General features: G+C 69.4%; 49 protein-coding genes (2 of these 49 cut by a window edge). 25 read left to right on the top strand and 24 right to left on the bottom strand.

Translation table 11 applies throughout. The annotated features are described in order from the left end of the window. The 8 genes from K0817_RS01320 to K0817_RS01285 form a co-directional block, all read right to left on the bottom strand. A protein-coding gene (locus K0817_RS01320) for a glycoside hydrolase domain-containing protein (protein WP_219979290.1) crosses the window boundary here: on the bottom strand, positions 1 to 2,313 show its 5' portion. The gene continues 2,619 nt to the left of window position 1, outside the view; only the first 2,313 of its 4,932 coding nucleotides appear in the window; its start codon is at positions 2,311 to 2,313; its stop codon lies beyond the left edge, outside the window. A gap of 91 nt (positions 2,314 to 2,404) precedes the next feature. Next, complete coding sequence (locus tag K0817_RS01315) at positions 2,405 to 3,016, bottom strand: hypothetical protein (protein WP_219979289.1); 612 nt, start codon at positions 3,014 to 3,016, stop codon at positions 2,405 to 2,407. A gap of 76 nt (positions 3,017 to 3,092) precedes the next feature. Continuing rightward, entirely contained in the window at positions 3,093 to 5,711 is a 2,619-nt protein-coding gene (locus K0817_RS01310; RefSeq protein WP_219979288.1) for a carbohydrate-binding protein, read from the bottom strand. Between the two features lie 226 nt (positions 5,712 to 5,937). Then, positions 5,938 to 6,618, bottom strand: coding sequence for a hypothetical protein (locus K0817_RS01305; protein ID WP_219979287.1), 681 nt, complete (start codon positions 6,616 to 6,618; stop codon positions 5,938 to 5,940). Between the two features lie 71 nt (positions 6,619 to 6,689). Next, on the bottom strand, positions 6,690 to 8,042 hold the full coding sequence (locus tag K0817_RS01300; protein WP_219979286.1) for a hypothetical protein: 1,353 nt from the start codon (positions 8,040 to 8,042) through the stop codon (positions 6,690 to 6,692). A 390-nt stretch (positions 8,043 to 8,432) separates the two neighbouring features. Next, positions 8,433 to 9,182 carry a head GIN domain-containing protein gene (locus tag K0817_RS01295; RefSeq protein WP_219979285.1) on the bottom strand — a complete coding sequence of 250 codons (750 nt, stop codon included), beginning with the start codon at positions 9,180 to 9,182 and terminating at the stop codon, positions 8,433 to 8,435. Positions 9,183 to 9,529: 347 nt separating this feature from the next. Further along, positions 9,530 to 10,534 (bottom strand): NAD(P)-dependent alcohol dehydrogenase, encoded by a 1,005-nt coding sequence (locus tag K0817_RS01290; RefSeq protein WP_219979284.1) that lies wholly within the window; start codon positions 10,532 to 10,534, stop codon positions 9,530 to 9,532. A gap of 120 nt (positions 10,535 to 10,654) precedes the next feature. Continuing rightward, on the bottom strand, positions 10,655 to 11,272 hold the full coding sequence (locus K0817_RS01285; RefSeq protein WP_253735107.1) for a TetR/AcrR family transcriptional regulator: 618 nt from the start codon (positions 11,270 to 11,272) through the stop codon (positions 10,655 to 10,657). A gap of 188 nt (positions 11,273 to 11,460) precedes the next feature. On the opposite strand from K0817_RS01285, the gene K0817_RS01280 reads away from it, so the two are divergent. After that, positions 11,461 to 11,958, top strand: coding sequence for a DUF6326 family protein (locus K0817_RS01280; protein ID WP_219979283.1), 498 nt, complete (start codon positions 11,461 to 11,463; stop codon positions 11,956 to 11,958). Between the two features lie 73 nt (positions 11,959 to 12,031). Here the strand turns inward: K0817_RS01280 and K0817_RS01275 are convergent, their stop codons facing one another. Both K0817_RS01275 and K0817_RS01270 read right to left on the bottom strand, forming a co-directional pair. Further along, entirely contained in the window at positions 12,032 to 14,476 is a 2,445-nt protein-coding gene (locus K0817_RS01275) for a glycoside hydrolase family 2 TIM barrel-domain containing protein (protein ID WP_219979282.1), read from the bottom strand. Continuing rightward, positions 14,473 to 15,228, bottom strand: a complete 756-nt coding sequence (locus K0817_RS01270; protein WP_219979281.1) for a TetR/AcrR family transcriptional regulator — start codon at positions 15,226 to 15,228, stop codon at positions 14,473 to 14,475. The genes K0817_RS01275 and K0817_RS01270 overlap by 4 nt, the downstream gene beginning before the upstream one ends. 197 nt (positions 15,229 to 15,425) lie before the next feature. Here K0817_RS01270 and K0817_RS01265 point away from each other — a divergent pair, with 197 nt between their 5' ends. From K0817_RS01265 to K0817_RS01215, 11 genes are all read left to right on the top strand, one after another. Then, a complete protein-coding gene (locus tag K0817_RS01265; protein WP_219979280.1) occupies positions 15,426 to 16,955 on the top strand; it encodes an ABC transporter substrate-binding protein in 1,530 nt (509 codons plus the stop codon). 64 nt (positions 16,956 to 17,019) lie between these two features. Then, the gene (locus tag K0817_RS01260; RefSeq protein ID WP_219979279.1) at positions 17,020 to 17,961 is read left to right on the top strand and encodes an ABC transporter permease; all 942 of its coding nucleotides are present in this window, start codon (positions 17,020 to 17,022) and stop codon (positions 17,959 to 17,961) included. Then, the gene (locus K0817_RS01255) at positions 17,958 to 19,829 is read left to right on the top strand and encodes a dipeptide/oligopeptide/nickel ABC transporter permease/ATP-binding protein (RefSeq protein WP_219979278.1); all 1,872 of its coding nucleotides are present in this window, start codon (positions 17,958 to 17,960) and stop codon (positions 19,827 to 19,829) included. The genes K0817_RS01260 and K0817_RS01255 overlap by 4 nt, the downstream gene beginning before the upstream one ends. Then, positions 19,826 to 20,701 carry an ATP-binding cassette domain-containing protein gene (locus K0817_RS01250; protein WP_219979277.1) on the top strand — a complete coding sequence of 292 codons (876 nt, stop codon included), beginning with the start codon at positions 19,826 to 19,828 and terminating at the stop codon, positions 20,699 to 20,701. The genes K0817_RS01255 and K0817_RS01250 overlap by 4 nt, the downstream gene beginning before the upstream one ends. 152 nt (positions 20,702 to 20,853) lie before the next feature. After that, on the top strand, positions 20,854 to 23,280 hold the full coding sequence (locus K0817_RS01245) for a glycoside hydrolase family 3 protein (protein ID WP_219979276.1): 2,427 nt from the start codon (positions 20,854 to 20,856) through the stop codon (positions 23,278 to 23,280). Positions 23,281 to 23,312: 32 nt separating this feature from the next. Beyond that, positions 23,313 to 24,440 carry a serine hydrolase gene (locus tag K0817_RS01240; RefSeq protein WP_219979275.1) on the top strand — a complete coding sequence of 376 codons (1,128 nt, stop codon included), beginning with the start codon at positions 23,313 to 23,315 and terminating at the stop codon, positions 24,438 to 24,440. A 31-nt stretch (positions 24,441 to 24,471) separates the two neighbouring features. After that, on the top strand, positions 24,472 to 25,986 hold the full coding sequence (locus tag K0817_RS01235) for a glycoside hydrolase family 43 protein (protein WP_253735106.1): 1,515 nt from the start codon (positions 24,472 to 24,474) through the stop codon (positions 25,984 to 25,986). 138 nt (positions 25,987 to 26,124) lie between these two features. Continuing rightward, a complete protein-coding gene (locus K0817_RS01230) occupies positions 26,125 to 27,918 on the top strand; it encodes a DUF5605 domain-containing protein (RefSeq protein WP_219979274.1) in 1,794 nt (597 codons plus the stop codon). Between the two features lie 67 nt (positions 27,919 to 27,985). Next, complete coding sequence (locus tag K0817_RS01225) at positions 27,986 to 28,933, top strand: NADP-dependent oxidoreductase (protein ID WP_253735105.1); 948 nt, start codon at positions 27,986 to 27,988, stop codon at positions 28,931 to 28,933. Between the two features lie 108 nt (positions 28,934 to 29,041). Then, the gene (locus K0817_RS01220) at positions 29,042 to 29,515 is read left to right on the top strand and encodes a hypothetical protein (RefSeq protein WP_253735104.1); all 474 of its coding nucleotides are present in this window, start codon (positions 29,042 to 29,044) and stop codon (positions 29,513 to 29,515) included. A gap of 473 nt (positions 29,516 to 29,988) precedes the next feature. After that, positions 29,989 to 30,765 carry an alpha/beta fold hydrolase gene (locus K0817_RS01215; protein WP_219979271.1) on the top strand — a complete coding sequence of 259 codons (777 nt, stop codon included), beginning with the start codon at positions 29,989 to 29,991 and terminating at the stop codon, positions 30,763 to 30,765. Between the two features lie 53 nt (positions 30,766 to 30,818). On the opposite strand, the gene K0817_RS01210 is transcribed toward K0817_RS01215, so the two are convergent. The 3 genes from K0817_RS01210 to gabT are packed head-to-tail and all read right to left on the bottom strand — an operon-like array spanning position 30,819 to position 34,776. Continuing rightward, on the bottom strand, positions 30,819 to 32,267 hold the full coding sequence (locus K0817_RS01210) for an aldehyde dehydrogenase family protein (protein ID WP_219979270.1): 1,449 nt from the start codon (positions 32,265 to 32,267) through the stop codon (positions 30,819 to 30,821). After that, the gene (locus tag K0817_RS01205) at positions 32,264 to 33,445 is read right to left on the bottom strand and encodes an acyl-CoA dehydrogenase family protein (protein WP_219979269.1); all 1,182 of its coding nucleotides are present in this window, start codon (positions 33,443 to 33,445) and stop codon (positions 32,264 to 32,266) included. Before K0817_RS01205 ends, K0817_RS01210 begins: the two co-directional genes overlap by 4 nt. After that, positions 33,442 to 34,776: a 4-aminobutyrate--2-oxoglutarate transaminase gene (gene gabT / locus K0817_RS01200; protein WP_219979268.1), complete on the bottom strand. Its 1,335-nt coding sequence runs from the start codon at positions 34,774 to 34,776 to the stop codon at positions 33,442 to 33,444. Before gabT ends, K0817_RS01205 begins: the two co-directional genes overlap by 4 nt. A gap of 90 nt (positions 34,777 to 34,866) precedes the next feature. Between gabT and K0817_RS01195 the strand changes: the two genes are divergently transcribed. Further along, entirely contained in the window at positions 34,867 to 36,207 is a 1,341-nt protein-coding gene (locus K0817_RS01195) for a PucR family transcriptional regulator (RefSeq protein ID WP_253735103.1), read from the top strand. Here K0817_RS01195 and K0817_RS01190 read toward each other — a convergent pair. Together K0817_RS01190 and K0817_RS01185 are read right to left on the bottom strand one after the other, a co-directional pair. Continuing rightward, positions 36,204 to 37,358, bottom strand: coding sequence for a CaiB/BaiF CoA-transferase family protein (locus K0817_RS01190; protein ID WP_219979267.1), 1,155 nt, complete (start codon positions 37,356 to 37,358; stop codon positions 36,204 to 36,206). The genes K0817_RS01195 and K0817_RS01190 overlap by 4 nt on opposite strands. Next, positions 37,355 to 38,377, bottom strand: coding sequence for a LacI family DNA-binding transcriptional regulator (locus K0817_RS01185; RefSeq protein WP_219979266.1), 1,023 nt, complete (start codon positions 38,375 to 38,377; stop codon positions 37,355 to 37,357). Before K0817_RS01185 ends, K0817_RS01190 begins: the two co-directional genes overlap by 4 nt. A gap of 139 nt (positions 38,378 to 38,516) precedes the next feature. On the opposite strand from K0817_RS01185, the gene K0817_RS01180 reads away from it, so the two are divergent. From K0817_RS01180 to K0817_RS01135, 10 genes are read left to right on the top strand one after another with little or no spacing between them, the layout of a single operon-like run. Then, positions 38,517 to 40,541: a primary-amine oxidase gene (locus tag K0817_RS01180; RefSeq protein ID WP_219979265.1), complete on the top strand. Its 2,025-nt coding sequence runs from the start codon at positions 38,517 to 38,519 to the stop codon at positions 40,539 to 40,541. Positions 40,542 to 40,543: 2 nt separating this feature from the next. After that, on the top strand, positions 40,544 to 42,157 hold the full coding sequence (locus tag K0817_RS01175; RefSeq protein ID WP_219979264.1) for an ABC transporter substrate-binding protein: 1,614 nt from the start codon (positions 40,544 to 40,546) through the stop codon (positions 42,155 to 42,157). A 1-nt stretch (position 42,158) separates the two neighbouring features. Continuing rightward, positions 42,159 to 43,124, top strand: coding sequence for an ABC transporter permease (locus K0817_RS01170; RefSeq protein ID WP_219979263.1), 966 nt, complete (start codon positions 42,159 to 42,161; stop codon positions 43,122 to 43,124). Continuing rightward, entirely contained in the window at positions 43,121 to 44,005 is an 885-nt protein-coding gene (locus K0817_RS01165) for an ABC transporter permease (RefSeq protein ID WP_253735102.1), read from the top strand. The genes K0817_RS01170 and K0817_RS01165 overlap by 4 nt, the downstream gene beginning before the upstream one ends. Beyond that, positions 44,002 to 44,976 carry an ABC transporter ATP-binding protein gene (locus K0817_RS01160; RefSeq protein WP_219979262.1) on the top strand — a complete coding sequence of 325 codons (975 nt, stop codon included), beginning with the start codon at positions 44,002 to 44,004 and terminating at the stop codon, positions 44,974 to 44,976. Before K0817_RS01165 ends, K0817_RS01160 begins: the two co-directional genes overlap by 4 nt. Next, positions 44,973 to 45,752 carry an ABC transporter ATP-binding protein gene (locus tag K0817_RS01155; RefSeq protein ID WP_219979261.1) on the top strand — a complete coding sequence of 260 codons (780 nt, stop codon included), beginning with the start codon at positions 44,973 to 44,975 and terminating at the stop codon, positions 45,750 to 45,752. Before K0817_RS01160 ends, K0817_RS01155 begins: the two co-directional genes overlap by 4 nt. Continuing rightward, a complete protein-coding gene (locus K0817_RS01150; RefSeq protein ID WP_253735101.1) occupies positions 45,749 to 46,768 on the top strand; it encodes a P1 family peptidase in 1,020 nt (339 codons plus the stop codon). Before K0817_RS01155 ends, K0817_RS01150 begins: the two co-directional genes overlap by 4 nt. Beyond that, entirely contained in the window at positions 46,743 to 47,417 is a 675-nt protein-coding gene (locus K0817_RS01145) for an FMN-binding negative transcriptional regulator (protein ID WP_219979260.1), read from the top strand. Before K0817_RS01150 ends, K0817_RS01145 begins: the two co-directional genes overlap by 26 nt. After that, positions 47,414 to 48,487 carry a C45 family peptidase gene (locus tag K0817_RS01140; protein ID WP_219979259.1) on the top strand — a complete coding sequence of 358 codons (1,074 nt, stop codon included), beginning with the start codon at positions 47,414 to 47,416 and terminating at the stop codon, positions 48,485 to 48,487. The genes K0817_RS01145 and K0817_RS01140 overlap by 4 nt, the downstream gene beginning before the upstream one ends. Beyond that, on the top strand, positions 48,463 to 49,029 hold the full coding sequence (locus K0817_RS01135; protein ID WP_253735100.1) for a hypothetical protein: 567 nt from the start codon (positions 48,463 to 48,465) through the stop codon (positions 49,027 to 49,029). The genes K0817_RS01140 and K0817_RS01135 overlap by 25 nt, the downstream gene beginning before the upstream one ends. 9 nt (positions 49,030 to 49,038) lie before the next feature. Here the strand turns inward: K0817_RS01135 and K0817_RS01130 are convergent, their stop codons facing one another. After that, complete coding sequence (locus K0817_RS01130) at positions 49,039 to 49,362, bottom strand: helix-turn-helix transcriptional regulator (protein WP_219979257.1); 324 nt, start codon at positions 49,360 to 49,362, stop codon at positions 49,039 to 49,041. 16 nt (positions 49,363 to 49,378) lie between these two features. On the opposite strand from K0817_RS01130, the gene K0817_RS01125 reads away from it, so the two are divergent. After that, positions 49,379 to 49,843, top strand: coding sequence for an SRPBCC domain-containing protein (locus tag K0817_RS01125; protein WP_219979256.1), 465 nt, complete (start codon positions 49,379 to 49,381; stop codon positions 49,841 to 49,843). A gap of 93 nt (positions 49,844 to 49,936) precedes the next feature. Here K0817_RS01125 and K0817_RS01120 read toward each other — a convergent pair whose 3' ends face one another. The 4 genes from K0817_RS01120 to K0817_RS01105 form a co-directional block, all read right to left on the bottom strand. Next, positions 49,937 to 50,695 (bottom strand): SDR family oxidoreductase, encoded by a 759-nt coding sequence (locus K0817_RS01120; RefSeq protein ID WP_219979255.1) that lies wholly within the window; start codon positions 50,693 to 50,695, stop codon positions 49,937 to 49,939. A gap of 122 nt (positions 50,696 to 50,817) precedes the next feature. Continuing rightward, complete coding sequence (locus tag K0817_RS01115; protein WP_219979254.1) at positions 50,818 to 51,234, bottom strand: hypothetical protein; 417 nt, start codon at positions 51,232 to 51,234, stop codon at positions 50,818 to 50,820. Further along, on the bottom strand, positions 51,231 to 52,136 hold the full coding sequence (locus K0817_RS01110) for an RNA polymerase sigma-70 factor (protein ID WP_219979253.1): 906 nt from the start codon (positions 52,134 to 52,136) through the stop codon (positions 51,231 to 51,233). Before K0817_RS01110 ends, K0817_RS01115 begins: the two co-directional genes overlap by 4 nt. A 26-nt stretch (positions 52,137 to 52,162) precedes the next feature. Continuing rightward, on the bottom strand, positions 52,163 to 52,957 hold the full coding sequence (locus K0817_RS01105) for an SDR family oxidoreductase (protein WP_219979252.1): 795 nt from the start codon (positions 52,955 to 52,957) through the stop codon (positions 52,163 to 52,165). Between the two features lie 217 nt (positions 52,958 to 53,174). Between K0817_RS01105 and K0817_RS01100 the strand changes: the two genes are divergently transcribed. Next, positions 53,175 to 53,921, top strand: coding sequence for an alpha/beta fold hydrolase (locus tag K0817_RS01100; protein ID WP_219979251.1), 747 nt, complete (start codon positions 53,175 to 53,177; stop codon positions 53,919 to 53,921). A 174-nt stretch (positions 53,922 to 54,095) separates the two neighbouring features. Here K0817_RS01100 and K0817_RS01095 read toward each other — a convergent pair whose 3' ends face one another. The 4 genes from K0817_RS01095 to K0817_RS01080 form a co-directional block, all read right to left on the bottom strand. Next, a complete protein-coding gene (locus tag K0817_RS01095; protein WP_253735099.1) occupies positions 54,096 to 54,839 on the bottom strand; it encodes a cupin domain-containing protein in 744 nt (247 codons plus the stop codon). After that, positions 54,836 to 55,804 (bottom strand): PmoA family protein, encoded by a 969-nt coding sequence (locus tag K0817_RS01090; protein ID WP_219979250.1) that lies wholly within the window; start codon positions 55,802 to 55,804, stop codon positions 54,836 to 54,838. The genes K0817_RS01095 and K0817_RS01090 overlap by 4 nt, the downstream gene beginning before the upstream one ends. Continuing rightward, a complete protein-coding gene (locus K0817_RS01085; RefSeq protein ID WP_219979249.1) occupies positions 55,801 to 56,910 on the bottom strand; it encodes a Gfo/Idh/MocA family protein in 1,110 nt (369 codons plus the stop codon). Before K0817_RS01085 ends, K0817_RS01090 begins: the two co-directional genes overlap by 4 nt. A gap of 78 nt (positions 56,911 to 56,988) precedes the next feature. Further along, positions 56,989 to 57,671: the 3' portion of an ABC transporter substrate-binding protein gene (locus tag K0817_RS01080; RefSeq protein WP_219979248.1), read on the bottom strand. Its footprint extends 631 nt past the window's final position; only the last 683 of its 1,314 coding nucleotides appear in the window; its start codon lies off the right edge, out of view; it ends in the stop codon at positions 56,989 to 56,991.

Here is a 57,671-nt window from a genome sequence, read left to right as displayed (position 1 = left end):
CGCGGTGAGCTGGTCGTAGGTGATCCACGTGCGGTCGAAGTCCTGGCCGTTGAGCTTCGCCGACTGGATGAAGTAGTCGTCGGGCGAAACGCCCTCCGCCGAGATGTCGAACGCGCGACCGGACTCGTAGCTGATGCGCACGTTCTCGAAGAACGGCGTTCCGATCTGGTACTCGTCCGATCCCGCGAGCACGGGGAACAGGCCCAGCGACGCGGCGACGAACATCGACGACATCGTTCCCGTGTCGTTGTCCATCGTCGGCAGGAAGCCCTGCGGGCTGTTCTGATACACCTTCATCTTCACCGGCGGAGTGAACTCCCCGCCGCCGGACGGGTACTCGTGGGTGCCGCCGGTCGCGATGTAGCGGTTCCACGTCTCCTTCGTGTAGATGCTGCGCACCCACTCCTGCGTGCGCGAGGGCGAGCCCACGTAGTTGAAGAGGTACGGTGCCTGCAGGTCGATCTCGTTCGCGTTGGCGTGCAGCATCCGCCGGCCGTCGTCGGGTGCGTGCTCACCGAACATGAAGCTGAGCGCCTTGAGCGTCGACTCCTCGCCACCCATCTTCTGGATGAGGCCGCCCATGTCGTTCGCCGCATACCAGTGGTACTGCCACAGCGTGCCCTGGTACACGTTGCCGGCTTCGAACCGCTCGGGGTCGGCGTCGTTCCATGCGCCGGCGGCGTTCTTGGGGAAGATGAGGCCCGTCTTGGTGCCGTCGGCGAGAGTGACGGCGTTCGGTTTGAAGATGTTCGTCCAGTTCGCGGCGCGAAGGCGGTAGTCGTTCGCCTCCTGCGTCTTGCCGAGCTCGTCGGCGATCGTCGCCATGGCCCAGTCGTCGTAGGCCGTTCCGAGCGTGTCGTCTACCTCGTTCGCGATGTATCCGCGGGTCACGTTGTCGGCGTTGCCGTATCCACCCGCGGACTGCGAGACCAGCGCCGGCCACGCCTGCGACAGCCCGCGCAGCTGCGCGCCCTTCGCGATGGCGTCGGCGACGACCACGGCCGCACGCTCGAAGCGCACGGTGGGAACGGAGTGAGTCACGTTAGAGAGTGACCCGCGGCCGATCGAGGCGAACGTCGCGTAGAGGTCGACGATGGACTGCGCCTGGTCGTGGAACACCTCCGGGTAGCCGATCGCGAGCACCTCGTACTTGCGGAAGTCGTCCCAGAAGCCCCACCCGTCGTAGTGGGTGTAGCCGTCGGCGGTGTGCACCTGGCCGTCGAGCCCCCGGTAGGTGCCGCTCGTGCTGGTCGCGTTCACGGGCGAGCCGAACATGCGGTACAGGTGCGTGTAGAAGAGCGTCTTGAGATCACCCGTCGGGTCACTCGTCTCCGAAGACGTCACGTCGAGACGGCTGAGGATCGCGTTCCAGTCGGCCTTCGTGTCAGCACGCACCTGGTCGAACGAGCGGTCGCCCATCTCCGCAGCCATGTCGATCCTGGCCTGCTCGACGCTGATCGGAGACACCGCGACCTTCAGGCCGATCTGCTGTCCGGCCGCGACGTCGAACTCGACGACCGCGCCGATGTCGGTGCCCTCTTGGTGCGCGGTACCCGTGAGCGCCCCGCTGCCGCCCCACGTCCGCGTGCTCTTGACGGCCGCGGTGGACTCGACGTAGTAGTGCATCTTGTAGTCGTACCCGTTGAAGTGACCGGTGAAGTCGCCCGAGACCGCGACGCGGCCGTCCGGCAGCGTCGTGTAGTCGAGAGTCGCACCGCGACGACTGGTGAAGTTGTTGCGCAGGTCGAGAACGAGCGACGCCGTTCCCGCTGTCGGGAACGTGAAGCGGTCCTGGCCGGTGCGCACATCCGTCGTCGCTTCCGCGCGGATCACGCCGCCGGCGACGGCGAGGTCGACTCCGTAGTATCCGGGCGCTGCGTCCTCGGCGTCGTGGCTGTAGTTCTTCGCGTACGTCCCGGTGCCGGGGCGGCTGGTGTAGCTCTCGTACGTCGGCACGACCAGCAGGTCGCCGCCTGCACCTGAGCCACCGACCCCGTTGAGGTTGGTGTGCGTGAAGCCCGCGATCTGGTCCTCGGCGTAGTCGTAGCCGCTATGCGACCGACCCGAGACCGTCATGGGGTTGATCTTGACGAGCGAGTTCGGCGCCTCCGCGCCCACGAGATCCTGGCCGAAGTCGTCCTCTGTCGAGACGAACGGGTTGACGAACGAGGTGTAGTCGGTGTCGACGGATGCCGCGGCCCGCGCGAGCGAGGCGGGCTCCGCGGCGGCGGCACTGGCGGGCAGGCCGGCGCAGAGCAGAGCGACGGCCGCGCCCACGGCGAGGAACCGGAGGGAAGAAGACGGGAGCGACATGAGAGTGGGATCTCCAGGTGAGGTGGCGCGATCGTGGGCGCAGGCGGAGGCAGGGATGAGCGCCGAGCTCATCCCTGCCTCGGACCGGGTCTTACTCGAAGAGCGAGAGCGTGAGCGTCGAGGTGTAGTTGCCGGCCGCGACATCGGCCGGAACCACGAGCTGCAGGTCGGCCGTGGCCGAGAAGACGCCGCCGCCGGCATTGCTCTCAGCACTGTCAGCGAGGTAGAGGAGTTCCTGGTCGACCAGACCCGGCTCGGAAGGCAGGACGTCGCCGCCGACCTCGACGAAGGGCTCGCCTTCACCCTCGCCCGCGACGAGCTTGGGCACCCAGCCCAGGTGCTGCGCCGCGATCGTCTTGTTCGTGGCGGCATCCACGAAGTCGCTCGTCGAGCCGAGCACGTACCACGCCGATCCCGCCGGCACATCCTCGGCCGCACGGGTGTCGGTGACCGTGACCTTGGGCAGCGTGCCCGCGAACGTGCGCTCGAGCGCCGTCGATGCACCTTCGACCAGGGTGGTGTCGGCGCCCTCCACCGTCAGTGCCAGAGCGCCGGGGCCGGCAGCCTCTTCGATCGCGACGTTCACGTCGACGTCCTGGGTGCCGTGTTCTTCATCGGCGGCGACCGCGGCCGAGCCGGCAGACACCAGAAGGGCGGCGCCGAAGGCGATGACGCTGCTGCGCAGCAGGACAGACTTGTTCATTTCATTCACTTTCGTTGGGGGAAGGATCTCCGCGGCGCAGACGGAACGCCTGCGCCGCGAGGCTGCCGGCTTCGGGTCAGCCGGCAGCCGGGTAAGAGGCGGACTTTGTGACGGTGACGGTCTCGTCGCCCACCTGGCCGGTCACCTCGACGGTGACCTCGCCGGCGGGGATGGCCCCGAGGCGAGAGTTGATCGACACGGCCGCCGACTTGCCCGGTGCGACCGCGGTGAACGTCTTCGCGCCGTACGCCGTCGTGACCACGACATCCACCGGCACGTCCTCGCTGTTGGTCACCGTGACCGAGACGTACTGCTTGCCCGCAAGCGCCCGCGTCGCAGCCGACACCGAGACATCCAGATCGGCAGCCTCATCGGCTTTGCGGAGCACAACCTCGTCAACCACGCTGTTCACCGGATTGGCGGTGCCATTGGCCTGGCTGCGCAGCGTGCGAACCGTGATCGACTCGTCGGTCACCTCGACCGCGGAGTAGTTGCGGACGCGCTCCTGGTTGCGTACTGAGGACCACCACAGGTCGATCCCCGTGTTGAGGTTGTAGTACTTCGAACCGCTCGCCGAGTTCGCCGTGACGTAGAGCACCTCGCCGGGACCGGCGACGACCTCTGCGGCCGCGGCCTGCTCGTCGGGGTTGGCGAGTTCGCCGTCCTTGATCAGGTAGCTGCGGGTGTAGTGGTGGTCATGGCCCATGAGGACCATGTCGATCCCGAGCTCCGAGATCTTCGCGGGCATGTTGTTGCGGCGGTCGATGATGTCGCCGTCCGTCGCGTGCACGGCCGCGGAGTAGATCGAGTGGTGGAAGGCGAGCACCTTCCACGTGACCTTGTCACCCTGCTCGGCCACGACCTTCTCGAGGAAGGCGTTGTGTGAGGCGTAGTCACGGCTGTTGGAGTTGATGTTGAGGAAGAGCACATCCTTGTAGATGAACCAGTAGTCGCCGCCCGACGACGACGGGCTGCCGGCAGCGCCGGCGGTGAGATCCTCGTTCGGCAGGTTGTAGTGCTGCTCGTAGGCCTTCGACCCCACGTCGTGGTTCCCGTTGGTCGCCACGAACGGGATGCTGCGCATCTGCTCCGGCCTGAGCAGCGTGGTGTACTCGTTCTCATTGCCGGCGCTCTCGACCTGGTCACCCGCCGAGAAGAGCATCTCGGCGTTCGGGTAGGTCTGCGACGCGACGTTGAGCGTGTCGATCCAGCCGGCCTCATCGTTGGCGAGATTGCCCGACGCGCCGACCTGGGGGTCGCCGAAGAAGAGGAAGTCGAAGCCGCCCGTGAAGCTCTGCGTGCGGAAGGTGTGGACGGTCGACCAGCCGGTCTCGTCCGCACCCACGCGGTAGGCGTACTCGGTGTTCTCGTCGAGCCCCGACAGCGTCGCGTCCCGGAAGAACTCACCGCTGCTGGTCGCGCCGCCGGCGGTGACCGGGAACGTCGAGGCCGTGGCGGGGAAGACCCCGTCGATGATCGCGGATGCCTCGGTCAGCTGAGCCACCTGGGGCACATCGATGTCCGAGTACCAGACGAGGTTGCGCTCGGCCGTGGTCGCGCCAACACCGAGGAGCAGGTCGGAGATCTTCGCGGTCGTCACGTCCTGCTTCTCGACGGGCGTGAGGCTCTTGACGTCGAGGAAGATGTCGCTGCTGGTCTCGCGGTCCTGGTACAGCGCGACCGCGATCTGGTTCTCACCGGCGACGAGCTTGTCGGCGGGGATCCGAACGGTGCTGGTGGCCGGGTCGCCCGCGCTCACACCCGCGTAGGTGAGGTTCTGGTTCGCGGCGCCATTCACCCGGTCATCCGCGAATCCGGCGACCTTCTCGCCGTTGACGAACACGCGCACGGCGTCGTCGTACGCCAGCTCGCCCTGCAGAGCGTCCAGCTGCTCGAGTTCCTCAGCCGTGATCGTCACCTCCGTGCGGAAGTGGTACGTCGGCACCGTGTCGGCCGAGCCCGTCTGCGCATACTGCAGCAGCGTGTCGGCGACGTAGCCGTTGCCGAGGTCCGCCGCGCCGCGCTTGGATCCGAAGGCGCCGGCAGCCTCCTTCCAGGCCGTGTCATCGAACTGCGCGGTGGTCCACGAGAGCGAGCCGTCGCCCGACGGATCGGTGCCGTTGTCCGAGTACTTCCAGGGCGAGTCGCTCGTGAGGTAGGCCTCGGGAAGATCGACCGGCGCAGCGGGACCGAACTCGAAGTAGTCGAAGTTCGCGACGTAGTTGCGACGATCCGGGAGGTCATCGACGTGCATGACGATGATCACATCGTGGACGCCGGTGACGGTCGTGCTGAGGTCGACGGTCGTGTTGAGCCAGTTGCTCCATCCGCCGGTGGTCGGCAGCGCGACATCGGCGATCTTGTTCGCTGCGATCGCTTCATCGAGGAAGAACTCCAGGCGCGGGTTTGCGCCGATCGCGTCGTCGCGCGTGGCGGCGCGCACGGTGAGCGTGCCCATGCGGTTCGTGAAGTTCACGTCGTCGAACTGCACGACGGTGCCGTTGAATGTGTTGCCCAGGTTGATCGACTCGCGCTTGAGCGCTTCTCCGTTGGGGTTCGATCCGCTGGTGTACTGCTCGCCCTCCAGTCGCAGCGGTTCGGCTGCAGCGGTGACGGCTGTCGGCGTGATCTGCTGGGCGGCGACCGCGGGAAGCGCGGCGGTCGCGACGACGGAGCTTGCGATCAACGAGGCCAAGACGGCTCCCGCTACGGTTCGCCGAACCGTCCTGGTCGCGTGTGCGGCGCGGACGACGTCCGCGGTCACATCGGAAGTGGGCAAGAGGATGCTCCGATCTGGCATGAAGGGAAGATGCGCGAGAGCGCTCTCGAGAAACCTCTCGAAGCGGCATGACCTGATATCGGCGCAGAGGTGAACGCCCGCTGTCTGGACTCTGGCGGCGGCATGACGACACCCGTCAACGTCACTCGGGCAGATGAAGCACGATGCCCGATTCGCCCGACATCACCGTCGCCACACCGACGGACACCGCTTCCGCGGCACGCGATGGGGCGACTGCGGTGTGGTCCAGATCGCCGTCGGCGGGAGCCCCCGAGCCGCGCGAGGTCGCGCCCTCCCAGACCACAGCGCAGACGTTCGAAGTGGGCTCGGCGACTTGCGCGCCCAGCAGGAGGAAATCCTGATCCAGCCATTGCGACGAGTTGTACGCGAACACATCGACGGTGCCAGCGCCCAGACCGACCACGATGTGCGGTTCGGCGGCCAGCGCCTGGGTGAACGCCGCATCGACGGATGCCGCATCCCCCGTCGCGACGAACTCCTCGACGACGAGCCCGTTCCCCGCCGCGAAGCCGCGGAGGCCCTCCAGCAGCGCGCGACTCGTGGCACGCTCGTCGGGAATGACGACGGCGAGCCGCACACCCCGTACGTCACCGGCGTGAGCAGGCACCACTGCTTCGACAGTGCGTCCCGGCTCCGGCTGGGAGGGGCCCGCGCTGGCCGACCTCGACGGGACGGGCGATGCGGTGCGTTCGGCCGTCGAGATGCCCAGGTCTGGTGCGGCACACGCGGTGAGGGTCATGGCGAGCGCGCCCGCCGCCGCGATCGACGCGAGTCGTCGTCGTACCGGGAGAGTCGAGATCACGGGCGATAGTGAACACCGCTGTCGGATGCCCCAGGTGGCCCGCTGGTGTCGCGCCGGTGAACCCGGCGCGCCTACCGGGAACGCAACTCGGTTTCGAGGGACCGACGCCGCCCGGAGTGGATCACCGCGCCAGTCACCACAGCGCCTGACACCACCGCGGCCGCACCGGCCCACAGCCACGCGCTCATGTCGCGAGCGCCCGTCGTCGCAAGATCCTCGCCACCGGTAGCCGGCGCTGGAGTTGCGGGCGGAGTCGCGCTAGGAGAGGTCCTCGGTGCGATCTCGACGCGGATCTCCACCGGGTCGTCATCCGGGGTGGCCGCCACCGCGGTCGGTCCAGAGAGGAGCAGCGCGATCGCCACCGCGACTGATCCGGCCATTCGCCGGAGCGCCGGCTGCCGGTCCGCGGCCGATTCGGCGAGGGCATCGCGCCGGGCCTGGGCAACGAGTTCCGCGACCTTGCGGTCGCGCCGGCGGCGGTCGCGCCACAGCAGCCAGAGAAGCAGCGCCGCGACGGCGATCGACACCAGCTGCGGCCACGGGATCGCGACGACGAGCGCATGCGCCGAGGCGGGCTCGATCCCACGCGCGGCGAGATCTTCGCTGACAGGTTCCGCCACAGCCGTCACGTCCGCGGAGTAGACGAACAGCGGCCACACCGACGGGAACGAGATCTCGGCCGCGCGGGACTCGCCCGGCGCGATCTCGACGATCTCCTCGCCCGTCGCGGTGTAGGAGACCAACCCGAACAAAGTGCTGACCTCGACCTGCGGGAGTATCGACAGGCGCGTGTTCCCCGTGTTCTCGACCGAGTAGTCGACATCGATCCGGCCGGCATCGAACGGATTCAGCGAACCGCTGTATTCGCCGGCGACTGTTGCGGCCGCGCTGGGCGCGAGCTCGCCGGTCACTCGCGTCATCACACGGAAGCCGACACGTGACTCGATGCCCACCTCCTCGGTGCCACCCGAACGGATGGCGGCGGCGACGCCGGCGGGGTGATCGCCTGGGGTGGCGTTGCCGGGAACGGTGATCGTGAACGGCACGATGACGTCGGCACCCGCGGGAACCTCCACGTCGTCCTGGATCTCGATCCACGTGCCCGCGTCGACGGACTCCCTGTCGGCAGTCAGCATGTTGAACCGACCGGTCTCGGTGAAGTACCCGTCCGCTGCCGTGAGCGAGAACGTCACGGCCGATGCGCCGAGATTCCGGACGAGCAGGTGCTCCTGCACCGTCTCGCCCGGGTCGAGTTCGAGTTCGACCCACGAGCGGCCGTCTTCCCCGACGCCGTCGCTCGGTCGCACCATCCAGGTGATCGCGTTGTCATCTTGCTCGGCAGCGGCGACGGGGGTCGGCGTCGCCGCGATCGCCAGGGACGCCAGCACGATGCTGAGCAGTGCGCTGAGAGTGCGGGTCATCATGGCCTTCGGAGTATGGGCGTGCTCGATCTTGCCGACGCCCTCGGGTTCAGGCGAATCGCTGCCGAGGATTTGGGCTCGTCGATGATCCCACGCTCGCTACCGCCGGCTGTTCCGGGCCCATGTCGCCTAGGCCGCTCGGCGCGGGGGTCGATGCTGAGGAGGAGGACCCTTCCCACGGAGGTCCGATCTTCGCCGAGGGCCGGAAAATCAACGATGAGGGTGTCCTAGAGCAACACGAGCAGGGCGCCTCGGCGTCCAAGCGTCACCCACCTCCGTTCACCGGAGCGACCTTCATTCTTCTCCTGATAGACGCCGACCGCGGCCGGAAGAACGCCCCTCCGGGACTGCACGCCGCGAGCCCGGAGCGGGCGCGTAGAGACACGATCTCGGTCAGCGGCGCAGGACGTCTCCCGAACCCGAGACGCGCACGTCCGTACTCGGGTCGCCGGAGTAGGTGACCTGTCCGCTGCCCGCGACGTCGACGGAGAGGGTGTCGCTCACCGTGACGTCGACGTCGCCGGAGCCGTCGAGGGCGATGACGGCATCCTCAGTGTCGAGCTGTTCCGCGTCGACGCGGCCGCTGCCGCCGACGTCGACGGAGAGTTCGACAGCCGAGCCACTCAGCGCGATGTCGCCCGAGCCCGCGAGGCCCACCTCGACGCGATCGGCGTCCAGCCCCGACCAGTCGACGTCACCCGAGCCGTCGAGACTGAGCTGCACCGTGTCGTCGGCCGACACCGTCGCCTCGACATCGCCGGAACCGTTCACCTCGAGCATCTCCAACCGGGGGACGGTGAGCTCATATCGCACCTCACCGAACGTCATCACGAAGCCGGGTTCGATCGACAGCACGAGGGTGTCGCCATCCACGTCCGATGTGAGACGGTCCATCACTCCGCTCGGTGCGTGAATCGTGAGTGCCGGCTCCCCCTCCGATACGACGAGATGACCCGATGTGTCGAGCACCACGTGCGACACGTCGTCGATGTCCCGCTCCTCCGAGGTCATCGGCCCGGTGGTGGGGAGCGGCCCAGTGCTGGGGACCGGCCCGGTGGGGATCGCCAGCGAGCACCCGGACAGCGCGAGCGCCGACGCCGCGATCACGAGGGCGCCGGGCATCCGGCATCCGGTCTCCTTCATCGGTGACTCCTTCCGCCATCTCCGCCGGCCCGACAGAGCTTCGACGATGCTCGACATCTCTTTCGTCTACGTCTGATCGATGACGGAGCAGCGCCGCGCGACTCACAGTACGCCTACCCGATGGTCAACGACGAGACCGGCGAGTCGCATCCGACCCCGAAACGGCGCCGAAGATCACGGTGTCGCTCGACCCGGAGGGTGAGCACACTCGCATGACCTTCGTGCTCACCGCCGACGGCCCGATCGACAGCGACACCCGAGACGGCTGGGAGAGCGCGCTGGACATTCTCGCCGAGCAGGTGCAACGCTCCGAGACGAGACCTTGATGCTCGTCGCTGACGCTCGGTTCACGCGCGGAGCACGATCTTGCCGAAGTGGTTGCCGGCCTTGAGGTGCTTCAGGGCGTCACGGATGTCGTCGAGATCGTAGGCAGAGTCGATGATCGGGATGAGCTCGTGCTCCTCTGTGAACTCGACGAGCTGCTCGAGCATTGCCCGCGAGCCGGTCTCGATCCCGTGAAGCGTGGCGTTCTTGGTGACCAGCATGTACGTGCTGACCTCGGCAGTGAGCCCCTCGATCAAGCCGATGAACGCGATCCTGCCGCCGATGCGGAGCGCTTCGAGCGACAGGTTCAGATTCGTCCCACCGATCGTCTCGATGACCACGTCTGCTCCGGCCCCATCGGTGAGTTCGCTCACGCGGGCAGCGACGTCTTCGTTCCGGTAGTCGAGAGCCGCGACCACACCGAGCCGCTCGGCCCGTGAGCGCTTGTCGGGACTGCTCGAGGTGATGATCACGCGCGCGCCCTTGGCGATGGCGATCTGAGCGGCGAACAGCGCCACTCCCCCGGTCCCGTGGATCAGTACCGTGTCACCCGCGCCCACCGCCGTGCGAGTCACGGCGTGCCACGCGGTGAGACCAGCGATCGGGAGTGTCGCCGCGCCGGCGTCATCGAGGTGCGACGGCGGGCGCACCGCTTCCTGCTCGTCGACGACGACGTAGTCGGCCAGCATCCCGCGGTTGACGGGCCCGCCGACCGGTGAGTGGTAGGTCTCGGCGGTGAGACCGCCATCTCGCCAAAAGGGAAGGAAGACGGGAAGCGCCCGGTCGCCCTCGCTGAACCGCGTGACCCTGTCACCAACGGCAACGACGGTGCCGACAGCATCCGAGATCGGCACGACAGACGACTCCGGCCTCCACCCGCCCTCGCCCTCGATGACCAGTAGGTCGCGGTAGTTCAGCGAGAGTGCGCCGATCCGCACGAGCACCTCGGTCGAGCCAGGGACGGGCACCTCTCGTTCGGACGACTCGAGGGCGTCGATTCCGTCGCCTGCGGTGTGCCACGCGCGCATCTGTCCTCCTTCGATGTGCAGATTACCTCGCGGCCGATCTGCGCAGGATGCCGCGCCGGGCAACGCTTCGATGTCGCCCCTGGTCGAGCTGCTCCACCAGTGGCGGGTTCGCGAGCGTCGCTACGCGGAGTCCCGCAAGGGCTCGAGGGCGGCGAGGACGAGGTCGAGGCCGAAGATGAAGTGCTCCACCGGGTCGAAGCCGGCAGCGGCGAGCGCCGCGGCCGACTCGTTGAGGTAGGGGAACTCGTCAGGAGGAAGCTGCGGCAGGTAGACGTCCTCAGCCATGTGCGCGAACTCGTCGACGGTGTCGAACGGCAGACTGGATTCCTGCAGCGCGAAACCGTAGACATAGCTGTCGAGCAACCAGTTGGCGTGCGTCGCCATCAAGACCGAAAAGCCGGCCCTCCGCAGGCAGGCGGTGACCGCTTCGTGGTGGCGGAGGTTCGCGGGCCCCGGCGACGTCCGCGACTCCATGAGCGTGATCGCCCACGGGTGGCGCGCGAGAACCTTTCGGGCCGATGCTGCCCGCCCGCGCATCGCCGACTGCCAGTCGGTCTCTGCGGTCGGCAGTTCGATCTCATCGAACACCACATCGATCATGGCGTCCAGCAGGTCATCCTTGCTGCCCACGTAGTGGTACAGCGACATCGCACCCGCGTCGAGCGCGCCGGCGAGCCGGCGCATGGTCAGCCCGTCGACCCCCTCGCTGTCAGCGAGCCGGATCGCTTCGACCACCACGCGCCGCTTGCTCAGTCCCGCATCTGGCGCGCCTTGGCGTTCTCTCCTGGCAGCCACACGTCTCCCCGCTCGCTCGAACAGCTTGACAATCGTACGGCGTACGTCGATAGTACAGTGTACGACGCGTAGTCGTACGGCGTACGAACCAGTCAACTGCGTCGCAACCGCCGCAACCAAGGGACGAACCAATGACCACCCGAACCACAGCCCCGCTCGACAACCCGCCGATCCCCGTGCAGGCCAAGCTCGCCGCCGCATGGACCAGCTTCATGTTCCTCTACGTCTACGTCGACGTCCTGAACTTCTACAAGCCCGGCGTCGTCCACGGCATCCTGAATGGCCTCGTCTGGGAGTTCGACGTCAGCCCGACGTTGTTGACGATCTTCCTCGCGTCCGTGGCGATCCCAGCAGTGATGGTGATGCTCTCCATGACCCTGCCCACCCGGGTGAACCGCACCACGAACCTCGTCGTTGCATCGCTCCTCATCCCCTATTCGGTGTTCAACGCGGTCGGGGAGTCCTGGGAATGGGCCTTCTTCTATGCCCTCTCCATCGGGATCGAGGTGCTGCTGCTGGCCTTCATCCTGCGCTCCGCCTGGACCTGGCCCCGCACCCACGCCGACGCCCACTCCGACGCTGCAGCTGTCGCGACGGCCGGCCGACCGCGAGAGGACCTTCGACAGTAGGCCTCCGTATCCCGCCGCGCGGACCCGGGCCGATGGCTTCGCCCTCCCGGAGAGATGTCGACGGATGCAGTTCTCAGCCCCGCGGTCCCACGATCGCGAGCGTCGCGACCGCGGGGCTGAGTCCCTCGGCGGTCACCCTGACCGTCGCCGCTCCCGGACCGGTCGGCCGCACGATCGCGAGCGCCCGGCCCCGGTACATGGTCACGGATGGGCCCGCGAACGACTCCTCGGTGCGGATGCGTCCGGTGCCGAGGCCCGCAAGCTCGGCGTCGCCCTCGACCGCCACGGTCACGAGCCGGTCAGCCTCGCTCGCCACGACGCCGTCGGCGTCTGCGAGCTCGATCCCGATGAAGCCGAGGCCGTCGGCGGCGATCTCCGACTCTTCCGCTCGCGCGACCAGGGTGATCTGCCCAGCCGTACGCAGCTGCATGCGACCGATCTCCCGGCCGCCGGCTCGGGCGATGGCGACCAGCTCGCCGGGGCGATACTCCGTCTCGAACCGAGCACGGAACGCCTTCTCGACTCCGACCGCGGCGATGCCGACCGTGCGGCCGTCGAGCTGCAGCTCCACCTCTTCGGCGGCCGCGTAGACGTCGACCGTCACGGGCGCGCCAGGCTCGGCGTCCCACGTCCACGACGACTCCGAGTCGTCCCACGACCACGGCGTCGTCGCGGTCGGTCTGCCGTGGTGCCGCGGAGGGTGCACGGCCAGATACGGCTCGGTGCGCAGGCCGAACACGATCTCGCGATAGTACGAGACCGGCCGGCGATGGCCTGTGATGTCGATGTCGCCGCAGCCGGCAACGAGGTGCGGATAAAGTCCGGCCGTGCCGGTCGGCGTGTAACCCGGCTCGTCGGTGTAGTCGACGCGGCCGATGCCGGCCTCGCCCAGGTAATCCCAGCCGGTCCAGGTGAAGTCGCCGATCACATGGTCGAGGCGCTGAACGAGCTCCCACATCTTCTCGATGCGCGACGGGAACGTCTCGGAGCCCACGATCACGCGATTCGGAAACAGCTCGCGGTCCAGTTCGTAGCGCGACTCGGCGTAATTGAACCCGACGACGTCCAGCACCGACGCCGATTCCTCGGTGGACTGCGTCACCAGCTCCGACGCGTTGGCGGCGGCCATCATGTCGCCCATCGCGGCCATCATCGTGTTCGGGTCGGATGCGTCCGGCCCGTCGGCGTCGCCGGCACCGGCATCCGTCCCCATGCGGTCGAGGTTGGCGATGATGCCGTTGATGCCGTTCGTCACCAGGCGCGTGTCGTCGCGCTCGCGCACAGCGTCTGCAAGGCGCCGGCTCCACGCCGATCCGGCCGGGGTCGCGAGCTCGAGGATCTCGTTGCCGATCGAGTACATGATGACGCTCGGGTGGTTCACGTCCTTCGCGACGAGGGCCTCGACATCGTGGCGCCAGCGCTCCGCGAAGCCCGGAGCGGCGTCGAAGGCGACCTTCGAGCGGGTCCACGTGTCGGTCAGCTCGTCCATCACGAGCACACCGTGCCGGTCGCATGCGTCGAGCATCGCGCGGCTCATCGGGTTGTGCGCGCTGCGGAGCGCGTTGAATCCCGCAGCCTTCAGCAGCCGCACGCGCCGGTCCTCGGCGTCGGCGAACGTCGCCGCCCCGAGCGGTCCGCTGTCGTGATGCATGCATGCGCCGCGCAGCGTGACCGATTCGCCGTTGATGCGCAGCCCGCGGCGCGGGTCGACCTGCAGACGACGGATGCCGAAGGCCACGGCATCCGTGTCGATCAGGTGTCCGTCCTCTCCGGCGAGGGTCGTGCGCACGCGATAGAGGGACGGGCTGGTGTCGCTCCACAGCGCCGGGTCGTCGACCGCAAGGCGCACACGCGCGACGGCATCCGACCCCGGCAGCACCGTCACGGGTGACGCTCCCGCGGCGACCTCGGAACCGTCGGGCCCCTCCACCACCCACGTGAGCCTCCGGGTGCGCGTATGCCGCGAGCCGTTGCACACCGTCGTCGCGACGCACACGATCGCGCGGTCTGGATCAATGTCAGGCGTCGTGACGCGCGTGCCGTCGAGCGGGATGTGCACCGGATCGGCGACGACGAGATGCACCGGCCGGTAGATGCCCGCTCCGGAATACCACCGGCTGTCGCGGTGCGCGCGAGCCTCGACGGTGATCCGGTTCTGCTCGCCGTAGCGCAGGTACGGGTCGAGAACGGCCTCGAAAGCGTTGTAGCCGTTCGGCTCGTGGACGACCGCGTCGCCGTTGAGAAAGACGACCGCGTCGCGGTAGACGCCCTCGAACTCGAGCCGCACCGTCTTGTCGCGCCATTCTTCGGGCACGTCGATCGTCTTCGCGTACTCGAACACGCCCCCGGGAACGTACCCGGTGTGCACGCCCTGGTCGCTGTCTGCCGAGCGGGGCAGGTCACGCGCCGCGTCGTGCGGCAGCCGAACCGGCTTCGGCGCGGACTCGGGGGTCGGCGCCTCGAAGGCGCCGAGCTTCGGCCCGACCGTCCAGCCGTCGAGGAAGGGCTCGCGGATCACGCCGTCTCGCCCGCGCTCGCGTCGGGGATCTCGGCAGTGTTGTCGGCAGCGGTGACGGATGCCGCATCCGCCGACCGCGCGTCGAGCACCTGCTCGATGCCCGCGAGGTCGAACCCGCTGACCATGGCGCGAAACGCCTCGGCGAGCGCCTCGGCCATATCGGTGGACTCCGCGTCGAGAAGCCACTGCACCTGCAGGCCGTCCATGAGGGCGATCGTGGCGACGGCGGCGCGGCCCGGGTCCACGCCCGGCATGAGACGCCCCGAATCGGCTACGCGCTGGAAGGACGCGGTCACGCTCGCGCGCACGGACTCGTACCGATTGACGAAGTATGCGTGCGCAGGGTGCGTCGGCGAGGTGGCTTCGGCCGAGAGCGTGCAGTAGAGCTCGACGACCCCGGGGATCAAGGCGTTGTGCCGCGCGAGAGCGACCAGCCCCCGGAGCGCTTCGACGCCGTCGGGCAGCTCGAAGTCGACCAGTTCACGCGCGAGCGCGTCCCGGTGATCGAGCACCGCGAGCAGCAGCGCGCTCTTGCTGCGGAAGTGGTGCAGCAGCCCCGCCTCGCTCATACCGACCCGCTCGGCCACTTCTCGCAGCGAACCGGCGCGGTAGCCCGACTCGGCGAACACCTCGAGAGCGGCGTCCAGGATGGCCGTTCGAGTGGCAGCAGACTTCGCGTACTCGCCGCGGGGCTTGCGTTTCGCCGTGGGAGCGGTCCCCTTCCGCGTTGCGGCGGAGGTGGTCTCGGTCATCGTCTCACCGTATCCCCGAGTCGTCTCGTGCACCTCCATCGGTGCTTGTCGGGTTCCTTCTTGATCAGTTCTATAACGAATTCCGAGTAATCGCTAGTTTTTTAGAGCCAAAACCTAGCGATCACTCGAAATTGCTGTTAGCGTCTGCCATCAGCAGGCGATCCGCAGGGGCATCGCCACAGATGAAGGGACCAAGGATGTTCCGTTGGAAGGCCACAGCAGCCACCATCGCGATCGCCGCCCTCGCGCTCACGGGTTGCGCGGGCGGACAGGGCGACACCGGCGGCGGCGACTCAGGTCGCGGCGATCGCCTCACCCTCACCGCGATCGTCGCCCCCACGAGCTATGACATCGGGCAGGGCGCAGAATGGGGCAACCGCAGCCCGTTCTTCCAGGCCGTGTTCGACACGCTCCTCCAGAAGAACGCCGAGGGCGAGATCGAGCCCTGGCTTGCCACCGAGTGGGAGTACAACGACGACAACACCGTGCTCACGCTCACGCTCCGAGCCGACGTCGAGTTCACCGACGGCACGCCGCTGGACGCCGAGGCAGTGGTCGCCAGCCTCGAGTACTACCGTGACGGCACCTCGCCGCAGGCGGCGACCATGGCCGGCAAGGAGTTCGCCGCAGTCGATGCCACCACGGTGACGATCACGCTGCCTGCCCCAGATCCTTCGCTGGTCAACCTCCTGTCGAACTCACAGGGCCTCATCCAGGCGCCGTCGACGTTCGACGACCCCGACTCCGCGACGAACCCCGTCGGCTCGGGACCGTACGTCCTCGACACCGCCGCATCGGTGACCGGCACCACGTACCTCTACACGGCGAACCCGGACTACTGGAACCCGGAGGCCGTGAAGTACGACAACCTCACGATCAACGTCCTCGAGGACCCCACCGCGACCCTCAACGCCCTGAAGGCCGGCGAGATGAACGGCGCGAAGATCGTGGCCAACGACACGATCCCCGAGATCGAGGCATCCGGCTGGACCATCGAGGCCAACGAGCTCGACTTCCAGGGCATGCTGCTGTTCGACCGCGCCGGCACGATGGCGCCCGAGCTGGCCGACGTCAACGTCCGCAGGGCGATCAACATGGCGTTCGACCGCGAGGCACTCCTCGAGGCACTGCAGTCGGGCTACGGCACGGTGACCGAGCAGGTCTTCCCCGAGACGTCGGTTGGCTACGACGAGGCCCTCGACGACACGTACGGGTATGACCCCGAGGGTGCGAAGGACCTCCTCGCGGAGGCCGGCTACCCGAACGGCTTCACGCTGAACATGATGTCGACGCCGGCATTCCAGACGACCTTCGACCTCGTCGCGCAGCAGCTGGCCGACATCGGGATCACGGTGAACTACACCGACCCCGGCACCGGCAACTTCATCACCGACATGCTCGCCCCGAAGTACCCGGCGACGTGGATGGCGCTCGAGCAGAACCCCGACTGGCAGCTGATCAACTTCATGATCGCTCCGATGGCGACCTTCAACCCGTTCCACTACGAGGACCCGCAGGTCAACGAGTACATCACCACGATCCAGATGGGTACCGAGGAAGAGGCCGCGCAGGCCACTGCCGACCTCAACGCATACATCGTGGACCAGGCATGGTTCGCACCGTTCTACCGGGTGCAGGGCACTTACGCGGTCGACGCGAACACGGACCTCGAATTCTGGCCGACCAACGCCTACCCGTCGCTGTTCGGCTTCTCGCCGAAGAGCTGACCGACTCCGGCCCGTCCGCGCGTCAGGCGCTGCGGGCGGGCCGGACCCACCGATGGGAAATGACATGCTTGCATTCATCCTCCGGCGCCTGCTGTCCGGCGTCATCCTCATCGCGGTGATCTCGTTCCTCGCGTTCGTGCTTCTCTACATCGGCGGCGGTGACATCGCTCGCCGCATCCTCGGAGAGAACGCGACCGCTGAGACCGTCGCCAAGAAGACCGAGGAGCTGGGCCTGAATCGTCCGCTGCTCGAGCAGTACGGAGACTGGGTCGCCTCGGCGTTCAGCGGCGATCTCGGCCGCAGCTGGTTCACCAGCGAACTGGTGGCGACCGGCGTCTCGAACCGCCTCGCCGTCACGCTCTCGATTGTGATCGGTGCGACGCTGGTGTCGGCGATCCTCGCGGTCGTGCTCGGCGTCCTCGCGGCACGCCGCGGCGGCGCGGTCGACGGCACCGTTCAGGTGGTCTCGCTCATCGGCTTCGCGATCCCGGGCTTCCTCATCGCGCTCGGCCTCGTCCTGGTGTTCGCCATCAACCTGGGCTGGTTCAAGGCCACCGGCTACATACCGATAACCACCTCCGTGACGGGCTGGCTCTCGTCGGTCACTCTCCCGATCATCGCCCTGTCGGTTGGCGCGATAGCCACCGTGGCGCAGCAGGTGCGCGGCTCGGTCATCGACGCGATGTCGCGCGACTACGTGCGCACCCTCCGCTCCCGCGGGCTGAACACGAACGTCGTCGTCTACCGCCATGTGCTGCGCAACGCGGGCGGACCCGCCCTCGCCGTGCTCGCCGTGCAGTTCATCGGCCTCCTCGGCGGCGCGGTGATCGTCGAGCAGGTCTTCGCCATCCCCGGAATGGGCCAGCTGACCGTCCGGGCGACGACCCTCGGCGACATCCCTGTCGTGATGGGCGTGGTGATCGCCTTCGCGATCATCGTCGTCATCGTGAACCTCCTCATCGATCTCGCCCAGGCGGCGCTGAACCCGAAGGTGCGACTCTCATGACCGCGATCGACGTCCCTCTCGCAGTGCCGGTGGCTGCGGTGCGCGTCGCCCTCTGGCGACGCCTGCTGCGCCGCCCACTCGGGCTCGCATCCCTGCTGTTCCTCGCGTTCGTGGTTGTCATCGCGATCATCGGACCGGCGATCGCCCCCCAGGACCCGAACTACGCCGACATCCGCAACGTGCTCGCACAGCCGAGCGCCGAGCACCTCCTCGGCACGGACGGCAGCGGTCGCGACGTGCTGTCGCGTCTGCTCTACGCGACGCAGACGAGCGTCGCCGCCGCCCTGCTGGCGCTCGTCGTCGCCCTGGTCCTCGGCGTGATCAGCGGCCTCATCGCCGGCTACTACCAGGGCTGGTTCAACAGCGCCGCGACGTGGGTGACCGAGCTGAACATGGCCCTCCCCGGCATCGTGGTGCTGCTCGCCGCCCGCGCCGTGCTCGGCCCGTCGGTATGGATCTCGATGTTCATCTTCGGCCTCCTGCTCGCGCCGGCGTTCTACCGCCTGGTGTACGCGTCGGTCACCGCCGTGCGCTCCGAGCTGTACGTCGACGCAGCACGAGTGTCTGGCCTCAGCGACTCGCGCATCATCGGCCGTCACGTGCTGTCGGTCGTGCGCGCGCCGATCATCATCCAGTCCGCGATCATCGCCGGCATCGCGATCGCCATCCAGTCGGGCCTCGAGTTCCTCGGCCTCGGCGATGTCGCCATCCCCACGTGGGGCCAGATGCTCAACGACGGCTTCAAGAACATCTACAAGGAGCCGATCCTGATGCTGTGGCCGTCGCTCGCGATCGCCCTCACGTGCATCGCGCTCACGCTGCTGGCCAACGTCATGCGCGACGAACTGGAGCGCACGGCATCCGTCCGGCGCAAGCGTCGCCGCGCCGTCGCGACGGCGACCGGGTCGATCGCCGCGGTGACCACCTCGCTGTCGACCGGCGGCGGTGACGCCGTCGACCTCGACGAGCCCCCCGTCTTCGAGAGCGCCGGGGTCATCGTCCATGAGGACGATGAGCGCAGCAAGGCGACCGAGAAGGTGCTCGAAGTGCGCGATCTGCGGGTCGGCTACGACCAGCCGGACGGCTCGCACATCGAGGTCGTCCACGGCGTCTCGCTCGACATCCGCAAGGGAGAGGTCCACGGCCTCATCGGCGAGTCGGGCTCGGGAAAGACGCAGACCGCGTTCGCCGTGCTCGGCCTCCTCCCCCGCGGCGGTCACGTGACCGCGGGCTCGATCCGGTACGAGGGACTCGAGCTCGCTGACGGGTCCGACCGCGTGTACAGCGGCGTGCGCGGCAAGCGCATCGCGTACATCCCGCAGGAGCCCATGAGCAACCTCGACCCCTCCTTCACGATCGGGAGCCAGCTCGTCGAGCCGCTGCGCAAGAACCTCGGGCTGTCGAAGAAGGCCGCCACCGACCGCTCGCTCGAGCTGCTGGCCCGCGTCGGCATCCCGAACCCGAAGCGCACCTTCGACGCCTACCCGTTCGAGGTCTCGGGCGGAATGGCCCAGCGCGTGCTGATCGCCGGCGCCGTCTCGACCGATCCCGACCTGATCATCGCGGACGAGCCCACCACGGCCCTCGATGTGACGGTGCAGGCCGAAGTGCTCGAGCTGCTGCGCGATCTGCAGGCCGAGCGGCACATGGCCATGCTGCTGGTGACGCACAACTTCGGCGTCGTCGCCGACCTCTGCGACCGCGTCACGGTCATGCAGAGCGGTCTGTTCGTCGAGCAGGGACCCGTGCGCGCGATCTTCCACGACGCCCAGCATCCGTACACGCGAGCCCTGCTGGACGCGATCCTCGAAGAGGGGCCGCCACGTGGCCGGCTGGCCACGTCGACCGAGAAGGGATCACGCGCATGACCGATGTGGTCGAAGGCACCGCGACGCCGCAGAGGCCGCTGCTCGACATCAAGGACCTCGTCGTCGAGTACCCGGGCAAGGGCTTGCGTGCCCAGCCGTTCCGGGCGCTCAAGGGCGTCTCGCTCGACATCCTGCCGGGCGAGACCGTGGGGCTGGTCGGCGAGTCGGGCTCGGGCAAGACCACGTTGGGCCGGGCCGCGCTCGGACTCGCGCCGGTCACCGAGGGCTCGATCCGCTACGAGGGCAACGAGATCGCCCATCTCAAGCGGCAGGAGCGCCGCGCGCTCAGCTCTGAGATCCAGGTGGTCTTCCAAGACCCGTACTCGTCGCTGAACCCGTCGATGACGATCGAGCAGATCCTCATCGAGCCGTTGACCGCGGCGGGGGTGGCATCGAGCGAGGCCAAGACGCGCGTGCGGGATCTTCTCGACCAGGTGGGTCTCCCCGCCGACGCGCGCGGGCGTCTGCCCCGCGAGTTCTCTGGCGGGCAGCGCCAGCGCGTGGCGATCGCCCGGGCGCTCGCGCTGCGGCCGCGGCTCATCGTGTGCGACGAGCCGGTCTCGGCGCTCGACCTGTCGACGCAGGCGCGGGTGCTCGACCTGTTCATCGACATCCAGGAACGCACCGGCGTCGCCTACCTGTTCGTGACGCACGACCTCGCCGTGGTGCGCCACATAAGCCACCGGGTGGCGGTCATGTACCGCGGCGAGATCGTCGAGTCCGGTGACGGCGACCGCGTCACCTCGCAACCCGAGCATCCCTACACCCAGCGCCTGTTCATGGCCGCGCCGGTGCCCGACCCCGACAGGCAGGAGGAGCGCCGCATCGCCCGGCGTGCCCTGCTCGACGCCGAGGCGGCCGGCGCCGCCTGACGACTCCGGATGCCGCACCCCGCCCGTCCCGCGGGCGGCGGGCTGCGGCTGGGCCCCCGCCCCAGAGCCTCCGCACGACGCGCCAGCGGCGCGTGGAGTGGGAGCGGGGACCGTCCTCCTGACCCTCTCCTTTCGAGAAAGAACCTCCCCTGATGACCGACATCGCCACGCACCCCGACACGGTGCGCCACCTCGTGCCCCTGCTCGAGCGCCTCACACTCGAGCAGAAGGCGGCGCTCGTGCAGGGCGCCGACTTCTGGACCACCGTCCCGCTTGCCGAGATCGGCCTGCGTGCGATGACCCTCTCGGACGGGCCGGCCGGCGTCCGCGGTCCGCGCTGGGACGAGCGCGAGCCGTCGCTGAACCTGCCCTCGGGATCGGCCCTGGCCGCGTCGTGGGACGTCGGCCTGGCGTACCGGTACGGCGCTGCCGCGGCATCCGAAGCCCGGCGCAAGGGCGTCGACGTCGTGCTCGGACCCACGATCAACCTCCATCGCTCGCCGCTGGGCGGGCGACACTTCGAGTGCTTCAGCGAAGACCCCGAGCTGAGCGCCGAACTGGCCGCCGCCTACGTGCGCGGCCTGCAAGACAACGGCGTGGCCGCCACGCCCAAGCACTACGTCGCCAACGACTCCGAGACCGACCGCTTCACCGCCGACGTCCGCGTCGACGAGCGGGCACTGCGCGAGCTTTACCTCTTGCCGTTCGAACGGGCCGTCGAGGCTGGCGCGTGGACGCTGATGAGCGCGTACAACGCGGTCGACGGCGTCACGATGACCGAGAACGACCTGCTCGAGACGCCGCTCAACTCGGAGTGGGGCTTCGACGGCGTGGTCATCAGCGACTGGACCGCGGTGCGCTCGCTCGACGCCGTGCCCGCTGCGCAGGACCTCGCGATGCCCGGCCCCGCGCCCGCCTGGGCGGACCTCGTCGCGGCGATCCGCGACGGCCGGCTGAACGAGGCCGACCTCGATCGCAAGGTGCTGCGCATGCTGCTGCTCGCCGAGCGGGTGGGCGCGCTCGGCGACGCCGCCCCGGTCGAGCCCGAGCCGCTCGACGGCCCCGCGTTCGCGCGCGCCGCCGCGATCGAGGGCACGGTGCTGCTGCGCAACACAGGCGTTCTGCCGTTCGTCCCCACCGCGCTCGGCCGGGTCGCCGTCATCGGGCAGAACGCGCGCGAGGCCCGCACGCAGGGTGGCGGCAGCGCCACGGTGATCCCCGAGGCCGTCGTCTCGCCGCTCGACGCCATCCGCGCCGCCCTGCCGGGCGCCGACGTGCGCTACGAGATCGGCGCGGTCGTGCAGGAAGGAGTCGCCGAGATCCCGCTCGCGCAGCTGCGCAATCCTGCGACGGGCGAGGCGGGCGTGCGCGTGGCGTTCTTCGGCGCCGACGGCACCGAGCTGTTCGCCGAGAACCGCCGCTCGACGGCGCTGGTCTGGTTCGGCGGCGACGCGCCCATCGCGGCGAGCGCGACCGTGGTGTTCGACACGCTGTACACGCCGGCCGAGACCGGCGACATCGAGCTCGGCTTCGCCGGCGCCAACCCGGGGCGGCTCTTCGTCGACGGGCGTCTCGTGCTCGACGACGCGCCGGTCCTCGAGGGCTCGGATCTGGGAGCTGCCTTCCTCAATCCGCCGTCCATCACGGCGACGGTCGCGGTCGAGGCGGGCCGCGAGACGGCGGTCCGCGTGGAGTTCACGCGCGCCGCCGGCGGTGCACTGTCGGGCGCGCTCAGTGCGACACTCGGCATCGCCGCCGAGCGCACCGATCCCGACGAGCTCATCGCCCGCGCGGTGGCGGAGGCGGCGGCATCCGATGTCGCCATCGTCGTTGTCGGCACCAATGCGAAGGTCGAGTCCGAGGGCTACGACCGCACGAGCCTCGACCTGCCCGGTCACCAGGACGACCTGGTGCGTGCGGTGGCGGCGACCGGGACGCCGACCGTCGTGGTGGTCAACGCCGGCTCGCCGGTCGCGCTGCCGTGGGCCGGAGAGGTGGCGGCGATCGTGCAGGGCTACTTCGGCGGGCAGGAGTTCGGGCATGCGGTGGCCGACGTGCTCACCGGCGCCGCCGAGCCCGGCGGGCGTCTTCCCACGACGTGGCCGGCCGCTCTCGCGGACGTTCCTGTCAGCGAGGTCGTGCCGAAGGACGGACGCCTGGAGTACCGCGAGGGCCTGCACATCGGCTATCGGGCGTGGCTGAAGACGGATGCCGAGCCGGCGTTCCCGTTCGGCCACGGCCTGGGCTACACGACCTGGTCGTGGGGCGCGGCAAGCCGCATCGGCGACGCCGTCGAGGTCACGCTCGCGAATACCGGCGACCGCGCCGGCAAGCAGGTCGTGCAGGTGTACGCCGAGCGCGCGGATTCCGCGGTGGAGCGCCCCGTGCGCTGGCTGGTCGGGTTCGCGACCGTGCACGCCGCGCCCGGCGAGACGGTGACCGCCACGATCGCGGTGCCGGCCCGGCGCCTCGCCCACTGGGCCGGCGAGTGGGTGGTCGAGCCCGGCGACTTCACGCTCCGCGCCGGCACCTCGGTTGCCGAGCTGCCGCTCGCCCTGACGTGGACGACGGCGCGGTAGCGGCACCCATTTCGGCCGATGAGAGGAACGCGATGAACGACGTCACCACCGAGCACCTGCAGGGACGCGCCGACCCCCGCCTGGACGAGATCATGGCGCGACTGGACGAGTACCTCGCCGCCGATCCCGATCTGTCATTCCAGGTCGCGGCGTTCCACGACGGGCAGCCGGTGCTCGACGCGTGGGGTGGGCCGCATATGGCCGAGGACTCTGTCATCGTGCCCTACTCCGTGACGAAGAACACCATCGGACTGTCGGTGGGGCTGCTCGTCGAGCGCGACGAGCTGGACCTCGACGAGCGCGTCGCACACTACTGGCCCGAGTTCGCGGCGAAGGGCAAGGTGCGCGTCACCGTGCGTCAGTTGCTCTCGCACCAGGCGGGGCTGCCGCAGGCGACGCCGCCGCTCACGCAGGAGGAGCTGCTCGACCACCACGCCGCCGCCGAGCGCCTCGCGGCAAGTCCGCCGTTCTGGCATCCCGGGAGCGCGTTCGGCTACCACGCCATCAGCATCGGGAGCCTCGGCGACGAGCTCGTCTTCCGGGTGACGGGGCGCACCCTGCACGAGTTCTACGAACAGGAGATCCGCGGCCCTCTCGGCATCGACTTCTTCCTCGGACTGCCCGCCGAGCACGAGTCGCGGCGTGTCGACGTACTGCCGATGATCAAACCCGTGTCGGACACGTCGCAACCGGTCTTCTCGGCGCTTGGTCCGGTGGTGTTCGGCTCGAGGGCGGGCGTGGAGCAGGCCAACTCGCCGCGCAGCTGGCGCTACGGCCACCCGGCCACGTCGGGCACGGGAACCGCGCGCGGTCTCGCACGGCTGATGGCCGCCGCCGTCACCGGGGTCGAGGGGACCGAGCCCTTTCTCAGCGCCAACACCGTCGAGCAGGTCGGACAGCAGCAGATCCGCGGCTACGACGAAGTGCTCCACCAGCAGGACCGCGCCCACGCCATCGTGTTCCAGAAGCCCTCGCAGCAACTCGCATTCGGCGGGCCACGGTCGTTCGGGCACGACGGGGCGATGGGGGCGCTCGCGTGCGTCGACCCCGACACCGGCCTGGCCTTCGCGTGGACGATCGCCCGCGGCCCGTGGCCGGGAGGCGCGGATCCCCGGGCCGTGAAGCTCGCCCGCGATCTCGGCATCCTGCTGTCGTCCTGAACCCCTCGCCCTCCCCGATCCGGAGCACCTCGTGACGACGTTGCACAACCCGCTCATCAGCGGCTTCCACCCCGATCCCAGCGTCGTCGCGGTGGACGGCGCGTACTACCTCGCCACGTCGACATTCGAATACCTGCCGGGCATCCCGATCCACCGCTCCACCGATTTCGAGACGTGGGAGCTGATCGGTCACGTCGCGACGCGGGCAGGACAGCTCGCCGTCGAAGAGGTGCCGACCGCCGGCGGCGCGTGGGCGCCCACCATCCGGCACCGCGACGGCGTCTTCCACCTGGTCGTCACGGACGCGATGGGGCGCGGCATGCTGCACTTCACCGCGACGGATGCCGCCGGCCCATGGAGCGACGGCGACCTGATCCTCAAAGCCGACGAGACAGCTTCGCTCGACGGCATCGACCCCGATATCGCGTGGGATGCCGCGGGCACCGCGTACCTCACCTTCTCGGGCCTGATCCTGGGCGGCGAGCAGGCTGGTCAGCACCTCGGCATCCAGCAGGTGAGGGTGGACCTGCGCCGCCACGTCGCGCTCGAGGAACCGCGGTCGCTGTGGTCGGGGACGGGCGGGGGATTTCCCGAGGCGCCCCATCTGTACGAGGTCGACGGGCGCTGGTACCTCATGATCGCCGAGGGCGGCACCGAACGCGGCCACGGCGTCTCGATCGCACGCGGCGAATCCCCCGAGGGCCCGTTCGAGACCGCACCGCACAACCCGCTGGTGACCGCGCGCGGCACGACACGCCCGATCCAGAACACCGGCCACGGCGACCTCGTGATCGGTCCCGACGGGCAATGGCTGTGCGTACTGCTGGGGGTGCGCCCGCGCAGCATGACCCGAGCGTTCTCGGCACTCGGACGTGAGACGTTCGTCACACCGGTGCGCTGGGAATCCGACGGCTGGCCGGCCATCGACCCCGTGCAGCTCAACCCGCGCGCGGGCGCCCGGATCGACGTCGGGTTCGCGGCGGATCGCGAGCTCGACGGCGAGTGGATCGCCGTGCGCGCCCTCCCCGGCGCACATGCCGATCTCGCGGCACGGCCGGGCTGGCTGACCCTCCGTGCCGACGGATCGACGCTCGACGACCCGCGGCCCGTCTTCGTCGGGCGGCGCCAGAAGCACCTCACGAACGCCGTGACGGTCACGATGGATGTCACCTCCGGCGTCGGCGGTCTCGCGGTGCGCTACGACGAGCGGTTCCACGTCGAGGTCGAAGCCGGTGCCGGCGAGGTCGTCGGCCGGGCCGTCATCGGCGGACTCGTGCAGGACTGGCGCGCGCCGTTCGGCGGCGGCATCCTGGATCTGCATCTCGAATCCCGGCCGCCCGCGCCGACACGCGGCTTCCCCCGAACCAGCGACGTCATCCACCTCGCCGCCACCATCGACGGCCGGCGCGTCGAGCTGGGTGAGGTCGACGGACGCTTCCTCTCGTCCGAGACGACCGAGTCCTTCACGGGCCGCGTCATCGGCGTCTACGCTGTCGACGGCGAGGTCGCCGTGCAGCGATGGATCGCGGACGGACACGACGAATGACCGCTCACCGATCCCTCGGCTCGGCGCTCATGTTCACGCCCACTGAGGTTCTCGAGCGCGTCGGCCACGCCGTGCGCGAGGCCACCGCGAGCTGAGGCCACCGCCCACTCGACCGACACCCCATCAGGAAGAGACGAAATGTTCGACCGCGCCTCCACCTTCGGCGACACCCTCGACAGCCCCGCCGGCCGCGCCGTGCTCGAGACCCACCTTCCGGGCATCGCGGCGTCTCCGATGGCCACGCAATTCCGCGGTGCCCGCCTCGGCCAGCTCGTGGCGCTCGTGCCCGCGCTCGAGGATCCCGCCGCACAGGAGCGGCTGTGGAACGCTTTGGCCGCGCTGGACGAGGGCGACGACGTCCGGCCGCCGTACGCGCCGGCCATCGACCCCGATCCGCACTACGAGGGCGAAGAAGTGACGCGGGGCGCGGCATCCGTCGTCCTTCCTGCCGCCACGGCGAAGTGGGGTGTGCTGGAGGTGCGATTCGAGGGACCGCGGCACGGCAACCCGTTCGTCGACGTGGAGCTCGACGCGGTGTTCACCCGTCCCGACGGCTCGACCGTGCGGATGGGCGGCTTCTACGACGGCGACGACGCGTACGCGGTGCGGGCGCTCGCCGACGCCGAGGGCGAATGGCGCTTCGTCACCCGTTCCACGGCGCGATCGCTCGACGGGCTCTCGGGCACCGTCACGGTGGCGGCTGCACGCGAGGGCGACCACGGGCCGGTAAGGGTCGACGGCTTCCACTTCCGCCACGCGGACGGCACCCGTCACCGCCCGCTGGGGACGACGGCCTATGCGTGGACCCACCAGCCCGAGGCGCTGCAGGAGCAGACGCTGCAGACGCTCGCCGACGCGCCGTTCACGAAGCTGCGGATGTGCCTGTTCCCCAAGTCGTACCTCTTCAACGCCAACGAGCCGGCCGACTTCGTCTTTGCGGGATCGCTGCAGGACGGCTTCGACCTCGAGCGGTTCGATCCTGCCCACTTCCGACGGCTCGAGCAGCGCATCGCGCAGCTCGGAGAGCTCGGCATCCAGGCCGACCTCATCCTGTTCCACGCCTACGACCGGTGGGGCTTCGCCGACCTCGGTCCGGCCGTCGACGAGCGCTACCTCCGCTACGTCGTGCGACGCCTGGCTGCCTTCTCGAACGTGTGGTGGTCGATGGCCAACGAGTACGACCTGCTGTGGTCGAAGACCGGCGCCGACTGGGAGCGCCTGGCCGCGGTCGTCGGCGAGGAGGACGCGTTCGGGCATCTGAACTCCATCCACAACTGCCGGCCGTTCTACGACTACGCCAAGCCGTGGATCACACACGTCAGCATCCAGCGGGTCGACGTCTATCGCACCGCCGAGAACACCGACGAATGGCGCGAGCGCTGGGGCAAGCCCGTGGTCATCGACGAGTGCGCGTACGAGGGTGACATCGATCAGGGCTGGGGCAACATCACCGGTGAAGAGATGGTGCGCCGCTTCTGGGAGGGCGCCGTCCGCGGCGGCTACGTCGGCCACGGCGAAACCTACCTGCCGACCTCGGCGGGAGGGGCGACGGATGCCACCGCCCTTCCAGGCGCCGACGACGCCGAGGTGCTGTGGTGGTCGAAGGGCGGCGCGCTGCACGGCACCTCGCCCGCTCGCATCGGGTTTCTCGAGCGCCTGCTCGCCGAAGCGCCGGACGGCGTCTGGAACCCGCTGCCCTCCGACTGGGACGTGCCGTGGGGCGGCACCGAGACCCATCGCGTCGGCTACTTCGGCTTCAACCGCCCGCGCTTCCGAAACGTGGTGCTCTCCGACGGTGCCTGGGCGATCGACGTCATCGACACCTGGAACATGACCGTCGACCGCCTCGACGGCACCCACCGCATGACGGCCCGCGTGCCGCTGCCCGGCCGGCCCTTCATGGCCGTCCGCTTGATCCGCGTCGGCGACTGACGCGCCGGACTCGGGCATCAATCGCCACCGGATCGCGTTGCCGGATGAGGTGATGACGATGCCGCAGATGAACGCCGTTGTACTCGATCGCTTCGGCGGCCCGGAAGAGCTGTCGTTCCGCACGATCCCGACGCCGGAGGTGGGCGAGAACGACGTGCTTGTCCGTGTCGAGTACGCCGGGGTCGGGTCATGGGACGCGGCCGAACGAGAAGGCGACTACGACGGCGTGTTCGGTGTGCCGTCGTCCTTCCCGTACGTGCTCGGGTGGGATGCCGCCGGCACGATCGCCGCAGTGGGGGACGGCGTCGACCGGTTCGCGGTCGGTGATCGGGTCTATGCCGCGACGACGCCGGTCCCCCGCGGCGGGACCTACACCGAGTACGCCGTCGTGGAAGCACAACATGTGGCGCACCTGCCCGAACGGATGCCGGTCGCGCAGGCCGGCGCGCTGGGGTGGGACGCCCTCACCGCGCTGAGCGGCGTCGACCTGCTCGACCTGCAGCCCGGGGCGACGCTCATGGTGTTCGGTGCCAGCGGTGGCATCGGGCACCTGGCGGTCCAGATCGCGCGGCACCGCAGGCTCCGCGTCCTCGCCGTGGCGTCCGGTGATGACGGAGTCGCGCTTGCTCGAGGCCTCGGCGCTGACGCGACCGCGGACGGGCGTCGCGAAGATGTCGTGGCCGCAGCATCCGCCTTCGCGCCCGAAGGGCTCGATGCAGCACTCGTGACGGTGGGAGGCCCGACGACCGAGGCAGCACTCGGCACCGTGAAGGAGTCGGGGCGGATCGCGTGGCCCTACGGCGTCCACCCCGCGCTCTCGACGTCGCCGCGCGCGGCCGTCTCGTACTACAACGGGGATCGGAGCAGCACGGCTATGGATCGACTGAACGCCATCATCGAGGCGGGCGGCCTGCAGGTGCACGTGGACCGGACGTTCCCGCTCGCCGAAGCCCGGGACGCGCACTTGGCGCTGCGCGAGCACTACGTCGGCAAGCTCGCACTCCGCATCGCGTAGCAGGGCCGCACCGTTCGGGGGTCTGCCCTACTCCCCCGCGGGGGCACGCACCATGTCCGGCTCTCGCGGCCGAGGCCATGGTGAGAGACGGAAAGGTGCCCCATGTCAATGATCGCCACGTCTTCGTCCACACCCACCATCACGCGGGTCCGCCCGCGTCGCATCACCGCCGCCTTCTGGCTCTGGATGCTCGCCCTCGCGGCGGGAGTCTTCGAGGCATCCATCTCGGTGACGCAGGCGCTGTCTGCGGGTGAGCAGTTCGGCTCGCTGCTCGCGCCCATCGGCATCCGGCTGCTCGCGTTTGCCGTGCTCGCTGTGCTGGCCCTCGCCCTTCGGGCTGGAAGGGGCTGGTCTCGCTACGCACTTCTCGTGCTGTTCACCGGACTCGGCACGTGGTCGCTGATCGCCGACCCGCTGACCTACCTTCTCGACGGCGGCACAGTGAGCGACGCACTCGCCGCCGCGACCGGCTGGGATGCCGCGTTCCTCGTCTCGCGCGTCCTCCACATCCTCGCCGTCTGGACCGCGAGCGTGCTGATGTTCACCGCGCCGTCCTACTTCCGACGCGACGCCGTGGGCTGAACAGGTCACCGTCGCTGAGTTGCACAGCGGTGATTGCGGGATGCTGCGACAGCCGGCATCCCGCAATCGTCCGTCGGCGCGGTATCGGCGTCGGGCTCCCTCCGCCCGGCGGAGAACCGCGCCCAGGGCGGACAATCAGGCGCACACGCCCCGACATCCATGTGGATCCCCGCCCGGCGGAGAACCGCGGCATCCGGAATCCCTCCGCCCGGCGGAAAATCGCACCCAAGGCGGAGAATCAGGCGCACACGCCCCGACATCCACGTGGATCCCCGCCCGGCGGAGAACCGCCGCATCCGGAACCAAACCTCCGCCCGGCGGACGATCTGTGGCTCCGCCCGGCGGAGAATCCCGCGGATGGCGGGCGATCGGGCTCGTATGCTCCGACATCCGCGCGGATCTCCGCCCGGAGGAAGACGCGGGGGCGGGGTCTCGGGCCTGCCTTGTCGGAAGCCCGTGATTGGGTGGCCCGCATGAATACCGCGACATCGGCTGACGGAACCCCGATCGCATACGAGCAGACGGGCGACGGGCCTGCCGTCGTCATCGTGAGCGGCGCGCTATCGCTCGGCAAAGACGCGGCGGGGCTGGCGTCGGCATTGGCGGATGCTGGATTCCGCGCTGTCTCGTGGGACCGACGCGCGCGTGGCGCGAGCGGCGACGCGCGCGGCTCGACGCCCGAGCGCGAGGTCGAAGACCTCGCCGCGGTGATCGAGGCGGTCGGTGGGGATGCCGCCGTGCTCGGGCATTCGTCGGGCGCCGTGCTCGCACTCTTCGCCGCCTCACTGGGCGTTCCGATCACGGCGCTGTTCCTCTCGGAGCCGCCCCTGCGATTCGGCCTCGACGAGCCGCCGGCCGACCTCGCCGAGCGTCTGCAGCGCCTGGTCGACGAGGGTCGCGCCGACGAGGCCGTCGTCACCTTCCAGCTCGAGAACATCGGGCTGCCCAAGGAGATGGTCGAGGGCTTGCGTGCCAGCGACGAGCTCGCCGCTCTCGTGCCGCTCGGGCAGTCGACCGTCTACGACACCGCGCTCGTGGCCCAGGTCTCGACGCCGACGCCAGAGATGCTCGCCGTCTCGCAGCCGGTGACGATCCTGCGCGGAGAGCAGACCTTTCCCGTGCTCGTCGCGGCGGCCGATCGCCTGGCCGACGAGATGGCGAACGCCGAGCTCGTCGTCGTGCCCGAGTCGGTCATGCACCGCCCCGACCCCGTCGCCACCACGCGGGTCGTGCGCGAGCGGCTGGGCTGAACGCAAGCGCTGAACTGAGCTGAGCTGAGTTGAGCCCGGTCGCTCCTGCGCCGCTAACCCTTCAGATACACCGTCGCCGTCTCGGTGAAGAAGTCGCGTGCCACGGCCCCCTGCTCCTTGGGACCGAGGCCGCTGCCCCGGTTGCCTCCGAAGGGAACGTGCAGGTCCGCTCCAGCCGAGGCGGAGTTGATATGCACGACACCGACACGGATGTCGTCGATCGCAGCGAGCGCGCGGCCGAGATCCGTCGTGAACACCGCCGCGGACAGCCCGTACTCGCTGTCGTTCACGAGTGCGAATCCCTCAGCAGCAGAAGAGGCGCGGCGCACCCCGACGACCGGCCCGAACAGTTCTTCACGCCACAGCTCGCCGGGGTCGTCGTGCGAGAGCTCGAAGATCGAGGGCGGGATGAAGTAGCCCTCCGCCAGCGGTCCCTCGCGGTACAGGTCTGGCGCGACGACCGGACGAGCGTAGGTATGGGCGCGACCGATGGCAGCCGCGACGCGGCCACGGGCCATGCCGTCGACGACGGGGCCGACCTCCACCCCGTCGGCGAGCGCGTCGCCGACGACCATCCCGCTCGTGCGCTCGGCGAGCCGTGCGAGGAACTCATCCGCCACCGCGTCGTCGACCACGACGCGCGAGGTGGCGGTGCACTTCTGGCCGGCTGCACGGAACGCGCCGATCGCGACCTGCTCGACGGCCAGATCCAGTTCTGCGTCGGCGAGCACGAGCGAGGCGTTCTTTCCGCCCAGCTCTCCTTGAAACGGGATGCCGCGTGCCGCGAGCTGCGCCGCGATCAAGCGTCCGACGCGTGTGGAGCCGGTGAAGGTGACTGCGTCGACGTCGGCGTGCGAGACGATCGCCTCGCCCACCGCGGCCGTGCCGTTGACGAGGTTCAGCACTCCCCGCGGAAGCCCCGCCTGCTCGAGCGCCTCTGCGAAGCGGACGGCCAGCAGCGGGACGGTCGTGGCCGGTTTCCACACGATCGTGTTGCCCCACACCAGTGCCGGTGCGAGCTTCCACGCCGGGATCGAGATGGGGAAGTTGAAGGGGGTGATCGCTCCGATCACGCCGACCGGCCGGCGAACGACCAGTATCCGCTCTCCTGGCGTGGGCGACTCGTAGACCTCCCCCGACGCGCGCTCGGCCTCTTGGGCGTGGTAGCGCAGGATGTTCGCGGCGTGAGCGACCTCGGCGGTGCCCTCCAGCAGCGTCTTGCCCTCTTCGCGTGCGAGCTCGCGCCCCCATTGGTCGCGGTGCGCGGCGATGACGTCGGCGGCCCGAAGAAGGACGCCGGCACGCTCGCGGGCGGGGGCTCGGCGCCAGCCGTCGAATGCCGCACGCGCGGCACGGAAGGCGCGATCCACGTCTGCCGACGAGGCCCCGGTACCCTCGGCGACGATGTCGGACGGCCGGCTCGGGTTGACGTCGGTCAGGCGCTCTCCACCGCCTTCGATCCACTCTCCGTCGACGAGATGACGCAATGTCGTGGCGGTCATTCTGCTCCTTCTGCCGATGGCCGGAAGGCCGAGATGCCGGTGATGTGCGCGCCGAGGACGAGGGTGTGCACCTCGTCGGTCCCCTCGTAGGTGCGGACGGATTCCAGGTTCGCCGCGTGGCGCATCGGCGAGTACTCGGCGGCGACGCCGTTGCCGCCGAGGATCGTCCGCGCCTCGCGGGCGACTGCGATCGCCGCTCGCGTGTTCGAGAGCTTCGCCACCGAGATCTGATGCGGCTGCAGGGTGCCGGCATCCTTCAGCCTCCCCAGCCGTAGCGCGACCAGCTGCGCCTTCTCGATCTCGATCGCCATGTCGACGAGCTTCTGCTGCGTGAGCTGAAAGCCTGCGATCGGCGTGTTGAACTGCACCCGGGTGAGCGAATAGCGCAGCGCCGTCTCGTAGCTGTCGCGCGCGGCGCCGATGACACCCCATCCGATGCCGTAGCGGGCCTCGTTGAGGCACGAGAACGGTCCGCGCAGACCGCGGGCTTCGGGCAGCTGGGCGTCCGCCGGCAGGCGCACGTCGGTCAACGTGATGTCGCACTGGATCGATGCCCGCATCGACATCTTCGGGGCGATCGGCGTCGCCACAAACCCGGCGGTGTCGGTCGGCACGATGAAGCCCCGGACGCCGTCGTCGGTCTGCGCCCAGATGATGGCGATATGGGCGATCGACGCGAGCCCGATCCAGCGCTTGGCGCCGTTGATCACCCACGTGTCGCCTTCGCGACGGGCGAAGGTGGTCATGCTCGACGGATCCGAACCCGACTGCGGCTCGGTGAGGCCGAAGCATCCGATGACCTCACCACGTGCCATGCGCGGCAGCCAATGCTGCTTCTGCTCCTCGCTGCCGTGCTTGTGGATCGCGCTCATCGCGAGCGATCCCTGCACCGAGACGAACGTGCGCAGCCCGGAGTCGCCGGCTTCGAGCTCCATCGCGGCCAGGCCGTACTCGACGGCACTGCGGCCGGGGCATCCGTACCCGCTCAGGTGCATGCCGAGCACTCCGAGCTCCGCCAGCTCCGGGATCAGCGACACCGGGAACTCGGCGCGGTCGTACCAGTCTGCGATGCCGGGGCGAACGCGTGCGTCGACGAAGGCGCGCACACGGTCACGCACCGCCCGTTCGTCGTCGGAGAGCAGGTCGTCGAAGTCGAGCAGGTCTGGCGTGCCGGTCATGCCGCCGCCTCCCCTGCGTCCGAGGTGATCGCTCGGATGGCGCCGGTCAGGATCTCGAGCCCCCGGTCGAGCACCGCGAAGTCGATCACGAGAGGCGGAAGCAGGCGGATGACGTTGCCGTGGGTTCCGCACGTGAGCGTGAGCAGTCCGGCCGAATGACACGCGACGGAGATGCGTTGCGCCAGGTCGGAGCGCGGCGCGAGGTCGGCTGGGTCGGCGAACTCGATCGCCATCATGGCGCCGCGGCCTCGCACGTCGGCCACGACGTCGAACTCCTGCTGCAGCGGCTCGAGGCTGCGCCGGATGATCGCCTCGATCTCGCGCACACGCGGAAGCAGCGCCGAGTCCTCGAGCACTTCGAACACCGCCAGCGCTGCCTCGCAGGCCAGCGGGTTGCCGGCGTACGTGCCGCCCAGACCGCCCGGGTGCGCGGCATCCATGATCTCGGCACGTCCCGTCACCGCGCTGAGCGGGAGACCCGCACCAAGTGCCTTCGCGGTCAGGGTGATATCGCCGACGACGCCCTCATGCTCGCTGGCGAACAAGGCACCGGTGCGCCCGAGCCCGGACTGGATCTCGTCGATGACCAGGACGATCCCGTGCTCGTCGGCGATGCGCCGAAGGCCCGCGAGGAAGCCGGGCTCGGGGACGACGAAGCCCCCCTCACCCTGGATGGGCTCCACCACGAGCGCGGCGAACGTATCAGGCCCGCTCTCGGCGACGACCCGCTCGAGCTCGGCGAGAGCCGCGCCGACGCCTGCGCCCCGCAGCGGATTGGCGTTCGGAACCCGCACCACCTCGGGAGCGAACGGGCCGAACGAGGTCTTGTACGGGTGCACCTTGGCGGTCATGCTCATCGTCAGCAGCGACCGGCCGTGGTACGCCTCATCCACCACCAGCACGCCGGCCCGACCCGTGTACGCGCGCGCGATCTTGACGGCGTTCTCGACCGCCTCGGCACCGGTACTGAAAAGCGCCGTGCGCTTGTCGAAGTCACCCGGCACATGCGCGTTGAGCCACTCAGCGACGCGCACGAACGACTCGTACTCGGTCACCATGAAGCAGGTGTGTGTGAAGCGCTCGAGCTGGGCCGCAACCCGCTCGCGCACGCGCGGGTTGGACGCGCCGACGCTCGTCACGGCGATGCCCGAGGCGAAGTCGATGAGCAGATTTCCGTCGACGTCTTGGAGGGCGGAGTCGGTGGCGCGTTCCACGAAGACGGGCAGGGTGATGCCGAATCCCTGCGGGACGGCAGCCGAACGCTGGGCGTGCAGGTCTCGCGAGCGGGGTCCTGGGATCTCGGTCACCAGGCGAGGGAGGTCAACGGCCATGCACGCGACGATACAAATCGGGCACGTGATTCAGTTGTTCGACCTGCACACCGAACCCGCCGTTACTGTGCAGCATGCACAATAGTGATCATGACCACCCTCGGTGAATTGACAGAAGCCGCGGGGCCGGCCCTCCTCGCGGTGGGGCCGTTCGATCCCGCCCGCCAGATCACCGGGGTGCACGTCTCGGAGCTCGCCGACCCGGGCCGCTATCTCGACGGCGGTGAACTGCTGCTGACCACCGGCATCCGTCTCACCGGCCGCGACGACGACGACGCGTACGTCGCGCGTCTCGCGGAGCAGCGACTCGGAGCTCTGGGGCTCGGGCTCGGTGAAGGGTGGGATGCCGTGCCCCCGGGCTTCGCCGAACGCTGCACGAACGCCGGCGTCCCGCTCTTCGTCGTGCCGGACGGCGAACCGTTCCTCTCCGTGACACGGTCCTTCTGGCAGCTCGCGGGTCGCGGCGAACGTGAGGCCGTCGCGCGGGTCGGCCACACCCACACGCGTCTGGCGGAGGCCGCTGCGGGCGCCGATCCGGTTCGTGAGGTCGTGCGGTTGACCTCGGAGGCGATCGGCGGCTGGGCGGCATGGGTCCCCCTCGACCAGGCGTCGCCGAGCGCGCTGCTGCACCCCGCGGGACTTTCGGGTCTCCTTCCGGCTGTCAAGGCCGACGTCGAACGCTCGCTGGAGCGCACCGGCGTCGCCGCTGCGTCATTCGTCGCACACGGTTCGGTCGTCGTCGCGCACCCTGTCGTCGCCAACAGCCGGACGCTCGGCGCGGTCGCCGTCGGAGCGAGCCGGCCGCTGACCCGCACGGACCGGCAGCTCGTACTCACGGCCGTCGCCGTGCTGCGGCTCGCGCTGCGTCGCCCCGGGCCCGTGACCTCCGCGGCACGCTGGGTTGCCCAGCTCGTCTTCGAGGGGGATGCCACTGCGGCACGCTCGCTGGCGCGGTCGGCGGGCGTCGAGCTGCCACTGCTGAGTCGTGTGCACGTGGGTGGAGCCGACGATGCCCCGATCGGCGACCTCGTGATCGAGCGCGACGGGGTGCGGCTGACGCTGGTCGACGCGGAGAGTGCGACCGACGGCCGGGGCGGAGCGCTCAGCGCCGCCGTCGCGCTCGAGGAGGTGCCGATCGCCGCCGCCCGAGCATTCGCGTTCTGGCGGCGCTCACCAGACCAAGCCGTTGTGGACTCGGCGGAACGGGCCGAGGACTGGGTGCGGCTGCTGGACGGTTCGCCGGTTCTCCTGGCCACCACGCGGGCTCATCTGGCGTCGGGCCGCCATGCCGAGCACACGGCCCGAGCGCTGGGGGTGCATCGCAACACCGTCCGGCAGCGGATCGCGGCGGCCGAACAGCTGCTCGGGGTGGACCTGGCGGATCCGGATGTGTCGGCTGAGCTCTGGCTGGCGCTGCGTCGACGACCCTAGCGACTGTCCGCGGCGAGCCACCGGAGCACGTCGTCGGTGTGCTCCCCCAGCCGCGGCGGCGCCATCGTCGGCGGCGGGATCGCCGGAGACCACGCGATCGGGGGTCGCACCTGGTGTGATACCCGGCCGTCGCCCCCCGTCGTCTCGTTCACCGGTTCCAATCCCAGCCGCTCTGCGAGCGCCAGCCCGTCACCGATGGTGTTCACGACGCCCGCCGCGACTCCCACGGCATTCAGCCGCTCTGCCCATGCCTGCGCCACGTCGGCGGCGAGCGCGTTCTCAAGGGCAGCCGCGAGCTCTTCGCGGTGCGCGACGCGGTCGGAGTTGCGGACGAAGCGGGTGTCGGCCGCGAGGCGCGGTATGCCGAGCACCGCGGTCATCTTCGCGAACTGCGCGTCGTTGCCGCACGCGACGGCGAGGGGACCGTCGGCGCACGCGAGCACCTCGTACGGAGCGATCGACGGATGCCGGTTACCCAGCCGCCGCGGTTCCACACCTGCTCCGAGCTGCGCCGACACCTGATTCACGAGAGCTGCCTGCAGACTCGAGAGCAGGTTGACGTCCACGCGCGAGCCGCGTCCGGTCAGCTCGCGCCGCCGCAGCGCGGCGAGGATGCCGATCACCGCGTCCTTGCCGGTGAGGACGTCGACGAGCGCCACGCCCGCCTTCATCGCCTCGCCGTCGAGGTCGCCGGTGATGTGCATCAGGCCGCCGACCGCCTGGGCGACGAAGTCATACCCCGGAAGGTCCGCGCCCGCCGCGTGACCGAAGCCGCTGACCGACGCGTAGATCAGGCGGGGATGGCGCTCTGCCAGCGCGGGCCAATCGAAACCCAGGCGTTCGAACTGCCCGGGGCGGAAGTTCTCGATGACGACGTCACTGTGGGCGATGATCTCGCGCGCCCGGTCGCGGTCGTCGGCGTCGGTCAGGTCCAGCTCGATCGACTCTTTGCCGCGGTTGGCCGACTCGAAGTACGTCGTCATTCCCGACGCGGCATATGGCGGGCCCCACGCGCGCGTATCATCGCCGGAGCCGGGTCGCTCGATCTTGATGACCCGAGCTCCGAGGTCGGCGAGGGTCATCGTCGCGAGCGGTCCGGCGAGCACACGAGAGAAGTCGGCGACGATCACGCCGTCGAGCGGAGCGGTCATGCGGCTCTCACCCGCAGGCGGCGCGCGGTGGATTCTCGGGCCACGACAGTGATCGGGAACTCGATGTCGGCACCCGGTTCGGCGCGCCCTTCGAGGACGTCCAGCAGCAGCGAGGCGCAGGCGACTCCCGACTCTCGCGGCCGCAGGTCGATCGATGTGATCGACGGCTGGAGGTAGGGAAGCGAGGGGTGATCGACGCACGAGACCACGGTGATGTCGTCGCCGACGACACGGCCCATCCGGCCCAGCACCGCGACCACCTCGATCGCGCTCGAGTCGGGGGCGCAGATGATCACGTCGGTCTCCGGGCGCTCGGCGAGCAGACGTTCGGTGGCCGCGCGAACCGCCGCCCAGGGCGCCTCGAACTCGATCGGAGCAAGCACCGGCTGAAGCCCGCGGCTGTCGCAGCCGCGCCGGTAGCCCGCGACCAGCTGGCGACCCCAGTCCGTGATGTCGGGTGCCACGAGCAGTGCGGGGTGGCGCGCCCCGGTGCGATCGATCTCGTCCATGAGCCGCAGCATCCCGCCTTCATGCGATGACCACACCACGCCCACGGGCTCGCCTTCGACATCGTCGGGAAGATGCTCCTGTGTGACGATCGGGATGCCGCTGGCGAACAGCGCCGGAAGCGCGGGGTCGCCCGACAACGGGTCGCCGATGATGAGCCCATCAGCGCGGATCGGCCGCGAGCGCCCCGACGACAGGGAAGGGCTCACGATCGTCACGTCGACGTCGTGCGCAGCCGCATGGGTGACGATCCCGAACGAGAAGGACATGTAGTACGACGATCGCGACACCACCTCGGGCAGGACGATCCCGATCGTGCCGATGGATCCGTTCCGCAGGTGGCGTGCCGCGGTGTTGGCGGTGTAGCCCAGGTCTGCCGCAGCCGCGAGCACGGCGTCGCGGGTCGCCGGCGAGACGCGCCCGCTTCCGCTCAGGGCATCCGACGCCGTCGTCTTGCCGACGCCGGCACGACGGGCGACATCGATCAGGCGCGCACGCCGAGGCCCTTGCATGCGGCCGATTCTAACCACACCCAGAAGACCGTAACCCGCTCGCAACAATGAGGGCCTTGCGCGGTAACACGAATTTCCCTTACCTTTGCCGGAACGTTCCGGCATCAGAGCCGGACACGTCACCCGACTCGGAGACCCGATGACCTGCTCCTGTTCCACCGGCACCCACGTGCAGCGCTCGCGCCGCCTCGGCGATGAGTCCGGCGCACCGTTCGCAACGCTCTCGGAGGGCGAGCTGCAGGAAGCGGCGGCGATCCTCCGCCGCCACGGTCGACTGGAGGAATCCCACCGCATCGCCTACATCGGCCTCGACGAACCCGACCGGCGCGAGGTGGTCGCCGGCCGTCCCGTCCCCCGCCGCGCCCGCGTGCAGCTGCTGGACGTGGCAACCGGTCATGCGAGCGACATCTCGGTCGATCTGGACCGCGGCCTCCTCGCGCGCGACGAGCCGATCGACCCCGCGGTGTCGGGCCAGGTGCCGTTGCTGAAGGAGGAGCACGTCCTCATCCGGGACCTGCTCGCGACCGACGAGCGATGGCTCGCGGCGCTCGCCCTGCGAGGCATCGACGATCCGGCTACGGTCGCCCTGGCAGGGCTCTCAGCTGGCCGCTTTCCGATCGAGGGTGAGGACGGGCGCCGCATGGCCCGCGTGCTCGGCCATCACCAGCCGACGCCCCAGACGATGCCGTGGGCGCATCCCATCGACGGACTGGTCGCGTACGTGGACCTCGGCGCCCGCCGCATCGCACAGGTCATCGACACCGGCGTCATGCCGATTCCGCAAGAGACGGCGGATTACCACGTTCCCGGTACGTTCGGTCCCGAGCGGACGACCCAGAAGCCGATCGTGATCCAGCAGCCGGAAGGACCGAGCTTCTCGTTCGACGGCGACATCGTATCGTGGGAGAAGTGGTCGCTGCGCATCGGCTACGACATGCGTGAGGGCTTGATCCTGCACGGGGTCGGCTTCGAGGATGCCGGGCGCGTGCGCCCGATCGTGCACAGGGCCTCGATCGCCGAGATGCTCGTGCCGTACGGCGACCCCGGCCCGGTCCGCTTCTGGCAGAACTACTTCGACACCGGCGAGTACCTGCTCGGCAGACTCGTGAACAGCCTCGAGCTCGGGTGCGACTGCGTCGGTGACATCACCTACCTCGACGTGCCGATCGCCGACGCGCTCGGTGAGGTCAAGGTGCTGCCGAACGCGGTGTGCGTCCATGAGGAGGATGCGGGGGTGCTCTGGAAGCACACCGAGCAGTTCACGGGAACGACCGATGTGCGCCGGCAGCGCCGGCTCGTGATCTCGTTCTTCGTCACCGTCGGCAACTACGACTACGGCTTCTACTGGTACCTCTACCTCGACGGCAAGATCGAGTTCGAGGCGAAGGCGACCGGCCTCGTCTTCACGGCCGCCTACGACGAGCGGGCGAGCCGCTATGCCAGCGAGCTCGCGCCCGGCCTCGCGGCGCCGTATCACCAGCACCTGTTCTGCGCCCGCCTCGATATGGCGGTCGACGACGGACCGGCGGTCGTCGACGAGGTGGACGTCACCACCGTCCCGATCGACGACGACAACGCCCACGGCACCGCGATCGGCTTCCGCGCGACGCGACTTTCCAGCGAGAAGAACGCCCGGCGGCGCTCCGACGCGTCGGTTGACCGTACCTGGCGCGTCAGCAGCACCACCGCGACGAACCGCTTCGGCCGGCCCGTGTCGTACGTGCTCGCAGGCGAAGGAAAACCCGTGCTGCTCGCCCAGCCGGACTCGATCATCGCGTCGCGTGCCCGGTTCGCCACCGCGGACCTCTGGGTGACGGCGTACGACGTGGACGAGCGCTATCCGGCGGGGGCCGTCGTGAACCAGAGCGCGGGTGAACAGGGCCTGCCGGCGTTCGTCGCCGACGACGCCTCTCTCGACGGCGCCGACCTCGTGCTCTGGCACACCTTCGGCCTGACCCACTTCCCCCGCACCGAGGACTGGCCGATCATGCCCGTAGACACCTGCGGCTTCGTCCTCAGACCGCACGACTTCTTCGACCGGAACCCGACCCTCGATGTCCCGGCCTCCGCCGCGGCATGCTCGTGCGCCCACGAGGAGCACGTGCACGCGGATGCTTCGCACCAGCACCATGAGAACCAGCACTCAGCTCGAAGGGAACACTAGAAATGCTCAAAGCAGCTCGAGCGGGCGCCGCGATCGTCGCGGTCACCGCCCTCGCCCTCACCGGCTGTGCCGCGGGAGCGGACACCTCGTCCACACCCCCCTCGCAAGAGGAGGCAGCACCCGGCTTCATCGCGGTCGCCGACGAGTCGTTCGACTCCGGCGGTGAACTCGTCGTCCAGGTCGACTACGACACCGCCGAAGCGAGCGGCCTCGACCCGCAAGGCGCCGCGACAGCCCGTTCGTGGATGATCGAAGGACTCTCGTACGAGACCCTCACCACCATCGACGAGAATCTGGCCGTGGCGCCGAACCTCGCCACGTCGTGGCAGACGCCCAGCGACACCGAGTACGTCTTCACCCTCGCAGACGACGCCGTCTTCTCGAACGGACGGGCGATGACCGCCGACGATGTGGTCGGCAGCCTGCAGCGATTGCTCGACAATCCCACGACGTGGACCGGCCAGCTCGGACCCGTGGCCTCGGTCGAGAAGACCGGCGACCTGGAAGTCACGGTGACGCTCACGGAGCCCTATGCGCCGTTCCTCGCCGCCCTGGCGAACACCCCGGCCGCCGTTCTTCCGATCGCAGAGATCGAGGCCGGCGAGGTGGACATCACCCAGGAGATGCTCGGCACCGGCCCCCTGGTGGCCACCGCGCATCGTCAGGACGAAGAGTGGACGTTCGAGCCCAACGAGCATCACCCCGACGCCGACTCGCTGGGGTTCTCGTCGCTGCGCATCGACATCGTCGGCGACGAGGCGACACGCGCCGCCGCCCTGCGTGACGGGTCGGCGGACTTCGCCGTGCTGAACTCGGCCGACTCGGCAGAGCTGCTCTCCAACGCCGCCGACGTCACGGTCGTGGGCCAGAAGAACACCGACTACCACTACCTCATGATCAACTCGGTCTCGGGTGACGAGGCGCTGCAGGACGAGGCGGTTCGGTTCGCGATCAATTCGGCGATCGATCGCGATGCGATCAACGAGCTCGCCTTCGGCGGCGCGACCGCCGCGTCCGGCGTGACTCCGGCGGGTCTGCCCGACAGCTGCGCTCCCGGCGAGCTTCCGTCGGCCACGTCGGACGCTGCCGCGGCCAAAGCCGTCATCGACGAGATCGGCGGGCTCGACCTCGACCTGCTCGTGTACACCGACGAACCGGTGCTCGCCCAGATCGCCCAGGTCATGCAGCAGAATCTGGCCGAGATCGGCGTCACCGTCTCGATTGAGCAGCTGGACTACGCCACCTACTCCGACCGCGTCTACGCCGATCCGTCCGACTTCGACCTCGCGCTGAGCTGGTTCGCCGGCTACGCCGACCCCGCGATGGTCACCACGTGGTGGAACCCGGGAGTCGCCGGCTTCTCGTCGGTGTACATGAGCGGATCGGACGAGCTGAACGAGCTCATCGCCGCCGGGTACTCGACCGAGCCCGGAGAGGCACGCGCAGGCGTCTTCACCGATCTCTGCGCGCTCGCGGACGAGCAGAGCGAGATGATCCCGCTGGTGCTGCGCCCGTCGACGATCGCCTGGAACACCGCGTCGGTGAGCCCCACGCTCACCACCGACGAAGGCTACGGCGACTTCCTGCGTCACATCACCGAGTTCCGCGCGGGCTGACATGCCGGTCGTCCTGTGGTCGCTCCGGCGGGTCGCCGCCGCACTCGTCACGCTCATCGGGGTGTCGGTGCTGATCTTCGCCTCCGTGCGGTTGATGCCGGGCGACTACACCGACCTCGTCCTGGGTCCGCTCGCCTCTGAGGAGCAGCGGACCCAGGCCGTGGCGGCATCGGGCCTGGACGCGCCGATCGTCGAGCAGTACTTCCGCTGGCTGTTCGGCGTCTTCACCGGCGACCTGGGGTTCTCGTTCGTCTCGAACGTCTCGGTCTCGGAGGAGTTCGCCGCGCGGCTTCCCGTCACCGCGACGATCGCCGTCGTGACGATCGTCGCCACCCTGCTGATCGGCATCCCTCTCGGTTTCCTGTCCGCCCTGCGCTCGGAGGGCTCGGCGGGAGCAGCCGGACGTCTCGTCAGCGCGCTCGGCATCAGCATCCCGGAGTTCCTGCTCGCCGGCGTCGTGGTCTTCGCCGTCTCGACGCTGGGGCTGGGAATCTCGGTCGGCCAATACGCCCCGTTCACCGAGGATCCCGGCCGGTTCGTCGGGTCGCTCGTGCTGCCGATCGCGGTGCTGTCGATCGGCTGCGTGGCCGTTGTGGCACGAAGCACACGGGATGCCGTCATGAACGTGCTGGTGGAGCCGCATGTGCAGGCTGCCGTTGCCCGCGGCGAGACGCCGGGCTTCATCGTCCGCCACCATGTGCTGCGCAACGCCGCCGCTCCGATCCTCACCGTCGTCGGATCCCTGATCGCCGTCCTTCTGGGTGGGACGGTGATCGTCGAGTTCATCTTCAACGTCCCCGGCATGGGCTCCTACCTGCAGACCGCGCTCGGTCGCCGCGACTACGCGATCATCCAGGCCGCGGTGATGCTCGCGGCCGGGGTCTTCATCATCACGAGCCTTCTGGTCGACCTCGTCGCCAACGCGCTGGATCCGAGACTGCGCTTGACCGGACGGAGCCGTCGATGACCGTCGCCCCCACTGCCACCTACCGCGTCCGCGCCGCCGGCGCGGCGACCCGGGGCGCCTGGCACAAGATGGACGGGCTGATGCGCCTGGCCGTGATCGTGCTCGCCGTCATCGTGCTGGCGACCGTCGTCGCGACTCTCACAGGGTTGGCGGGGTCGACCAGCGCGACGGTCGGCGGTCGTTTCGACGGCCCGTCAGCCGTCGCGCCCCTCGGCACCGACAACCTGGGCAGGTCGCTGCTTCCCCGGATCTTCGAGGGCATCGCGACGACGCTCGTCGTATCTCTCATCGCGGTCGTCTGCTCGGCACTCCTCAGCACGGCTCTGGGAATGCTGGCCGGCTACTACGGCGGTGGCGCGAGCGAAGTGGTCATGCGTGTCGTGGACGTCCTGTACGCCTTTCCCGCGCTCGTGCTCGCGATCCTGGTCTCGGCGCTCATCGGGCCTGGGCGGCCCGCGGCGATCATCAGCATCATCGCCATCACGATCCCCCTGATGACGCGCGTGGTGCGCATCGCGACCCGCGCCGTGGCAGAGCGCGACTTCGTCGTGTCGGCCCGCATCAGCGGCGTGCGCACGCCGGTCATCTTCGTGCGGCGCCTCCTGCCGAACATCGCCGGCACGGTCGCGGTGCAGGCGAGCTACGCACTCTCGGTCGCGATCCTCGTGGAGGGCGGACTCAGCTTCCTGGGCTTCGGAGTCCAGGTACCCGAAGCATCCCTCGGCCTGCTCATCCAGCAGGGAATGCTCTACATGACCCTGGCGCCCCAATTGCTGATCGTCCCGGGCATCGTCCTGGTCGTGTCGATTCTGTGCATCAACATCATCGGCGACGGACTGCGCGACCGATTCGAGCCCCGAGAGGCGAGGTCCCTCACATGACCGCCGTACGCATCCGCGACCTCGTCCTCGAGTTCACCGGCACAACGACCGTCCGCGCACTCGATGGGGTTGATCTCGAGGTGGCCGAGGGCTCGTCGCTCGCCATCGTGGGCGAGTCCGGCTCAGGCAAGTCGACGCTGGCGTCGGTGGTCGGCCGGCTGCAGCCGCGCTCGGCGCGCATCGTCAACGGCACGCTCGAAGTCGGGGGCGTCGACGTCCTCGCGCTCGACGCCGGCGGCCTTCGGCGATACCGGCGCGACGCCCTCGCCTACATCGCGCAGGATCCGATCGGCTCCCTCGATCCCACGATGCGCATCGGCAGGCAGCTCCAGCTCGTCCTGAGTGCGATGGGCGACGACACCTCCACCCGGAGGCAGCTCGAGCTGCTCGAGGCGATGCAGATCGAGAATCCGGCGCGCGTCATCCGCCTGTTTCCGCACCAGGTCTCGGGCGGCATGGCCCAGCGCGTGGCCATCGCAATGGCGATGTGCCGCACGCCGAAGCTCCTGATCGCCGACGAGCCGACCGCTGCGCTCGACAGCCAGGTGCGCGAAGAGGTCGTGAGGCTGCTTTTCGACCAGGCCCGCGCACAGGGGACCACAGTGCTCTGGCTCAGCCACGACCTGCCGGCGGTTGCCCGATGGTGCGACGAGGTCGCGGTGATGTACGCCGGGCGCGTCGTCGAGCGCGGACCCGCGCAGGCCGTGCTGGGTCAGCCGGTTCACCCGTACTCGCGGGCCCTGGCGGCGACGGATCCCTCGCGCGCCCGTCGCGGGGAACGGCTCGCCAGCATCCCAGGCGCACCGCCGATGCTGCACGGCCCCGCGGAAGGCTGTGCGTTCGCGCCCCGGTGCCCGGCGCGAATCGAGGCTTGTGCGACGACCCGGCCCCAACCCGCGGTCACCCGTCACAGTCTGTGCATCCGCACCGAGGAGCTGCTGGCACAGGACCGCCAGGAGGTGATCGCATGAGCGAGTCGGTGTCCGCTGCCGGCGCGGTGGTGGAGCTCGAAGACGTCTCGGTGACGTTCGCGTCAGGCGTCGGGCGGGGCCGCCGTGAGGTGCGCGCCATGTCGGGGGTGTCCTTCGCGGTCGCGTCCGGCGAGACCCTCGGGCTGGTCGGCGAATCCGGATCGGGGAAGTCGACCACGGGCGCCGTGGTTCTGGGACTGCAGCGGCCGAACTCCGGCGTCGTCCGCTTCCAGGGCGAGCCGCTGAGCCGCAGCCTGCGTTCGCGTGCCGGCCGGATGCAGGCGGTGCTGCAGCACCCGCGGTGGGCACTGGATCCCCGCTCGACCGTACTGGAATCCGTGCTGGAGCCGCTGCTCGTACACGAGCGGCGCAGCCCCCGGAGCGAGGCGCGCGCGCTGGCGATGCTCGAAGACGTCGGGCTGCCGGCCGCGTTCGGCGACCGCCGACCCCATCAGCTCTCGGGAGGCCAGCTGCAGCGCGTGAGCATCGCGCGGGCGCTGGTCACCCATCCCGCCTTCATCGTCTTCGACGAGGCCGTCAGTGCGCTCGATGTCTCGGTGCAGGCCCAGATCCTCAACCTGATCCAGGACCTCCAGCGCGAGCATTCCTTCGCCGCACTCTTCATCTCTCATGACCTCGCGGCCGTGCGGTACATCTCCCACCGGGTCGCGGTCATGCGCGCCGGCGAGATCGTCGAACTGGCGCCCACCGAGGTCTTCTACGACCTGCCCAGCCATCCGTATTCGCGTCAACTGTTCCAGGAGCTCTCCCCGTGACCGACACCCATCGCCCCGCCCCCGTCCTGCCCATGGGCCCGCGCCGCTCGAACGGCGACTTCGCTCTCGCGCCCGTCCACGGCAGCGATCGTGGGCAGGTGGCGTACGACTTCCCCGGTGTCCTGATCGGAACGGCGGAGTACGCGGAAGGTCCGACAGGGGCCACCGTGCTCTGGTTGCCGGATGGCGCGCGCACATCCGTCGACCGCCGTGGTGGAGCCGTCGGCGCGAGCGGCCTGTACGGCTTCAACCATGCCATCTGCCTCGCCGGGGGCTCGGTCTACGGCCTGTCGGCCGTCGCGGGGGTCTCGGAGGCCCTGTTCGAGCGCATCGACCACCGGTCGGGCTTCGATCAGCTGCAGCTGGTGTCGGGGGCGATCATCTACGACTACTCGGTTCGCGACAACTCCGTCTTCCCCGATGCCGCGCTGGGCAAAGCCGCGCTGGAGGCCGCGCGACCGGGCGTCGTCGAGGTCGGCCGCGTCGGCGGCGGCGCCTCGGCATCGTCGGGAAAGGTGGATGCCGCGCGCGTGGAGTTCACGGGGCAGGGCGCCGCTTTCCGACAGGTGGGCGACGTCAAGGTGCTCGTGGTGACGGTGCTCAACCCGTACGGGGTCATCCTCGACCGTGACGGGCGGATCGTGCGCGGCAACTACGATGCGTCCAGCGGCGAGCGCCGGCATCCGGCGGCCGATTATGAGGCTGCGATCGGAGAGTCCCGTCTCGTCGACTCGATGGCGGGAAACACCACGATCACCGCCGTCGTGACCAACGTCCGGCTGAGCGATGTCGAGCTCACGCAGTTCGGCCTGCAGGTGCACAGCTCGATGCATCGCGGCATCCAGCCCTTCCATACGCCCCTCGACGGCGACACGCTCTTCGCGCTCACAACGGACGAAGTGTCACTGCCGGCCGATCCGGCCACCTCGCGGGGGCGCCTGTCGCTGAACTCGACGGCGGTGGCCACTCTCGCGGGCGAGACCGCGTGGGATGCCGTCCTCTGTGCGGCCGGCTGAGCTCGTGTACGAATTCGAGAAGTATCGCGCACCGTCTCAGCACGAGGTGCGCGATCTGGTCCGCGGCAACCCCTTCGCGCTCATCGTGTCGAACGGAGGCGGTGCGCAGGGGGCGCCGACCGTCACGCATGCGCCGGTCATCATCGAGCGGATGCCGCAGCACGGCGACTTCGTCGGCGCTGAGCTGCTCGGCCACATCGCCCGCAAGAACCCGCAATGGCAGCAGCTGAGCGACGACGAGTCGGTACTTCTGGTGTTCTCGGGACCGCACGGCTACGTCTCGCCCACGACATACGCCGACGACCCGAATGTGCCGACGTGGGACTACGCCGCCGTGCATCTGACGGCGCGCGTGACGGTGCTGGACGACCGCGCGAGCGGGATGCACGTCGTCACCCGGACGGTGGAAGAACTGGAGGATCTGGAGACGGCGCCCTGGGACATGGCGACGTCGCTTCCCACGTTCGAGCGCATCGTGGGCGGCATCGTTTCGTTCCGCTTCGAGGTGATCGAGCAGCGTGCCGTGTTCAAGGTCAGCCAGGACAAGCCGAAGGACGTCCGTGAAAGGGTGGCGGCGGCGGCCCGGGCTCGGCCCTGCCCCCACGGCGACGTGGCGGCGCTCGTCGAGCGCATCGGAGGTGACGAATGATCGTGCACCAGTGGACGGCGCTCGGTGACGACAGTCTCGAGGAGGGGCGCAGATTCGGAGCCGCGTGGGCACCGCAACTGACCGGATCGGTCGCCTCCTACCTCGAGCTGTTCCACCGGTCGGGGGTCACGACCGCCGTCGCGACCGAGGTCGCCGAGGGCTGTCGTGAGGCGACCGAGCAGCACGCCCCGGCAGTGGCCGCCGAGTTCCGCGGCATGGCCGATGGCAGCGGGCTGTCGGTGCAGGACGTCTACCTGCTCGCATCCCGCACCGAGGTGCTGGCGCGGATGACGCCGTCGATGGAGTGCTCGACGATCGTGCATGTCCCGGTCGACGGCGGTGCACCACGCACGCTGCAGACGTGGGATTGGCATGAGACGCTCTCGAACGAGACCGTGGTGCGGCGATTCCGTGCGCACTCCGGCGCGCGGGTCGCGACGTTCTGCGAGTTCGGTCAGCCGGCGAAGATCGGAGTGACCGACCGAGGGCTCGGCGTGCACTTCAACATCCTGCATCATCGCTCCGACGGCACTCAGGCCGGCGTCCCCGTGCACGTCCTCGCGCGGATGATCCTCGAAGAAGCGCGCACCGTCGACGAAGCCGCCGCGATCGCCGCGAGCGTGCCTCTTGCCGCCTCGAGCGTGTTCACGGTGGCGGTACTTCACGACGGAGCTGCCGAGGCCGCGGCCATCGAGGTGTCCCCCGCCGCCGTCGCCGTCATCGCGGCGCAGCCGGGGCACACCCTCGCACACACGAACCACTTCCTCGACGCGACTCTCGCCGCGGGTGAGTTCTCGCCGTACGAGACCACGAGCGTTCCGCGATACGACTGCCTCGTCGACGCCGCCGACCTCGCCCGGATCCCCGACCACCGCGGGCGGGCGCTGGCATTCGGCGCCATCCGCGACGCGCCGATCTCCGTCCGACCGCGGGCAGATCAGCCGGCCCACCTGCGCTGGGAGAGCAAGCTGACGGTGGCCCTCGATGTTGCGGATGGCGCACTGGAGTACGCGGCCGCAGCGCCGGCCGACGTCGCCGACGCCGCGTGGGTGCGCGTCAGCGCCGCGTGAGCGAACTGCTGCACGTCGGAGCGCTCGTGCCCGCGGTTCTGGGAACGGGCGCGCTCGTGCGGCGCCGTCGCCTGCTGCCCACGTCGGAGATCGTCGCTTCGATCCTCATGCTGGTCGGGATGGCCGACGCGATGCTGTGGCACCTTGTCGCGCCGGTGTACTGGAGCGCGGCGTTCATCGCCATAGCTCTCGGACTCGTCGTGGGACGCCGCCCCGGCGTGATCGTGCGCGGTGGCACCTCCGCACACCATGTCCGGGCGCACGTGGCGCTCACCGCGCACGTCGCGCTCGGACTTGTGGTCATGGCGGCTCTGCTCGTGGCCGCCGGGAGCGGGGCACACGCAGCACCCGCCGACGGCCACTGCCACTCGTGTGGTGGCGGCATCGACGGAATCCGCCTCATGGCGCTCGCGCTATGCGCCGGCTATGTGCTCGTCACAGCGTGGTGCAGCCGCTCGGCACACCACACGTCCGGCGGACGCCTCCACTACTGGATGATGGCGCTCTCTGCCGTTGCGATGGGCGCGATGACGCTGGTGTGAGCCGTCGTCTCAGTCGTTGAGCCGGTCGAGGAGGTCGACGGCGGCCCGCGCGTACTCGCCGATCCAGCGGTCGTGGATGCGCTTGATCGGCAAGGGCGAGAGCGAGAGGTGACGCTCGCGGCCGATCCTGCGTCCTGAGACGAGCTCGGCGCTCTCGAGTACCCGCAGGTGCTGCAGCACCGTCGTGCGATCCACCTCGGGGAAGCGCGCGCACAACGCACCCGTGGTCAGCGGCTCTTCCTTGAGCGCGTCGAGCATGCGACGCCGCAGGGGCGACGCGAGGGCTTTGAAGACTGAATCGTCGTCGGTCCCCTTGCCCTCGGCATCCGTCATGTTATAAAACTACAACATGTCGAACGAACTGAGCTCTCTGTCTTTCACCGTGTCGGGCCGCGTTGCCCGCCCGGTCGCACAGGTCTACGAGGCCGTCGCCGATCCTGATCAACTGTCGAAGTACTTCACCACCGGTGGCGCCCGAGGACGCCTCGAACCGGGCGCCGACATCTCATGGGATTTCGCCGACTTCCCCGGCCGCTTCCCCGTGACCGTCGTCGAGGCCGACCCGCCCCGCAAGCTCGTCATCCGCTGGGAGGGACGATCCGCCCTCGAGAAGGAGACCACCACGACCTTCGAATTCGAGCCGATCGATGACAACGCTCGGACTCTCGTCACGATCACCGAGGAAGCCTGGCAGCTCACCCCCGACGGCGCGAAGAACGCGTTCGGCAACTGCGAGGGCTGGACCGGGATGCTGAACGCGCTCAAGGCCTGGGTCGAGCATGGCATCAACCTGCGCGAAGGGTTCTACGCCTGACATCCGTCGACCGTGCACGGCCGGCATGCGTCACCGGGAGCCGTCCGAAGAAGACCACCGGTGACGCTGCCTCGGCCACGCGATCGGTTGTGATCAGCTGCGCGGCGGGTTGGCGGGCAGCCACTCCTCGAGGGTCGTCTCGAAGACCTGCGCGCCATCGACGGGCATGAGCGTGCGCTCATCAATGCGCGCGCCGAAGTAGGGCGCCTCGGGGTCGGTGACGACCTCGCGCGGGTCGCCGCGGAAGGCGAGGCCGCGGCGCACGAGCTCGTCCAGGCCCATCACCTCGGGGCCGGCGATCTCGATGTCGGCGTTCAGCGGAGCGCCCGCGGCCGTGCGGGCCACAGCCGTCGCGACGTCCTCCGCGGCGATCGGCTGCATGAGTCCCGGCGACAGGTGGATCGCCTCGTTCTTGCCCGACACCGCCGCGATGCTGCTGATGAACTCGAAGAACTGGGTCGCGTGGACGAGCGAATACGGGATGCCCGACTCGCGGATCAGCTTCTCCTGCGCGGCCTTGCCGTGGAAGTACGAGATGTCCTGCGGGCGGTTCGTGCCGACGACCGTCAGGGCGACGTGGTGACCGACGCCGGCCTCGCGCTCGGCGGCGATGATGTTGCCGGTGGCGGTCGTGAAGAACTCCATGACGGCGTCCGGCTCGAACGACGGCGAGTTCGACACGTCGACGACGACGTCCGCACCCTCGAGGATCTCTTTCAGCCCCTCGCCGGTGACGGTGTTCACACCCGAGTTCGGTGACGCCGCGATCGCCTCGTGGCCGTGCTCGGTGAGCTTCGCGACGACCTTCGAGCCGATGAGCCCGGTGCCGCCGATGACGATGATCTTTGCCATGATGTGCCTTTCGTGTCACGAGCGCGGGAGAAGAGGAACGCTCACCAGCTACGACAAGATGGACGGCCTCGCTGTGACGGGTCCGCCCGATCTGTCGACTCCGGATGCCCCGGCCCGGGGGTTCAGCGGCGGTTCCAGCTCTCGAGCTTGTCGGGATTGGCGACGAGCCATGCTTCGCAGACCAGCGACTGCCGCACCCGCAGCACGAGCACCCCGACGACGGTGGCGTCGCGACGGACCACGACCCCCGGCATCCCGTTCACCGACTCGATGACCGCGTCGACCTGGGGGTCGCTCAGCACCGACAGGAGGTGACGGACGACCGCGACCCGCCCCTGCAGCGGCGTGCGCGGTGCCGGCACGTGGCCGCCGCCGTCCACGGTGAGCTGCACGTCGGGGTGCAGCATGCGGGCGAGCGTCGCGGCATCCGTCGTGCTCGTCGCGGCGATCAGCGCTCGGGCCGCGCGCTCATGTTCGGCGGCAACGAAGGTGGTGCTGGTGCGCAGGTACTTCAGCCACGTCGCCCGTCGGCGGGTCATGCCGCAGCCGGGGCGGCGTGCCCCAGCTTGTCGGGGCTCATCGTCCACAGCACCTGGATGATGCCTTCGTCGGACATCGTGAGCGCGCACGTGGTCATCACCCCGTCGGCGTCCGAGATCGTCGCGGCGGGCCGGCCGTTGAGTTCGACCCAGTCGATGGTCTTGCCGATCCAGAAATGGCTCGAGAAGGCGGCGATGAACTTCGCGACCCGACTGCGACCGGCGACGGGAATTCGGGCGGCCAGCTTGACGCCGTTGCCGTCGGTGTAGCTGACGACGTCGTCGGCGAAGAGCTTCTCGAGCGCCGAGACGTCGCCCTTCTGCGCGGCGTCGAGGAACGCCTCGAGGAGCCGGCGATGCTCGGACGCCTCCACCTGGGCGCGCTTGGCCGACGCGAGGTGTTTTCGCGCGCGACTGACCAGCTGCCGGGCGCTCTCGACAGTGGCCCCGACGATGTCGGCGATCCGCTCGTACGGATAGTCGAGGGCCTCGCGCAGGATGTACGCGGCGCGCTCGGTGGGCGTGAGCTTCTCGAGCGTGAGCAGGATGGCGAACTGCAGCGCTTCGCCGCGCTCCGCGCCCAGCGCGGGGTCGGCATCCGTATTCACCGGCTCGGGAAGCCACGGCCCGATATACGTCTCGCGGCGAGCCCGAGCGGACTGCGTCGCGTTGATCGACAGCCGTGTCGCGATCGTCGCGAGGAAGGCAGCCGGCTCGAGGATGCTGTCGCGGTCGGTGTTCTGCCAGCGGATCCAAGTCTCTTGAACGATGTCTTCGGCGTCCGCGACGGTGCCCAGCATGCGATACGCGATGCCGAAGATCCTGCGCCGGTGCTGTTCGAAGACGTCGACGGCCGAGTCCATATCATCCGCGTCCGCCGCGGGCGCCGTGCTCAAACCCATGCTGCCTCTCACTCCGGTCGCCGCGCTCAGCGTACGCCCGCAGCCGCGTGTGCGGCGAGACCGGAGTTGTCGGGCACCTGCACGCGCCACTGGTGGAAGGTCGTCGGGGCGATGATCGCGTCCGCGTCGGGCAGCAGCTCCCACCGGTCCAGTCGTGCTCCGAAGTACGTCGCGAGGGGGTCGGCGACGACCTCGCGTTCGTCGCTGGTCCATTGCAGTTCCCTTTCCGCCAGCTCGCGCAGCTCGAAGATCTCGGGGCCGGCGTGCTCGACGATCGACTGGGTCGGGCGTCCGAGCGCCGTGCGGGCGACGGCGGCGGCCACATCGTCGGCCGCGATGGGCTGCACGAGCGCGTCGGCGACGTGGGCGATGCCGCTGTGCATCGCCGCGGCGGTGATGCTGCGCACGAACTCGAAGAACTGCGTGCCGTGCACGATGGAGTACGGCCGGCCGGATGCCACGATCAGGCGTTCCTGCGCAGCCTTGGCCTGGAAGTACCCGCCCTCCGAACGCGCGAGTCGGTCGGTGCCGACGACCGAGAGCGCGACGTGGTGCCGCACGCCGGCGGCGTCGCCGTACGTGAGCAGGTTCATCGTCGAGGCGTAGAAGAACTCCCGCGCGGCCTCTTCGTCGAGGTACGACGAGTTCGAGGTGTCGACCACCGTCTCGACGCCCTCGAGCGCCTCTTCGAGCCCTTCGCCTGTGTACGAATTCACGCCGGTCGCGCGTGCAGCGACGACGACGTCGTGGCCCGTCTCCCGCAGCCGCGCGACCACGCGGGTGCCGATCAGGCCCGTTCCTCCGATGACAGCGATTCTCATATCGATCCCTCTCCGTCGCAGCGGTCCGCGCGCGGGCGCGCACGGGCTCATCAGCCACGACCGGATGCCTCGGCCGGATGTGACGGATTCGCGAGAACTCGTCGATATTCATGTCGGCTGTCACAGCTCGACGGGGTGGGCTGTCGTCTCTGGCAAGGGAACGTCTCCCCCGCTCGACCGATCCCGGCCCTGCTCGACAGATTCGCAAGGAACGATCATGACCACAGAAGAACCCACCATCGTCCTCGTCCACGGCGCCTTCGCGGAGTCCTCCTCCTGGAACGGCGTGATCCTGCGGCTGCAGGAGCATGGCGTGCGTGCGGTCGCCGCCGCCAACCCGCTGCGCAGTCTCAGCATCGACGCCGCCTACGTGCGCGACGTGATCGCGTCCGTCGGCGGCCCCGTCATCCTCGTCGGCCACTCGTACGGCGGGATGGTCATCACCGAGGCCGCCGCCGAGAACAGCGCCGTCGTGGGCCTCGTCTACGTCGCCGCGTTCACGCCCGACACCGGCGAGAGCGCGCTCAGCCTCTCGGCGAGCGCTCCCGGCAGCACGCTCGGCGAAGCCCTCGCCGCCTACCCGGTGTCGACGGGCGGCAACGAGTTCGCCATCCGCCCCGACGCGTTCCACCACCAGTTCGCCGCCGACGTGTCCGAAGAAGTCACGGCGCTCATGGCGGCGACCCAGCGTCCCGTCACCGAGACGGCCCTGTCGGACGCCCTTGCGGCGCAGCGTCCGGCGTGGAAGGACACCCCCTCCTGGCACGTGATCGCCGAGCTCGACCTCAACATCCCGGCTGCGGTCCAGCGCGCCGGCGCCGAGCGCGCGGGCTCGCGCGGCACGCACGAGATCCCCGGCGCCTCGCACGCCGTCGCGGTGTCTCAGCCCGACGCAGTCGCGGCCGTCATCGCCGAGGCCGGCAAGGCCTACCTCGCGAGCGTCGCCGAGGCCGACGCCGCGTGACGCGACCGGCGCCCTCGATGACGGTCCGGTCTCGGGGGCGCCGACGCCTCATGTCCCGTGCCCCGGTCCCGTATTCGCCGAACCGTCGCGATCGGCCGCTTGCACCCGGCGGAAGCGACCATTCGCGACGCCTCGACGCCGGGGGCGGGCCGGGGAGCGGGGCGGGGGCGGGGGTCAGCGCCGGACGAGCTCATCCGCGACGTTGTAGGCGCGCAGCCGCCCGCACATGCCGAAACCACGCTCGCCGCGCGGCTGCGGCGCCTGGCTCACGACAGCTTCGGCGAGGTGGTCCGGCGATCCCGCAACGATCGCACGCACCATCTCCTCGCTGCGGGCGGCTTGCCAGAGCGGACCGTCGCGCACGATCGATTCCCACGCGTGCGCGCGGTCCGACACCAATCGCGTCGCCGCCGCGTAAAAATCCCGCAGGGGCGTTGCGTCGCCGGCGACCATGGCAGCGCGCAGGCGGAGAAAGCCCTGAACGGCGAGGTCACGGCGGCGCGCCGCATCCCTCGCCCGTTCCGCGACCGTGGCACGTCTGGGCAACGTGGCCGCCTCCCGGTATCGCTCCGGGTCCGCGACCACCTCCGCCGGGAATGTCATCACGGCATCGCCCGCCTCCGGAAGACCGGCATTGCTCATGATGACGAGCACTTGCAGGTCGCCATGGTTGACGGCCCGGTGAATCGTGCCCGGAGTGAACCAGGCGACCGTGCCCGGGCTCAGCAGGATCTCTCGAGCTCCCGACAGGTCGAGCGTGTGCAACGCGCCCGTGCCGTTGAGGACCACGTAGCACTCCGTCGAGGCGAGGTGCAGGTGGGGGCTGCCTCCGACAACCCCGTCGGGCGCCGGGTCCTCGTACACATCGAGCAGCGTCACCGAGGTTCCGCCCGGGAACGAGCTCACAGCCGCAGTCATGATCCTGCCGTGCCGGCATGCGTAGCGGCGAGCGTGTCCGCGCCGCGGTCACTCAGACTCTGCAGAACATCGCGGGCGAGACCCGCCACGTCCTGCGCGCGGTCGGCCGTGGCATCCGCGACGCCCACGCCGTAGCGGAAGACGACGGTCTCGCCGGGTGCCACCGCCAGCTCCTCGCTGAAGAAGGGCGCCGGGTTGACGCACGCGAACTCCTCGGTGCGGACGAACCACTGCGGCGGATGCTGCGGGTTGTCGCGGTGGTCCACGAACGCGAGGACCGACTCCGCGTCAATCTGGTCGTGTCTGCCCGCGAACGCCATCCATTCGTGGCGCTGTCCCCGCATGTCGTTGCCCGAACCCGAGCCGGCGGGACTGATCGCGAGGCCGCCGGTGAACGACCGGGGTCCTCGCCAGAACAGGCCGCCGTAGCCCGCGTTGTCGCGGCCTCGGGTCGTGGGCGAGCCGATCGAGATGGCGGCTTCGGTGACGTTCGTCATGGCGGTCTCGAACGTCAGCACCCAGGTGTCGTCTGTCACGGCCCGGGCGGTCACGGCGCGTCGCTCGGTGAACATCCGGAGTCCACGCTCGGTGATCCAATCGAGCGTGTGGACGAACGCGGCCACGCCATCGTCGATGCCGGCCCGCTCGACGCTGCGGTGCACCTGCGACCCGTCGTTCGGAAGCTGCACGTAGAACTGGCCGTGAACGTAGGTCGGGCCTCCCCAGAAGTTCTCATCGTCGACCACCGGCAGCGACCACGAGATGCCCTTGTGCCAGACGTGGTCGTGCGGCCGGAACAGACTCACGATGCGTCCGGAGCGGGTGCGGATGGGGCTGAGGTAGGGCTTCGGCGACTCCAGCTGCGGGCTGTCGGGCACGAACGTATAGCGGAACAGCTCCATGTCACCGTCGAACACCGCGAAGGAGGTGTCGTCCTGGAGGAACTCGAGGGCGGCGGCGGTCATGCGGCCACCTCTTTCAGCGGCGCCCACGGCACGGCGCCGCCGTCCATGCTGTGCGAGAAGGGATCGCCGTCGTCGATCTCACCGGCCCGGACCGGAACGGCCCGAAAAGCCGATGCGTAGGTCGCTGCAGCGAACTCCAACGTGCGGCGGGAATCCTGGATGTCGACACCAGGCTCGTCCCCCGCCGCGAGCGCGTCGAGGATCGCCTCGATCTGCAGGCGGTGCCCGCTGATCTCATCGCTGTCGCCATCCCACAGCTCGGCGAGGTGCTCGTGGCCGGGGGCGGGCGTGAAGGTCCAATCGCGGTCGGAATAGCCGTAGAGGTGCTCGACCTCCGCTGTCGCGAACTCGTAGTCGAAGCGCAGGCGGGAGGTCTCACGGGGCGAGACGACGGAGTTCACGACCGTGGCGAGCGCCCCGTTCTCGAACTCCGCCAAGGCGATCGAGACGTCCTCGGTGTCGGTGGGCCGTGACTGACGCGCGGCGAACGCGCTGACACGCGACCACGGACCGAGAACGGCGAGGAGGAGGTCGAACTGGTGGATGCCGTGCCCCATGGTCGGCCCGCCGCCCTCGACCTCCCAGCGCCCCCGCCACGGCACCTCGAAGTACTCGTCGGGACGGAACCACATCGTCTCGCAGGTCGCGACCTGCGGACGCCCGAGCACACCCGAATCGGCAAGTCGGCGCAACCGCAGAGCACCTGCGCCGTAGCGGTGCTGGAACACGGTGAGCACCGGCACACCGGTGCGGGCTTCCGATGCGACCAGCTCGTCCACCTCGCGGAGGCTCAGCGCGATCGGCTTCTCGACGAGAGCGGGCACCCCGGCCTGCTGCGCCAGCAAGGCCAACGGCACGTGAGACTTCGGGGGTGTGCAGATGTGCACGAGGTCGAGGGTCTCGGCTTCAAGAAGCGCGGCAGCATCCGTATAGATCTGCGCGGCGCCGAACTTTTCGGCGAACGCGCGCGCCCGCTCCTCGTCCACGTCGGCGACCGCCACGATCTCGGCCTTGGCACCGAGCTCGGTCAGCGCTTGGGCGTGCGCGTGGGCGATGCCGCCTGTGCCGATGATGGCAACACGCGACGGCTGAAGGGTGGCGGACATCAAGAGGTCTCCTGAGTTTCGTGGCGGTGTGACCGGGGAGCCGCCGGCGGCGGCTCCCCGGTCCTTGTCTGCGTGCTATCAGTTCGCGGCGTCGATCTCGGACTGCAGCTCGGCGACGAAGGCCTCCGCAGCATCCATCGGGGTCGTCTGACCCGCCAGCACCTCCTGCGTGTAGCGCTGCAGGATGCCTTCGATGCCGCTGGCACCGTTCGGCGTCACCACGGGCGCCGTGCCGGGCGTGACGCGCTCCTGGTACTCGACGGCCGCCGCGTCGGTGGGCGACAGGCTGTCAGCGAGGAAGTCGCGGATGGCGGTGTTGGCCGGGATGCCGCGCTCCGTGCCGATGATCTCGGCGGCCTCCTCGCTGTTCACGAGGAAGTCCACCAGCAGAGCCGCCTCGGCGGGGTGGTCGCTCGTGGCGGAGACGGACCAGTACATCGACGGCTTGTAGGAGTTGGGGTCGACGCCCTCGGGCTCGGGCAGTTTCAGCAGGCGCAGGTCGCCGCCGTTCGCGGCCTGCAGCGCCGTGATCTGCGTGTTGTACGCCATGCCGAGCGCGACCTTGCCGGTCGCGAGCGGACCGCCCGAGATGCCGGCGGCCTGACCCTCGAAGATCGCGTCACCGGCCTGCGACGCACCGGACTCGATCATGTCGAGCTGGAGCTGCCACATGTCGGCGAGGTTCTGCGGGTCGAGGGTGACCTCGTTGTCCTCGTTGAACACCTCGTTGTCCGCCGAACGCGCCCAGTACTTGACGCTGC

Source organism: Microbacterium sp. HD4P20 (assembly GCF_019449275.2).
Classification (GTDB): Bacteria; Actinomycetota; Actinomycetes; order Actinomycetales; family Microbacteriaceae; genus Microbacterium.
This window is presented reverse-complemented; position numbering and strand designations above follow the sequence as displayed.

Excerpts from the sequence above, each read along its gene's own strand:
- K0817_RS01315 (WP_219979289.1), bottom strand. The coding sequence starts at position 3,016 with ATGAACAAGTCTGTCCTGCTGCGCAGCAGCGTCATCGCCTTCGGCGCC.
- K0817_RS01290 (WP_219979284.1), bottom strand. The coding sequence starts at position 10,534 with ATGCGCGCGTGGCACACCGCAGGCGACGGAATCGACGCCCTCGAGTCG.
- K0817_RS01225 (WP_253735105.1), top strand. The coding sequence starts at position 27,986 with ATGAACGCCGTTGTACTCGATCGCTTCGGCGGCCCGGAAGAGCTGTCG.
- K0817_RS01220 (WP_253735104.1), top strand. The coding sequence starts at position 29,042 with ATGATCGCCACGTCTTCGTCCACACCCACCATCACGCGGGTCCGCCCG.
- K0817_RS01155 (WP_219979261.1), top strand. The coding sequence starts at position 44,973 with ATGAGCGAGTCGGTGTCCGCTGCCGGCGCGGTGGTGGAGCTCGAAGAC.
- K0817_RS01210 (WP_219979270.1), bottom strand. The coding sequence starts at position 32,267 with ATGACCGCCACGACATTGCGTCATCTCGTCGACGGAGAGTGGATCGAA.
- K0817_RS01170 (WP_219979263.1), top strand. The coding sequence starts at position 42,159 with ATGCCGGTCGTCCTGTGGTCGCTCCGGCGGGTCGCCGCCGCACTCGTC.
- K0817_RS01110 (WP_219979253.1), bottom strand. The coding sequence starts at position 52,136 with ATGGGTTTGAGCACGGCGCCCGCGGCGGACGCGGATGATATGGACTCG.
- K0817_RS01120 (WP_219979255.1), bottom strand. The coding sequence starts at position 50,695 with ATGGCAAAGATCATCGTCATCGGCGGCACCGGGCTCATCGGCTCGAAG.
- K0817_RS01270 (WP_219979281.1), bottom strand. The coding sequence starts at position 15,228 with ATGACCGAGACCACCTCCGCCGCAACGCGGAAGGGGACCGCTCCCACG.
- K0817_RS01185 (WP_219979266.1), bottom strand. The coding sequence starts at position 38,377 with ATGCAAGGGCCTCGGCGTGCGCGCCTGATCGATGTCGCCCGTCGTGCC.
- K0817_RS01140 (WP_219979259.1), top strand. The coding sequence starts at position 47,414 with ATGATCGTGCACCAGTGGACGGCGCTCGGTGACGACAGTCTCGAGGAG.
- K0817_RS01095 (WP_253735099.1), bottom strand. The coding sequence starts at position 54,839 with ATGACTGCGGCTGTGAGCTCGTTCCCGGGCGGAACCTCGGTGACGCTG.
- K0817_RS01265 (WP_219979280.1), top strand. The coding sequence starts at position 15,426 with ATGTTCCGTTGGAAGGCCACAGCAGCCACCATCGCGATCGCCGCCCTC.
- K0817_RS01090 (WP_219979250.1), bottom strand. The coding sequence starts at position 55,804 with ATGACCGCCGCCGCCCTCGAGTTCCTCCAGGACGACACCTCCTTCGCG.
- K0817_RS01105 (WP_219979252.1), bottom strand. The coding sequence starts at position 52,957 with ATGAGAATCGCTGTCATCGGAGGAACGGGCCTGATCGGCACCCGCGTG.
- K0817_RS01280 (WP_219979283.1), top strand. The coding sequence starts at position 11,461 with ATGACCACCCGAACCACAGCCCCGCTCGACAACCCGCCGATCCCCGTG.
- K0817_RS01255 (WP_219979278.1), top strand. The coding sequence starts at position 17,958 with ATGACCGCGATCGACGTCCCTCTCGCAGTGCCGGTGGCTGCGGTGCGC.
- K0817_RS01085 (WP_219979249.1), bottom strand. The coding sequence starts at position 56,910 with ATGTCCGCCACCCTTCAGCCGTCGCGTGTTGCCATCATCGGCACAGGC.
- K0817_RS01205 (WP_219979269.1), bottom strand. The coding sequence starts at position 33,445 with ATGACCGGCACGCCAGACCTGCTCGACTTCGACGACCTGCTCTCCGAC.
- K0817_RS01100 (WP_219979251.1), top strand. The coding sequence starts at position 53,175 with ATGACCACAGAAGAACCCACCATCGTCCTCGTCCACGGCGCCTTCGCG.
- K0817_RS01125 (WP_219979256.1), top strand. The coding sequence starts at position 49,379 with ATGTCGAACGAACTGAGCTCTCTGTCTTTCACCGTGTCGGGCCGCGTT.
- gabT (WP_219979268.1), bottom strand. The coding sequence starts at position 34,776 with ATGGCCGTTGACCTCCCTCGCCTGGTGACCGAGATCCCAGGACCCCGC.
- K0817_RS01180 (WP_219979265.1), top strand. The coding sequence starts at position 38,517 with ATGACCTGCTCCTGTTCCACCGGCACCCACGTGCAGCGCTCGCGCCGC.
- K0817_RS01300 (WP_219979286.1), bottom strand. The coding sequence starts at position 8,042 with ATGATGACCCGCACTCTCAGCGCACTGCTCAGCATCGTGCTGGCGTCC.
- K0817_RS01260 (WP_219979279.1), top strand. The coding sequence starts at position 17,020 with ATGCTTGCATTCATCCTCCGGCGCCTGCTGTCCGGCGTCATCCTCATC.
- K0817_RS01130 (WP_219979257.1), bottom strand. The coding sequence starts at position 49,362 with ATGACGGATGCCGAGGGCAAGGGGACCGACGACGATTCAGTCTTCAAA.
- K0817_RS01115 (WP_219979254.1), bottom strand. The coding sequence starts at position 51,234 with ATGACCCGCCGACGGGCGACGTGGCTGAAGTACCTGCGCACCAGCACC.
- K0817_RS01245 (WP_219979276.1), top strand. The coding sequence starts at position 20,854 with ATGACCGACATCGCCACGCACCCCGACACGGTGCGCCACCTCGTGCCC.
- K0817_RS01175 (WP_219979264.1), top strand. The coding sequence starts at position 40,544 with ATGCTCAAAGCAGCTCGAGCGGGCGCCGCGATCGTCGCGGTCACCGCC.
- K0817_RS01165 (WP_253735102.1), top strand. The coding sequence starts at position 43,121 with ATGACCGTCGCCCCCACTGCCACCTACCGCGTCCGCGCCGCCGGCGCG.
- K0817_RS01145 (WP_219979260.1), top strand. The coding sequence starts at position 46,743 with ATGCCGTCCTCTGTGCGGCCGGCTGAGCTCGTGTACGAATTCGAGAAG.
- K0817_RS01215 (WP_219979271.1), top strand. The coding sequence starts at position 29,989 with ATGAATACCGCGACATCGGCTGACGGAACCCCGATCGCATACGAGCAG.
- K0817_RS01240 (WP_219979275.1), top strand. The coding sequence starts at position 23,313 with ATGAACGACGTCACCACCGAGCACCTGCAGGGACGCGCCGACCCCCGC.
- K0817_RS01160 (WP_219979262.1), top strand. The coding sequence starts at position 44,002 with ATGACCGCCGTACGCATCCGCGACCTCGTCCTCGAGTTCACCGGCACA.
- K0817_RS01295 (WP_219979285.1), bottom strand. The coding sequence starts at position 9,182 with ATGAAGGAGACCGGATGCCGGATGCCCGGCGCCCTCGTGATCGCGGCG.
- K0817_RS01195 (WP_253735103.1), top strand. The coding sequence starts at position 34,867 with ATGACCACCCTCGGTGAATTGACAGAAGCCGCGGGGCCGGCCCTCCTC.
- K0817_RS01250 (WP_219979277.1), top strand. The coding sequence starts at position 19,826 with ATGACCGATGTGGTCGAAGGCACCGCGACGCCGCAGAGGCCGCTGCTC.
- K0817_RS01190 (WP_219979267.1), bottom strand. The coding sequence starts at position 37,358 with ATGACCGCTCCGCTCGACGGCGTGATCGTCGCCGACTTCTCTCGTGTG.
- K0817_RS01230 (WP_219979274.1), top strand. The coding sequence starts at position 26,125 with ATGTTCGACCGCGCCTCCACCTTCGGCGACACCCTCGACAGCCCCGCC.